We start from the raw sequence: 55,549 nt of genomic DNA, 5'->3' as shown, positions 1-55,549 counted from the left end.
CACCGAACTCCCCACGTTCTCCAGGAGCGGCAGTATGCACACCAGGACCAAGTTGTCCGCGGTCGTGCTGGGCGTGGTGACCGCCGGAGCGTTCGCGCTCTCCACCGGCGGCGCCAGCGGGCACGGCTACACCGACCTCCCCATCAGCAGGCAGAAGCTCTGCGCCAACGGCACGGTGACGGGCTGCGGCGACATCCAGTACGAGCCGCAGAGCGTCGAGGGCCCCAAGGGATTCCCGGCCGCGGGGCCCGCCGACGGCCAGCTCTGCAACGGCGGCCTGAGCCGGTTCGCCCAGCTCAGCTCGTCGACCGCACCGTCCGGCGCGGCCTGGCCCACGACCAGGGTGACGGGCGGGCAGACGTACACCTTCCGCTGGCAGTTCACCGCCCAGCACGCCACGACGGACTTCAAGTACTACGTCACCAGGCAGGGCTGGAACCAGAACCACGCCCTGTCCCGCTCGGACCTCAACCTCACCCCGTTCCTGACGGTCCCGTACAACGGCCAGCGCCCGCCGGCCACCCTCAGCCACAGCGGCACCCTGCCGACCGGGCTGAGCGGGCACCACGTCATCCTCGCGGTGTGGACGATCGCCGACACGGGCAACGCGTTCTACGCCTGCTCGGACGTCACGTTCTGAGGACCGGTCCGCCACAGCACGGAAACTGAGGTTCCCTTGAGGCCGGCCGCCCCTACCCGCGGGTACGTTCCTCGCACGCCGGCCAGGCGGGGCGGCGTACCGACCTCGGGGGGACCTCATGTTCGAGTCGCTTTTCTACGTCGTGCCCGCGCTCATGATCGCCCTGGCGGTCTTCGCCCTGGTCAGGCTCCTGCGCCGGTCGAGGGAGGTGCGCCGGGCCTGGAGCGGTGGGCTGACGGCGGAGGCGCGCTGCCTGCGGACGTACACCACGACCAGCGGCGGCGGTGAGACCTCCGTGAGCACGACGCTCCACCACGTGTACGAGTTCACCACCCGCGAGGGCCGTACCGTCCGCTTCGAGGAGAGCAACGGGCCGGGGACGAGGGTCGAGGGCGACATCGTCACCGTGCACTACACGGCCGAGCGTCCCGAGCGGGCGACGGCGCACGCCCCGGCGCGTGGGCGGCTCGCCGCCGAGTCCGGCTGCGCGGTGGCGTTCTTCAGCGTGTTCATCGCGGGCTGCGTCATCTTCATGGTGGTCGCCCACGCGGCCTTCTCGGCGGCGGACGGCTTCCTGCCCTAGTCTCGTCATCTGACGCTCTGTCAGTTACCGTGCGCATCCATGGAGTCCATGACGCGCACGGTCGCCGAGCTGGTCGCCGCGCGGTGGGACGACCACCGGCCGGGGCTCATGTGCGAGGAGCGCACGCTGACGCAGCACGAGGTCGCCGCCCGCGCCGCCGCCCGCGCGGCACTCCTGGCCGACCTGCTGCCACCCGGTGCCGTCCCGCATGTCGGCGTGCTCCTCGACAACACCGAGGAGTTCCCGCTGTGGCTCGGTGCCGCCGCCCTCGCCGGCGCGGCCGTCGCCGGGATCAACCCCACCCGCCGGGGTGCCGAACTGGCCCGGGACATCCTGCACACCGAGTGCCCGCTCCTGGTCACCGAGCGGGCCCACCTGCCCCTGCTGGCCGGACTGGACCTGCCGGGGGTGCGGATCCTCGTGACGGACGACGAGGAGTACGGCGCCCTCCTCGCCCCCTACGCCGACGCCGTGCCCGACCCGTCCCGCGCCGCACCCACCGACCGGCTGCTGCTGTACTTCACCTCCGGGTCGACCGGCGCCCCCAAGGCCGCGCTGTGCTCCCAGGGCCGGCTGGCGGCGGCCGGTCGGGCGCTGGTGAGACAGTTCGGGGTGCGCGCGGACGACGTGCACTACATCTGCATGCCGATGTTCCACGGCAACGCGGTGATCGCGGACTGGGCGCCCGCGCTGGCCGCCGGCGCGGGGGTCGCGCTGCGGCGGCGGTTCTCGGCGTCCGGGTTCCTGCCCGATGTGCGCCGCTACGGGGCGACGTACTTCACGTATGTCGGGCGGGCCGTCCAGTACGTCCTCGCCACCGAGGAGCGCGCGGACGACCGGGACAACCCCCTGCGGCTCGGTTTCGGCACGGAGGCCGGCGCGGTGGACGCGGCGGCCTTCGAGCGGCGGTTCGGGGTCCGGCTGGTGGAGGGCTACGGCTCCTCCGAGGGCGGCGCGGCGATCCAGTGGGCGCCGGGCACGCCGAAGGGGGCGGTGGGACCGGCAGGCCCGGGGCTGGTGGTGCTCGACCCCGCCACGGGACGCGAGTGCCCGCCCGCCGTGTTCGACTCCGCCGGGCGGCTGCTCAACGGGGAGGAGGCCATCGGTGAGCTGGTGAACCGGGGGCCGAACCCCTTCGAGGGGTACTGGAGGAACCCGGCCGCCGACGCCGAGCGGCGCAGGGGCGGGGCGTACTGGACCGGTGACCTGTTCTACCGGGACGCCGACGGCTATCTGTACTTCGCGGGCCGTACCGACGACCGGATCCGTGTCGACGGGGAGAACCTGGCCGCCGCGATGATCGAGAACATCGTCGCCCGCTACGAGGGCGCGGTGGCCGTCGCCGTCTACGCGGTGCCGGACCCGGTGACCGGGGACCAGGTGATGGCGACCATCGCCGGGTCCTTCGACCCGACGGGATTCGCCGAGTTCCTGGCGGCCCAGCCGGACCTGGGCACCAAGATGGCGCCCCGGTTCGTGCGGGTGGTGGAGCGGATGCCGGTGACGGCCACGAACAAGATCCACCGGGCGCGGCTGCGGCGGGAGGGGTACGTGTGCGCCGAACCGGTGTGGTGGCGGCCACAGGGGGAGGCGCAGTATCGGATTCTCGCCGCCGAGGACGCCCAAGGGGGTGTGGGTGGCGAAGGCCCCGCAACGCGCGGCGCAGCGGCGCAATAACAGAGATGGCGAGCCGGGCCCGCGCTTTCCGCGGACATGGCTCGCCATCGTCATCGTGCGCCGCCAGGGACTCGAACCCCGGACCCGCTGATTAAGAGTCAGCTGCTCTAACCAACTGAGCTAGCGGCGCATGACTCCCGCCCGCCGCGGTCTTTTCCTTCCGCGGCTGGCGACGAAGAAAATACTACCTGGTCCTGAGGGGTGCTCGTGACCAGCTACAGGGTCAGGGACAGCAGTACCGGTGCCGCATTGCGGTTCAGGGCCTCCGCGGCCTGCTTCAGCCGGTGCGCGTGCTCCACGGGAAGCGACAGCGCCAGGCAGCCCACCGAGGAGCCCGCGGTGATCGGGACCGCCGCGCAGACCGTGCCGATCGCGTACTCCTGGAGGTCCAGGACCGGCACCGTCGGCGGCTGGGACTCCAGGCGGGACAGCAGGAGCTTGTCGCTGGTGATGGTGCGCGAGGTGAGGCGGGCCATCTTGTGCCGGGAGAGGTGGTCGCGGCGGGCGTTGTGGTCCAGCTGGGTCAGCAGGCTCTTGCCGACCGCCGTGGCGTGGGCGGAGTAGCGGAAGTCGACCCACTCGTTGACCGCCGGGGTGGTGGGCCCGGCGGCGTACTGGGTGACCCTGACCTCGCCGTCGACGTACCGGCTCATGTAGACCGCCGCGCCGACCGAGTCGCGCAGCCGGTCCAGGGTGTGCTGGAGCTTCTCGCGCACCGCCCGCTCCCGGTCGTGCGCGGAGGTGAGCCGGCGCAGGGTGTCGCCGGTGACGTACGCCCCGTCGGTGATCTGCTCGACATAGCCCTCGCGGCGCAGCATGCGCAGCAGGGCGGTGAGCCGCTCGGAGCCGAGGCCGGTGCGGCGGGCCAGCTCGGTGTCGGTGACGCCTGCGGAATGGCGGGCGACGGTCTCCAGCACGCGCAGGGCGTCCTGGGCCGAGTGGTACGGGGCGGTCGGCTCGTTCATCAGCGCCACGGTGTCCCCCTGCGCTCGCCTGTGTGGGCCGCGAGATCCGGTCGGCGGATCGCTACCACGATAACGGGCAAACCCGGTACGGGGAGAGGGGGTTGGCGAGATTGTTCTGCCCGCCTTACCCCTCCCAACTGCGGCGTAGACCCTCTGGCATATGCCAAAGTCATGACCCAGTGGTCGGACCTCGGCATCTTCCGGATCCACGCGCCGTAGTCACAGGACCGCGCTGAGGAATTCCCGGGTGCGCTCCTGCTCCGGCTCGGTGAAGATCTTGTCCGGAGAGCCCGCTTCGATCACCCGGCCGCCGTCGAACATCAGCACCTGGTCGGAGATGTCACGGGCGAAACCCATCTCGTGGGTCACACAGAGCATGGTGATGTCGGTGCTGCGCGCGATGTCCCTGAGCACGTCGAGGACGCCCGCGACCAGCTCCGGGTCGAGCGCGGAGGTCACCTCGTCCAGCAGCAGCACCTGCGGCCGCATCGCCAGCGCCCGGGCGATCGCCACCCGCTGCTGCTGACCGCCGGAGAGCCGGGTCGGCTTCGCGTCGCGCTTGTCGGTCAGCCCCACCAGCTCCAGCAGCTCCCGGGCCCGCTCCTCGGCCTCGTCCTTGGACATGCCGAGGACCTGCACCGGAGCCTCGGTGATGTTCCGCAGCACGGTCATGTTCGGGAACAGGTTGAACTGCTGGAACACCATCCCGATCTTCTTGCGGACCTCCCGGACCTGCTTCTCCGGCGCCGGGAACAGCTGCTCCCCGTCGACGGTGATCGTGCCCTCGTCCGGTTTGGTGAGGGTCATCAGGAGTCTGAGGATCGTGGTCTTGCCGGATCCGGACGGGCCGATCAGGGTCACGTGCCGGCCGGCGTCGACGGAGAAGTCCAGCCGGTCGAGCACGGTGTTGGCGCCGAACCGCTTGGTGACGTTCTCCAGGCGGATCAGCTCGGTGGGCTGGGCGTCGGTGAGGGAGGGCTGCGGACGGGTCTCAACGGACAAGGCGTCGCTCCAGGGCTCGCAGGAGAAGGGAGGCCAGGTAGGAGATGAGGATGAAGGCCACACCGATCACGGTGACCGGCTCGGTGAACTGGAAGTGCTGCTGGGAGAAGAGCCGGGCCTGGCCGAGCATCTCCAGCACGGTGATCACCATCAGCATCGGCGTGTCCTTGAGCATGGAGATCACGTAGTTGCCGAGCGCGGGCACCACGCGGCGGACGGCCTGCGGCAGGATCACCGCGGTCCAGGTCCGCAGCCGCGGCAGGTTCAGCGCGGTCGCCGCCTCCCACTGGCCGACCGGGACGGCCTCGATGCCGGCCCGGTAGACCTGCATGGTGTACGTCGAGTAGTGCAGGCCGATCGCGAAGACACCGGTGGTCAGCGCGGAGAACGTCACGTTCCACTCGGGCAGCACGTAGAACAGGAAGAACAACTGCACCAGCAGCGGGGTGTTGCGCACGAACTCCGTGACCACCCCGACCGGCCAGCGCACCCACCGGCTCGGCGTCCGCATCAGCAGCGCCCACACCAGGCCCAGGCTGAACGACAGCAGCGAACCGAGAGCCAGGGCCTCCAGGGTGACCCGCAGGCCGTCCCAGAAGTGCGGCATGAACTCACTGACGGCGTTCCAGTCCCACTTCATGCGACGCGCCCCCCTACTCCGGTCGTCTGCGCGCGCTTGAGCTCACGCGCCGCCGAGAAAGTCCCGGCGTCCTTGCCGATCCGGGCCTTCAGCCGCTTCTCCAGCGAACGCATCAGCCGGGTGAGCACGAAGGCGATCGCGAAGTAGATCAGGAGCACGTACGTGTAGATCTCCGCGCTCTGCTGCAGCGCGAGGCGCACCAGGTTCGCGCTGAACGTCAGATCGCCCATGCCCATCACCGACACCAGCGCGGTGCCCTTGAGCAGCTCGACCAGCAGATTGCAGAAGGAGGGCATCATCTCCGGCACGGCCTGCGGCAGCAGGATCAGCCGCATCCGCTGGGCCGGGGTGAAGCTGAGTGCGATCCCGCCCTCCCGCTGCGCCGGATCGACCGACTGCAGCGCGCCGCGCACGATCTCCGAGCCGTACGCGCCGTACGTCAGCCCGAGCGCCAGCGTGCCCGCCCACATCGGCACCAGCTGCCAGCCGAAGGCGACCGGCAGCACGAAGAACACCCAGAAGATCATCACCAGCGCCGAGGTGCCGCGGAACACCTCGGTGTAGAAGCCGGCCACGAACCGCACGATCCACAGCCGGTGAGTGCGCGCGATGCCGACGACGAAGGACACGGCGGCGGCCAGCAAGGCGCTGAACACCAGCAGCTGGACGGTGGTCCAGACGCCCTTCAGTACGAGTTCCCACAGTCCCGGGGTCATCCGCCGCACAGCTCCTTCGCGGTGAGGTCGGTCATCTCGGCCCTGGTGAAGCCGAAGGGCCGGAGTATCCGGAACAACTCCCCGCTCGACTTCAGCTTGTGCAGCTCCACGTTGAAGGCGTCCCGCAGCCTCGTCTCGGTCGGCCGGAACGCGAACGCGCCGCCGTCGACGTGCGGTCTGCCCTTGACCAGCGGCGCGAAGGGCGCGGTGGCCTCCGCCTTGCTCGACTTCTTCACCACTTCCCGCGTGGTGAGCGCCGTACCGGCGAACACGTCGACCCGGCCCGCCTCCACGGCGTTCAGACCGGCTACCTGGTCCGGGACGATGAGGATGTCGCTCTGCTTGTACCCGGCCCCGACCGCGTACTCGATCTCCGCGTATCCGGTGCCGGTGGCGAACTTGGCCTTCTTCGCGACGACGTCCTTGTAGGAGTGCAAGCCCAGCGGGTTGCCCTTGCGCACGATGAACGAATCGAGCATCTGATAGTCCGGATCCGCGAAGATCACCTGCTGGCAGCGCTCGGGATTGACGTACATCCCGGCCGCGACGACATCGAACTGCTGGGAGTTGAGCCCGGGGATCAGCGAGCCGAACTCGGTGGGCACGGGCTGGACCCGGTCCACCCCCAGCCGCTTGAAGATCACCTTGGCCAGCTCGGGCGCCTCACCGGTGAGATGGCCGTCCTTGTCGATGTACCCGAAGGGGATCTCACCGGCGATCCCGAGGCGTACGACGCCCTGCGCGCGGAGGCGTTCGAGCAGGTCACCGCCCTCCTTGCCGGACGCCTCGGCCACCCGAGAGCAGCCCGCAGCGCCCAGCACACCGAGGGCGGCGAGGCCACCGAGCACCGAGCGCCGGGTGTGACGGCTGTGTCTGAGTTCCGGCCGGAATGTGTGTACGTCGTTCCCAAGTGGTGGAGCCATGGCGGCGCGGCTACCCAAGCGGATCCGGGCTATGCACCCTTGTTTTCATGGCCGACCGATTCGTCACCGTCTCGCTCGACAAGCGGGACGTGCACTGCACGGCACGACTGCTGGACGACCGCGCGCCCCTGACCTGCACGGCGGTATGGGAAGCCCTGCCACTCGCGGGCGACGTCTACCACGCCAAGTACGCGCGCAACGAGATCTACGCTCTCTTCCCTCCCTTCGCCTCCACGGAACCCCCACTGGAGAACCCGACGGTCACCCCGATTCCCGGCGACCTCTGTTACTTCTCCTTCGCCGGCACCGAGCTGGGCACCAAGGCCTACGGCTACGACCGCGCCGTCCGCCCCGGCACCACGGTGGTCGACCTGGCCCTGTTCTACGAACGCAACAACCTGCTCCTCAACGGTGACGTGGGCTGGGTGCCGGGAATCGTGTGGGGCCAGGTGGTGGAGGGCCTGGAAGCGATGGCCGAGGCCTGCAACGACCTGTGGCGCAGCGGGGCGGCGGGGGAGACGCTGGCGTTTCGGCGGGCGTGAGCGGCTTGGGCCTCACACACCAGGTGCCCGGGAGACGGTGACCGGTGCCGGCGAGGTCACCCCGGCCTCGTACAGCGCGTGCGCGGCGCGTAGTACCAGGTCGTCGCGGTGCCGGGCGGCGACGAGTTGGAGCCCCACCGGCAGCCCGTCCCCGTCCTTGCCCACCGGGACGGTCGCCGCGGGCTGCTGGGTGAGGTTGAACGGGTAGGTGAACGGGGTCCAGCCGGTCCAGCGCCGGTGGGCCGAGCCCCTCGGCGCCTCCACGCCCGCCTCGAACGCCGTCAGCGGCAGGGTCGGGGTGACCAGCAGGTCGTAGCGCTCGTGGAAGCGGCCCATACGGCGGCCGAGGTCCATGCGGACGTCGACCGCGGCGAGATAGTCCAGCGCGCTGTAGCGGGCGCCCTGCACGCAGATCTCCCGCAGGCCGGGGTCCAGCAGCTGCCGCTTGCGCGGGGAGAACCGCTCGGTGAGCCGGGCCGCGCCGCTGAACCACAGGGTGTGGAAGGCCTCCACCGGTTCGCTGAAGTCCGGGTCGGTCTCCTCGACGTACGCGCCGAGGTCGGCCAGCAAGGCCACCGTCCGCCGTACCGCCGCCGCGACCGCCGGCCGGACCGCGACCTGGCCGCCGAGGGACGGGGAGTACGCCACGCGCAGACCGTGCACGCCGCCGCTCAACGCGTCCTGGAAGGAGCCGGGCGCGGGCGGCAGGCCCGACCAGTCGCGCGGGTCAGGGGCGCCGATGACGTCCAGCAGCAGGGCCGCGTCGGCCGCGTCCCGGGTCATCGGGCCCGCGTGGGAGAGGGTGCCGAACGCGCTCGCCGGGTACAGCGGCACCCTGCCGTACGTCGGCTTCAGGCCGAAGACGCCGCAGAACGCGGCCGGGATACGGATGCTGCCCCCGCCGTCCGTGCCCAGCGACAGCGGGCCCGCGCCGAGCGCCACGGCCGCCGCGCTGCCCCCGCTGGACCCGCCGGCGGTGCGGGAGCGGTCGTGCGGGTTGCGGGTGATGCCGGACAGCGGGGAGTCCGTCACGCCCTTCCAGCCGAACTCGGGGGTCGTCGTCTTGCCCAGGAACACCGCGCCGTGCTCGCGGAGCCGGGCCACCGAGGGCGCGTCCTCGTCCCAACGACCCTGCTCGGAGATCGTCTTGGAGCCGCGCAGGGTCGGGTGGCCGCGCAGGAGGAGGATGTCCTTCACCGTCACCGGCACCCCGTCCAGCAGCCCGGCCGGCTCGCCGCGCCGCCAGCGCTCCTCCGACTCCCGTGCCCGGGTCAGCGCGTCCTCCTCGGTGAGCCGCACGAACGCGTTCACCTCCGGCTGGATGCTGCGGGCCCGCTCCAGGGCCTGCGCGGTCGCCTCCACGGGGCTGAACTCGCCCTTGCGGTAACCGTCGAGGAGCTGGACGGCGGTCAGGTCGGTGAGCTGCATGCACCCTCCAAGAGGCCAAGAGGTCCGAGAGATCAGTGACCGGGGACGTAACCGCGTTTCTTGTCGACCACGTTCACCAGTGATCTGCCCGCCGCCCACCGCTCGTACAACTCCACGAACTGCGCGCCCAGTTCGTCCCGCCAGCCGACCGTGTCCCCGCTCATGTGCGGGGAGACGATCAGCCCCGGCAGTTCCCACAACGGGCTGTCCGGGGGGAGGGGCTCGGCGGTGAAGACGTCCAGTGCGGCGCCCGCGATCCAGCGCCGGGTCAGGGCATGGGCGAGGGCGTCCTCGTCGACGAGCGCGCCCCGGCCGACGTTCACGAAGAACGCCGACGGCTGCATCACGCCGAACCGGTGGCCGTCGAACATGCGGTACGTCTCCTCGGTGAGCGGCGCCGCCGCGATCACCCAGTCCGCGCGGGAGATCAGCCGGTCCAGGTCGGCCGGCCCGTGGATGCCGGTCCGCGGCACCCGCCCGACCAGCGCCGTCGTCACACCGAGGGCCTTCAGGGTGCGTACGATCGCCCGGCCGATCGGGCCCGAGCCGACCACGCACGCGCGCGTGCCCGCCACCCGCCGGCCCTCCCGGTGCCGCCAGGTCCGCTCCCGCTGGTACTCCAGCGTGCGCGGCAGGTCCTTGGCGGCCGCCAGCACCAGGGCCGCCACGTACTCGGCGATCGGCTGGTCGAAGATCCCGCGCGCGTTCGTGACCACCGTGTCGGACGCGGCCAGCTCCGGGCCCAGCAGATGGTCCACGCCCGCGCTCGCCGTGTGCACCCAGCGCGGGCGGGGCCCCGCGCCGGGCCAGGCCTCGCGCACCGCGTGCGAGGTGAAGTCCCAGACCAGCAGGACGTCCGCCTGCGGCAGCCGCTCGGCCAGGTGGGCGGCGTCCGTGTGCACGATCCGGGCGCGGCCGGTCAGCCGGCCGAGGCGCGGCGGCGGGTCGGCGTCCAGCACGAGGAGCGTCGGGAGGGTCGTCATACGGGGCGGCTCCGAGCGTCTGACGTGCGCGGACCATGCGCGGATTGACCACGCTCGCACCCGAATCTACCTTCGTCAACACGGGCGTACTCGCGATCCGTTGCCCACTCGTCTCCCAGCGTGAGGCCGGTGCCAGCCATGGACGTCTCCTTTCTCGGCGGCCCCCGCCCCCAGCGCGGTGTGGGAGTGGTGGCCCCCTTCGACTTCGCCCTGGACCGGGAGCTGTGGCGCTGGGTGCCCGACGAGGTGTCGCTGCATCTGACCCGGACCCCGTTCGTGCCGGTCGAGGTGAGTCTGGACCTGGCCCGGCTGGTGAGCGAGCACGAGACCCTCGGCGACGCCGTGCGCGCGCTGACCGCCGTCGCGCCCGAGGCCGTCGCCTACGCCTGCACCTCCGGCAGCTTCGTCGGCGGGATCGCCGGGGAGCGGGCGATGTGCGCGGCGATGAGCCTCGCGGGCGCGCCGCCCTCGGTGACCACCTCCGGCGCGCTGCTGGAGGCGCTGGCCGAGCTGCGGATCCGGCGCGTCGCGCTGGTCACGCCGTACACCGTGTCCGTGACCCGGGCGCTGGAGGACTTCGTCGCCGAGGCCGGCGTCGAGGTCACCGGGTGCGCCTTCATGGGCCTGACCCGGCGCATCTGGCAGGTGCCGTACCGGGACGTCGTCGCCATGGCCCGGCAGGCGGTGAGCCCCGGCACCGCCGACGCGCTCTTCATCTCCTGCACCAACCTGCCGACGTACGACGTGATCCCGCAACTGGAGGCCGAGCTGCGCATTCCCGTGCTGTCTGCCAACCAGGTCACGATGTGGGCCGCGCTGCGCCGACTGGGTACCCGAGCCGTGGGGCCCTATCAGGCGTTGCTGGACGAGTCGGCGCGCGCCTGGCCCTCCGCACTGCCCGAAGAGACGCCGGAAGAGACGCAGGAAGGCTGGACATGACCGCACTCGGATTCCTTTACCCGGGCCACTCCGCCGAGGACGACTATCCGCGCATCGAGCAGCTCCTGGGCAGCGACATCCGGGTGGACCTGGTGCACACCGACATCGGCGAGGACGCGCACCGGGTGACGGCGCTGCGCGAGATGGGCTCCGCGGAGCGGCTCGCGGCGGGCATGGAGCGCCTGCGGCTGACCGGGGCCGAGACGGTGGTGTGGGCGTGCACCAGCGGCGGTTTCGTGCACGGCTGGGAGGGCGCCCAGGAGCAGGTGCGCACGCTCGCCCGGCTGGCCGGGATGCCCGCCTCCTCGACGTCGTTCGCCTTCGTGCACGCGGCCCGGGAGATCGGGGTGCGCCGGGTCGCGGTCGGCGCGACCTACCCGGAGGACATCGCCGCGCTGTTCGCGGACTTCCTGGGGGCCGCGGGGCTCGAGGTGACCGGGATGCGGTCCTCGGGGATCGTCACGGCGGCGGAGGTCGGCACCTGGGGCGAGGAGGACGTGCTGACGCTGGCCCGGGCGGCCGACGTCCCGGACGCGGAGGCGGTACTGCTCCCGGACACGGCCCTGCACACGGCCGCGCATCTGTCGGTGCTGGAGAAGGCGCTGTCCAAGCCGGTGCTCACGGCGAACCAGGTGACCGTGTGGGAGGGGCTGAGGCTGGCCGACCGGCGGGTCAACGCGCCGACGCTGGGGACGCTCTTCACCCGCGAGCCCCTGGTGCAGGTACGGGAATAACCGGGGACTGCCTCCTGTTAGTGGGCGCAGGACAGCTCACGCGCGAAACAGGAGGCCCGCACCGTGTCGGCAGACGAGGCAGACGAGATCCGGGGCACAGCAGACGAGGTCCGGGGCGCGGACGAGATCCGGGGCACGGACGAGATCCGGGGCACCACGCACGGGACCGCCCCCGCCCCCCTCTCCGTACTGGACCTGGTGACCGTCGGCGCGGGCAGTACCGCCTCCGACGCCCTGCGCACCAGCGTGGCGCTGTCCCGGTTCGCCGAGGCCCGCGGCTTCCACCGGTACTGGGTCGCCGAGCACCACTCCATGCCCGGCGTCGCCTCCTCCTCGCCCGCCGTGATCCTCGCCCACCTCGCCGCCCACACCGAGCGCATCCGGCTCGGCTCGGGCGGTGTCATGCTGCCCAACCACGCGCCCCTCGTCATAGCCGAGCAGTTCGGCACGCTGGAGGCGCTGGCGCCGGGCCGCGTCGACCTCGGCCTGGGCCGCGCCCCCGGCACGGACGGCGCCACGGCCGCGGCCCTGCGCCGCACCGACACCCTGAACGAGGGCGCCGACGACTTCCCGGAGCAGCTCGCCGAGCTCATCCGCTTCCTGGACGACGACTTCCCCGACGGGCACCCCTACCGCCGGATCCACGCGATCCCCGGCCCCGTCCAGGCCACCGCCCCCGGCGGCGTCCAGTCCCCGCACCGCCCGCCGGTCTGGCTGCTCGGCTCCTCCGGCTTCAGCGCCCGCCTCGCCGGTCTGCTGGGGCTGCCGTTCGCCTTCGCGCACCACTTCTCCGCGCAGAACACCATCCCGGCCCTGGACCTGTACCGGCAGACCTTCCGCCCCTCCGAGGTCCTCGACGAGCCCTACGCCCTGATCGGCGTCTCCACCCTCGCCACCGACGACGCGCGCGAGGCCCGCCGCCAGACCCGGGCGATGGCGCTCAACATGCTCCGGCTGCGCACCGGCCGGCCCGGCCTCTTCCCCGACCCGGACGAGGCCGAGAAGCACGAGTTCAGCCCCATGGAGGAGGAGTTCATCGCCTCCTGGACGTCCAACATCGTGCACGGCACCGCAGACGAGGTCCGCTCCGGCCTGGACGACCTGCACAAGCGCACGGGCGCCGACGAGCTGATGCTCGTCTCCCACGCCCACCGCGGCGAACTCCGCCTGCGCTCCTACGAGTTGATCGCGGACGCCTACGGCTTGCCGACCGCGTAGGTCTGTGTGTCGAGCAGTTCGGAGATACGATCCGGCGGCACCGGGCGGGAGTACAGCCACCCCTGACCGGTGTCGCAGCCGATGCGGCGCAGCCGGGTGGCCTGGGCGGAGGTCTCCACGCACTCGGCGGTGACGGTCAGGCCGAGCCGGTGGGCCAGCTGGATCATCGCCTCGACGATGACCTCGTCGGCGGGGTTGGGCGGAACGCCCTTGGGCGCCTCCTCGTACTGGAATCCGCGCACGAAGGAGCCGTCCAGCTTCAGGACCTTCACCGGCAGCCTGCTCAAGTACGCCAGGTTCGAGTAGCCGGTGCCGAAGTCGTCGATGGCGATGCGCACACCCATGTCGCTGAGCGCCTGCAGGGCCTGGAGCGGGCGGCCGGCCGAGCCCATCACCGCCGACTCGGTCAGCTCCAGCTGGAGGAGGTGCGGGGCGAGGCCCGTCTCGGCCAGGATTCCGGCCACGTCGGCCACCAGGTCGGAGTCCCACACCTGCCGTACGGCCACGTTGACGCTGACGAAGATGGGCGGCTCCTCGGGGTGGTCCAGCTCCCAGCGGCGGGCCTGGCGGCAGGCGGTGGCGAGCGCCCAGCGGCCGAGCTGGACGATCGAGCCGTCCTCCTCGGCCAGTCCGATGAACCGATTCGGCGTCAGTGTGCCGAACTGAGGATGATTCCAGCGGATCAACGCCTCGACCCCGGACAGGCGTCCGTCCTCCATGCCGACCAACGGCTGGTATTCGAGCGCGAATTCGCCGCGGTCGATGGCGGGGCGCAGAGTGGACGACAGCGCCTGACGGGTCATCCGGTGCGCGTTGCGCTCGGGGTCGAACAGGGTCCAGCGGCCCTTGCCGTCGGCCTTCGCCCAGTACAGGGTCGTGTCCGCGGCCTGCATCAGGCCGGTGGCCGTCGTACCGGCCGCGTGCCGCTCGACGACCCCGATGGACGCCGTCAGCGACAGCCGCTGGCCCGCCAGGTCGAAGGGCTCCTCCAGGGCCGTCAGCGCCGACTCGGCGAGCTCGGCGAGCTGTTCGGTGCCGGTGGAGTCCTCCACGAGCAGCGCGAACTCGTCGCCGCCGAGCCGGGCCACCAGCGGGATCGCCGCGCGGCCGCAGCCGGCCTCGTCGGCGACCCGGGTCAGACGCTCGGCGACGGCCGCGAGCAGCCGGTCGCCGACGCGGTGGCCGAGGGTGTCGTTGACCGCCTTGAAGCCGTCGAGGTCCAGGTAGCACAGTCCGATCCGGCCGGTGCCGCTCTGCTCGTACGACTCCGCCTCCAGCGCGGCCGACAGCCGCTCGAAGAACAGCGTGCGGTTGGGCAGCCGGGTCACCGGGTCGTGCATCTGCAAGTGCCGCAGCCGCGCCTGGAGTTCACGGCGGGCGCTGATGTCGGCGACGGACAGCAGCACTCCCGGCCGGCCGTCGCCGAGCGGGGAGACCGTGACCTGCACCCAGACCGAGTGTCCCTCGGGGTGCTTCAGCCGGCGGGTGCAGCGCAGCTTCGCCTGCCGGCCGCGCAGGACCTCGCGGTAGGCGTGCCAGCTGCGGGCGTCGGAGGCGAGGTCGACCAGGTCGGCGGCGACCCGCCCGGTGAGCGCGTCCGGATCGGTGCCGAGCAGCTCGCCGAAGGCCGCGTTGGCGCCGGCGACGAGTCCGGCGTGGTCCACGACGGCCATGGCGAGCGGGGCGGCCGTGAAGACACGGTGGTAGGTGGTGTAGTCACTGTCTGTGACGGCTGACCGGTCGAGGTCTGCCGCGGGCGTCGGCCCTTCGGACGTTCCGCTCACCGCTCGCTCCCGCAGTGCACTCGATCTGTGTCCGTGCCTGTCCGTGCCGGAAAGTGTGCCGATCATAGAGGCTGGCCCCGAGCCCTTCCAGCCACTGTCCAGTGTCCCGGACGGAGCACAGTTTCTGACAGATCGTTTCTGCCCGCACGTGGACGGGTTCTTCAGGCCCCCGACCAGTTGTGACGTTCCGTGAGTGTTGCGGGGTGTCGGGCGCCGGAGCGCGCCGGCGCTTTCGGGGGCGCACTCACCCTTGTGGTGCAGGCGAACAGGGCACAGCGCAATAAATACCAGCAATCTGGATGCGGTCCCGTGAACCGCGTCCGGAGGTCATGTCCGTGCCCAAGCTGCGCAGCACCGCCGCCGTGTGCACCACGCTGTCGGCGCTCGCCGCGACCTCGATCCTCGGCGGTCCGGCGGCCGCCGAGCCCTTCTCCACGACCCCCTGCGCCCTGCACCGGACCGACGCCCACCACTCCGAGGGCGCGGACACCTGGAACGCCGACTACACCCGCCCGACCGGCGTGCTCGACGCCGTGATGGTCTTCCTGTCCTTCCCGGACGCCGCCCCGCGCACCACACCCGCCGAGCTCGCCGCCGACCACTTCCCCGCCACCAGCCGCTACTACGAGCAGGCCTCCTACGGGAGGTTCACCCTCCGCCCGCACCCGTTGCGGCACTGGCTGCGCATGCCGCACCCGTCCACGGCGTACGCGATAAAGCGGGACTGGGACGTGGACGACCGGGCCGCGTACCTGCGGGACGCGTTCGCCGTGGCCGACAAGGAGGTCGACTTCTCCCGCTACCGGGTCGTGTACTTCGTCGCCGACCCCGACGCGCCCGGCGTCGACTCGGACGCCACGAAGGTCGTGAACCTCGACACGCCCGTCCACGTGGACGGCGTCGACATCCGCCGGGTCGTCACGGTCTTCGAGAAGCACCCGCCGGACCGCCTCGTCCTCGCCCACGAGACCGGCCACGTGTTCGACCTGCCCGACCTCTACCACCGCCCGGTCGACGGCAAGGGCGACTGGGACACCTACGTCGGCGACTGGGACCTGATGGGCAGCCAGTTCGGACTGTCGCCGGACGTGTTCGCCTGGCACAAGTGGAAGCTGGGCTGGCTGGATCCGCGCCAGGTGGTGTGCGTGCACGGCGCACGGCCGACCCGGCTGACCCTGGAGCCGCTGGAGGCCGGCCCGGGTGTCCCGGTGCAGGGCACGGCGGGCGCCCCGGCCTTCGGCCTGGGGCACGGGGTGAAGCTGGCGATCGTGCGCACCGGGCCCGACAGCGCCCTGGCCTTCGAGGCGCGCGGGGCGGCCGGCAACGACCGGGCCACCTGCCGGCAGGGCGTCCTGGTGTACCGGGTCAGCAGCGGGGCGGAGTCCGGCGGCGGCCCGGTGGAGGTCGTGGACGCCCACCCGCACACCGAGGCCTGCTGGGAGAACTCGGTCTATCCACCCCTTGCCGACGCCCCGGTCGCCCTCGGCGAGAGCTTCACCGTGCCCGGGGAGGGCGTACACGTGGAGGTGGAGGGGAGGACGGCTTCGGGGGCGTGGACGGTGAGGATCACGCCGGGGGGCAGAGGCTAGGGGGCATGCGTACACACGAAAACGGCGGGGCCGGATTCTTTCGAACCGGACCCGCCGTTTCCTTCGCGTGCGCCGCCAGGGACTCGAACCCCGGACCCGCTGATTAAGAGTCAGCTGCTCTAACCAACTGAGCTAGCGGCGCCTGCTGACGTCGTAGACCTTAGCATCCTGGTCGGCGGGAGGAAAAATCGAAATCCGCACGGCCGCGCGGGCCGCCCGCACGGCCGCCCAGAGCACGACCTCCGGCCCCGGCAGCCAGGGGTGGCGGTTGTCCGGGGCGACCAGCCAGCGGGAGTCGCCGGGGGTGTCGCAGCCGGCCGGCGCCGGGACGGTCACCGCGTCGCCCGTGCCGTGACAGAGCAGCGGCGGCACCGCCTGCGTACGGTTCGAGCCCCACTCCTCCCAAGCCAGCAGCGAGGGCAGCCGCTGGGCCGTGCCCGGTGCGGCGAACAGCAGCACGCGGCCCCGGAACACCGCGACCGGGCCCGAGCCCGGGCCGTCGTCCCACAGCCGGTCCAGCATCCGGCGGCCGAAGATCGCCGGGGCGCTCACCACGTCGAAGACGGTGCCGCAGGGCAGGACGACCGGGGCGTGCGGGCGCTCCTCCCAGAGGGCGAGGGTGCTCCGCGGATACGTGCCCGCCGAGGCGAGCCAGTCGACGCCGTCGGAGGTGACTCGGGTGACGTTCGGTGCGCTGCTCATGCCACCTACATGTACCGGCCGTGAGCGCGCGATTCTCCTGAGTTGCGGAAAACCGGGACACGAGGGTGAGGGCAGGAGTATCTTGCCCGCCTGGCATATGCCAGGCGCGGATCACACCGGATCGGGGTACGCCCGCCCCTCGGTGTTCCCCCGCATCAGGTCCCGGCCGAACTCGACCATCTTCTTCGCGTAGTCCTCGGTCCACTCCGCCCGCTCGGCGATGTCCGCCGGGGTCAGCCGGTCGAACCGGCGCGGGTCGGCGAGCTGGGCCGCCGCGATGGCCTGGAACTCCACGGCCCGGTCGGCGGCCGCACGGAACGCCTGGGTCAGCTCCGTGGCCCTGGCCAGCAGCGCCCGCGGATCCTCGATCGACTCCAGGTCGAAGAAGTGCTCGGGATCGCCTGCGGCCTCCGCGGGCTCGAAGATCAGAGGCGCGGGGCGTAGCCGCGGTTCGTTCCGACGCGGCGTGGGCTCCGCCATGTCCTGTCTCCTCCTCGTACGGTTCGCTCGGCACCGCCTTCAGGTGGGCCACCGTCCATTGTCCCGCGCCCCCGCAAGAGGCCCTCATGGCCGAAGGCCCACCTGCGTTCCGCCAGTGCCCGGAGACACGGGCGCCGGGCGGACCGCCTCGCGGCGATCAGGGGCACCAGCTCACCTTGTGTTCCGTCAGATGGGCCGGCATCGCGTGGTTCGCCTCCCAGCCGTCCGGGGCTGTGTCCATCGGCCGCCTCCGGCGGCGTGCCGGAGTGCGTCCGGCGGGTGGGTGGTGTGCGGTGCTGATCGCGCGGCGGGCGGGTGGGGGAGGGGTGGTCAGGGTCGCCAGGTCACCTTGTGTTCCGTCAGATGGGCCAGCACCGCGTGGTTCGCCTCCCAGCCGTCCGGGAACTTCACCAGCGTGCCCAGCTGGACCGGTTCCGTGGACGGGTAGGCGTCCAGGAGGTCGCCGACGCCCGCTCGGCAGACCACGATGCAGGCGTGGCGGTGCCGGGAGGCCAGGACGCACAGGCGGCCGGTCTCCAGGTGGAAGGCGGTGGCGTCGGGGCGGCCGGAGAGCGGGTGCAGGACGACCGTGACGTCGTACTCCCGGCCCTGGAGACGGTTCGCGGTGTCCACCGTGACGTCCGCCACGCCCAGCTCGGCGAGCGCCGTGCGCACCGCCGCCGCCTGGTCGCGGTGGGCCGTGCCGACGGCGATGCGGTCGGCGGTGAGGGGAGCGGGGCCGTCCGAGCGCTCGGAGAGCGCCGCGCCGCCTCTGTCCAGCAGACGGCGCACGACCGCCGCCACCGCCCGCACGGCCTCCGGGTCCGTGCGCGGGGTGTGCCGGGCGGGCAGTTCCAGCAGGCCCCAGCCGGACTCCGCCGCCTCGTCGATCACCCGGTCCGGGCCGGAGCCGTCCGAGGGGACCGCGAAGGACAGCCGGCGGTCGCCGTGGCCGGTGCCGCTGCGGAAGGGGGTGTACGGGTAGAACGCGTCGGAGACCAGGGGCGCCGCTGACGCGGGCAGGCGCCAGGAGACCGGGAGGCGGTGCTGGGGGAGGCCGGGGTTGTGAGCCAGCAGGGTGGTCACGGCGGAGGCCGAGGGGTCGTACGACAGGCCCGCCCACTGCTCGCTGCCGACGATCGCGAACGGGTCCAGCTGCCCGGGGTCGCCGACGAACAGCGCCCGCTCGAACAGGCCCGCCACGGCCAGCAGGGAGTCCGAGCGCATCTGGTACGCCTCGTCCACGATCGCGTGCCGCCAGGGCTCGTCGGCCTTCACATGCGCCCACTTCGCCGCCGTGGACAGCACGACCGGCAGGCCGTTCAGCTCGGCCGCCTTCGCGGAGGTGCGGACCTGCGGAAGGTCGTCCAGCGCCTTGTCGTAGGGGTCGCTGTCGCTGCTGTGCAGGCGGCCGACCGGCAGGTCGGGGTTCTTCTCGGCGAGCCGGAGGACGAGGTCGTCCACCTGGGCGTTCGTCTGGGCCACGACCATCAACGGGCGCCCGGCGTCGGCCAGTTCGAGGGCGGCGCGGACCACGAGCGTCGACTTGCCGGCGCCCGGCGGGGAGTCCACGACCACGCCGCGCTCGGTGCCGTGCAGGGTGTCGTGGAGGATCGCGTCCGTGGCGCGGGCGGCAGCGGCTCCGGGGTCGAAGTCGACCGTCGTCACAGGACGTCCTCCTCGGTGATGGGGTCGGCCGCCTCCTGAACGACCTCACCCGGCGGGCCGCCGTGCGTCCACGGGGTCTCCTCCGGGTCGGGCAGCTTCGCCCCGCCGCGCTGCTCGTGCTCGAACAGGGTGAAGCAGATCCGGTCGCCCTTCTCCGGCACCGAACCGGGCTCCGGCTCCTTGCCGCGGCCCATCTTGTCCAGGACGCGGAGCACCAGGACGCCCTCGGCTTCATGGCCGACGAACTCCGCCGACTGCGGCTTGCCGCCCAGCGAGCGGTAGACCTTCGCCCGCTCGGCGAGATGCGGCCGGTCGTCCGTGCGGACCGTCACCAGCGGGCGCGGGCTCGGCCGCCTGCCCTCGCTGTACGCCATGACGACATCGGTCACCTCGCCCGCGAACGCCTCCCCGGCCAGCCGCCGCCCCGCCATCACCAGCGGGTCGTCCAGCGCCTCCTGCGCCTCGAGACGCGCCTGCTCGCGCTCGCGCGTGGCCAGCTTGTTCGCCGCCGTCACCGCGTCGTCCCGGCGCGGCTGCGGGGGCTCGCCCGCCAGCACCCGGTCGCGGTGCCCGGTGAAGGACCAGCGGTCGCGGGTCCAGCGCTCCTCCACGTGCGCGCCCTCCGGCAGCGCCCGCAGCAGGTCCAGGCCCCGCCACACCGCGTCCCAGGTCGGCCGGGTGCGGCTTTCCACCAGGTCGCGGATCTCCCGTTCGGCCGCCGTGAGCGCGGCCAGCCGGTCGTCGGCGGTCAGGGCGTCCTCGGCGGCGGCGAGCGCGGTGCGCGCGCGGTCGTAGCGCTCGATCGCGGGTGCCAGCAGCTTGTTGTCGAAGGCCGGGTCGGTGGCGGGACCGGCCGGAGGGCACAGCAGCTGGCCGGCGGCGTCCCGGGCGAGCTCGGCCCGGCGGGCGGCCTCGGCGCCGGACTCGCCCTGCGGAGGGTCGATCCAGGCGAGCAGCGCGCCCAGATGCTGGTCCTCCAGGCTGGACTGGCCGGTCGCCCAGTGCCGGGAGAGCACATCGGTCAGGGCGAGCAGGAGGGAGGAGCCGGGGACGCGGGAGCGCTCGCCGTAGTGGGTGAGCCAGCGGCCGAGCAGCGGCACCCGGGGCGGCGCCGGATACGGGGCCTCCGGGTCCTGCTCGGCGGTCCGGCGAAAGCGCATCGAGCGGCCCAGCAGCCGTACGAGGTCCAGGCCGGCCCGGCTGGGCACGATCAGCTGGGGGGCGTCCGCGCACAGCTCGACCTCGACCTTGACCCGTTTGCCGGTCTCCGGGTCGGTCTCGGTGCGCTCGGCCGCCTCCACCGCCCCGGCACAGGAGTCGATGTACGGCAGGACGACGTCGGCCAGGTCGGCGAGGAAGGAGAAGCGCAGGTCGCGGTCGCGGGGCTGCGGTACGACCAGCAGGCGGGGCGCGTCCCGGTCGGTGCCGACCAGCGCGCCGAGCGGGGCGCCCGCCTCACCGGCGGTGGTGAGCGGCACGAACACCAGCGGGCGCGTCGACAGATGGCGGTGCCGGACGGTCGCGGCGGGCCGGGCCCGGCCGCTGCTGACGGCCTCGAGCCGGGCGAGGGTGGCGATCAGGGACACGGGGCGACCTCCGGGTGGGCCGCGTCCGCCAGCGCCTCCGCGCGCAGGGCGGCCGCCCGGCGCAGGGCCGCGACCGCCGGGTCCTCCGGGTCGCCGCGTTCGCCTCGGGCCGCCGCGAGGACGTCCTCGACCGTGGTCAGACCGCCCAGTTCCGCGCGCAGCGGGCGGCCCAGGCGGGTGACGGCGCCCTCCTCACGGGAGCGTTCCCGGCAGTGGAAGGCCAGTTCGCACGCGGACAGGCACTCGGGCGCGTATGTCGCCGGGACGGCCTCGACGGCCGCCGTCAGCTCCTCGGCACTCCGGTCGGGTGCGAAGCACGTGCCCTCGGGCAGGGTCCCGGCGATCTCTTCGATCCGGGTGAGCCGGGCCAGCTGGCGGGCGGTGACCGCGCGCTGCTTGCGGATGTCGACGGCGGATGCCGCGGGCAGGTTGGAGAAGTCCTTCGGGCACACGAGCAGGATCCGGTGATGCACGCGCGGCGCGGGAGCGCCGTCATGGGCACTCGCTGCCTCGGCACCGGCGCGCCCCCGCGGCTCCGCGCCGAGCCGTCCCGCCACCTCCTCCAGGGCCAGCACGTACACCGCCGCCTGCCGGGCCGCCGCGCCGACCTTCGCCGGGTCCGCCGAACCGTCCAGCAACGGGAAGGACTTGATCTCCACCACCGACCAGCTGCCGTCCGGGTGCACCACCACCGCGTCCGGTTCCAGGAAGGCGAGTGAGCCGGCCACGTCCAGCGCGAGCATCGGATGGTCCAGCAGGGTCCAGCCGCCCGCCCGCGTGGCCTCGCGCAGCGCCAGCGCCGTACGGGCCGTACGCCCCTCGGGGCCGTGCGCGGTCAGATCCGGTACGGCGGCCCCCTCGGGCGGTTCGGCGCCCGGATCCAGGCGGGCGTGCGCCAGCCGCAGCAGCTCCGCGCCGCCGTCGGCCTTCACTTTCGCCTCGAACGCGTTGCCCCGGGTCAGCGCGAACTGCGACTGCCCGAACCCGGACGGCGCGCCCAGCGCGCCCGCCAGCCGAGCCTTGTCCACCCCGGCGCCGTCCAGGATCGCCCGCCGCGCGCACCCCGGGTTCGCGGCGAGCGCCGCGAGGGCGCGCGCGTCCAGGGCCTTGGCCGGTACGTCGGGACCGCGCAGCTCAGCGAGCCGGTGCCGCAGCCCCTTCTCCCGCGTCGCTGGGGGAGGCGTCCGGTTCGGCCCCGGCGTCGACCTGCGACTCGCGCTGCCGTGGAATTCGCTCACCCGCGGAAGTCTGGCATCCGGCACTGACAATCGGGGAACCCATGCCCTCCGTGACCGGTGTGCGGCGCGGGAACAGGCGGCCCCGGACCAGGTCCATGACCCGCATGACGCGCGGCGCGAGCAGCAGACCGACGCCCATCACGGCGACACCGGCGACCGCGTCGAGGAAGTAGTGGTTGGCGGTGCCCATGACCACGAGCGCGGTGCCCAGCGGATAGAGGACACCGAGGATCTTCGCCACGCGCGTGCCGCCGTGCCGCCACAGCATCACCCCGCACCACAGCGCCCAGCCGACGTGCAGGCTCGGCATGGCCGCGTACTGGTTGGTCATCCCGCCCATGCCGCGCGGCGCACTCGCCTCGCCGCCCCACCAGCCGTACGAGCTGTAGTGCGCCATGGTGTCCACGAAACCGTGGCCGGCGGACAGCAGCCGGGGCGGGCAGGTCGGCAGCAGCGTGAAGCCGATCAGGCCGATGAACGTGGACGTCATCAGCCAGGTCCGGGCCCGCCGGTAGTACTCGGCGCGCCTGCGGAACAGCCAGACGAGGACGGCGGGCGTGACCAGGTAGTGCAGCGAGGCGTACCAGAAGTCGGCCGGCACCCCGAGCCAGGGCTCGCGCGTGAAGAGCCGGTTGAGCGGGTGCTCGGCGTTGAGGTGCACGGCCTTCTCGAGGCGCAGGATCGCCAGGCCGTGGTCGACGGCGGAGGAGACGTCACCGCGGGCGAGGAGGCGGCCGGCCGAGTAGCAGCCGTAGATGAGGAGGATCAGGGGCAGCTCGGTCCACCAGCGCAACCGGGTGCGCGGAAGCACCTCGGTGCCCGGTGTCTCGGTCTGCGGCATCCGATCGCCCTCCCCCTCGTCGCTGTACGGCGTGCCCCGGAGGGCGACCGTGTCACTTTACGGTGTCCGTATCCCGCCCATGAGGGCGCTCCGGCCCACAAAGACGCCGAGATCGCCCGCCGGGTTGCCCCGGAACCGGTTGAGCGATGATGGAAGGGTCCCCTTCGCTCCCGGAAAGGTCTCCCATGGCACCGCGCATCCTGCTGGCCCGGCACGGACAGACGGATTGGTCACTGTCCGGCAAGCACACCGGCAGGACCGACGTACCGCTGCTGGAGGAAGGCAGGCGGGGAGCCAAACTGCTCGGCGAGCGACTGCACCGGCCGCCGCTGAACGGGCTGCCGGGCGTGGAGGTGCGCACCAGCCCGCTGGCACGCGCGCGTGAGACGTGCGAACTGGCCGGCTTCGGCGACCGGGCCACCACCTGGGACACGCTCATGGAGTGGGACTACGGCGCGTACGAGGGCATGACGCCGGCCGAGATCCAGGCCGTGCGGCCGGGCTGGCTGATCTGGCGGGACGGGGTGCCGGAGGGGGAGAGCATCGCCGACGTGACCGCGCGCGCGGACGAGGTGGTGGCGTGGGCCCGGTCGGCCGACCACGACGTCCTGGTCTTCGCCCACGGCCACATCCTCCGCTCCATAGGCGCGCGGTGGCTGGGCCTGCCACTGGAGTTCGCCGCCCGGATCCGCCTCAACCCGACGTCGTTGTCCGTACTGGGCTGGGCTTACGGGGAGCCGGCGATCGAGAGCTGGAACGACCTGGGGCACTTGGCGGGATAGCCACACCCTCCCGCGCCGCCTGCGCCGTTCCCGTGCCGCCTACGCCCTCCCCGTCCTCGGCACGGAAGCATGCCGATCGAGGAACTCGGAGACCCCCGACGCCCGCCGGTGAGGCAACAGCACCCGAGCCGTTCCCGCCAGCATGCTCTGGATCCGCGAGGACTGGACCTGGTCCAGCAACGACAGCACCTGCAAACCGGCGGCGGCCGCCTCGTCCGGACGGCCCTCACGCGCGAGGTCGTCGGCCAGTTCCGCGGTGTAGAGCGCGATGTTGCGCGTGAAGTGCGGATCCTGCAGATGCGCCGCCCGGCGCGCGTGCCGGGCCGCACGCCGCCAGTCGCCCAGCATGGACCAGCACTGCGCCTCCAGACCCTCCAGCTCGGCCTCGCCGTAGAAGCTCATCCACTCCGGGTCGTCGTCCGAGCGGCCCCGCGCGAAGAGGGCCTGCGCCCGGACGAGCGCCTGCTCGCAGCCGGTGCGGTCGGCGAGCCCCGCCCAGCCGCCGGCTTCCCGCAGCGCGAGCAGGGACATCAGGCGCGCCGAGCCCAGCGGAGCGGCCGCGCGCTGTGCGGCCTGCGCGGCGCGGACCGCCTCGCGGGGGCGGCCGGCGTCCCGTGCCAGGAACGCGGTGTTGCAGAAGGCGTGCGCCTCCAGCGCCGGGTCCCCGGTCATGCGGGCCGTGGCCAGCGCCTCCGCGTAGTGCGAGCGGGCGTCGTCGAAGCGACCGGAGTCGTGCGCCAGCCAGCCCACGGAGATGGCGAGTTCACCGGCGCCCGAGTGCAGTCGTTCGGCGGTGGTCTGCCGGGTCGCGCCGGCGTCCAGAAGCGCGTAGGCCGCGCGCAACGGGGCCGCCGCGCGCCGGTAGAGGCCGTCCGCGCCGTGCCGGTCGTCGAGCAGCCGGATCCGGCGGACGGCCTCCTCCAGGGCGAGCGCCTCCGGGGTTCCGGGCCGGCGGGCGGTCCGTACCGCAGCCGCGGCGTCCGTGGTGAGCCCCAGCGGGCCCAGCGTGGCGGCGGCCACCGTGGCGCCTCCGCCGGTCATGAATGCGCGACGCAGCACGTCGCTCTCCTCGTGGTTCAGATGGTCTTTCGCGTACGGTTCTGGCGCGCCGCACGGGTCCTGCCTGTCATACGGTTCGACAGTCCCCGGCGACTCACCGAGCGCCTCCGCGGCGACGGGTTCCCCGGGTTCCGCGGCCGTACGCGCCGCGCGGCCGCGGACGGCCGAGCGGGGCACGAAGCCGAGGTCGGTGAGCGTGCGACCAGGGAACATGTGCAGGAACACCCGTTCGTACGCGTAGTTCGGGCAGCGGATCTCGCCCGCCTCGACCCTGCCGATGTAACGCGCGTCACAACTCACCCGCTCACCGATCTCGCGCGCGGCGCGCCGTACGAGCGCCGCGAACTCGGCCGGTGAACGCCTGCCGCGCAGGTGCCGGAAGGCGAGGTTCGGCCGTGGTGGCCGGTCGGGCTGTGACGAGGTCTCGGTTGACGACGCCATGGCCGGGTCCTCTCGTGCGAACCGTCGAACCATGCCGGCGCCGGGGCGATACGCGACGAGTTGTCCGAGTGGCGCCCTGGTTCCGGCGGGCATGAACGTACCTGCTGTGAAGGGCCCGCCACGCTGTGTTTGGCTACAAACCGGATATCTCATCCACGATCTGCCATGAAGTGCCATCCTTTGCGGCGCACTTGTGCCGTAGCCGTTGACGGGCTCGCGCGTTGGGCTCCGTGGACCGCAACAGGGCTGTGTGGTGGAGGCCGGCAATGGAGACCAGGGAGTCCAGCCAGAGCAACGAACCTTGTACGTCGCCGTCGTCGGCCGGGGGCGACGACGCGGACGCGGCGGCCTGCGACCTTGTGACGGTACCGGCACGGCAGGGCCTCGAGGCGGTCGACATCCTGCGGCGCGGTGCCGGTGAGGCGATGGGGCCCGTGCTGCACGACGGCGGCTGCGCCACCCTCGGCTTCCTGGTTCCGGCGGGCACGGCGGCCGGCTGGGACATGCCGGGCAGCACCTGTACGGAGACCGACGGACGCGGACTCAGACTGAACCCCGAACCCCCGGTGGAGGGCTCCGACTGGCTGCTGCCGCCCAGCGAGGCCGACCTCGCCACCGACCCGATGGTGCTGCGCCGGGCCCTCGGCGAGGCAGCCCGACTGATCGAGGCGGCGGACGGCTGCCAGTGAGGCCACCCGGCCGGCCGGGTCGCGGACAACTGCCGACGAAACGATCCGCCACTCCAGGGACCACCGGCTGCCGGTGAAGCGGCTCGGCTGGTCGGGGGTTGGTGGCTGCCGGTGAGCCGGTCCGGCTCGGTCGGGGGGTCGGTGGCAGCGGTTCGGCTGGTTGAGGGGTGGGCGGTTGCCGGTGGAGCGGCCCGGCTTGTTGAGGGGCGGTGGCTGTCGGTGGTGCGGCCCGGATCGGTCGGAGGATCGGCGGTTGCTGGTGTGGTGGTTCGGTTGGTCGGGGGTTGGTGGCTGCCGGTGAGCCGGTCCGGCTCGGTCGGAGGGTCGGTGGCAGCGGTTCGGCTGGTTGAGGGGTGGGCTGTTGCCGGTGGAGCGGCTCGGCTGGTCGGGGGTGGTGGCTGTCGGTGAGCCGATCCGGCTCGGTCGGGGCGCGGACGGCTGCCGAAGAAACGATCCGCCGGTCCAGGGACCGTCGGCTGTCGGTGTGGCGGTTCGGCCGGTCGGCGGATCGACAGCTCGCAGTGAAGCGGCCCGGCCCGTCGCTGCGGTGGAGCGGACCGGCCGGTCGGGAGGGCGGTGGTCGGCCGTGCGGCGGGGGTGCGGGCGGGCTGCGACAATGGTCCGGTGGGCGGGTCCAGGAGCACGCGGAAGGCACAGCACGCGCGGCGCAGGTCGGCGGCCGTCGAAGCCGTCGTGGAGGCGGTCGACGGCGGGCTCGCACAGCTCGTACCCGACCCCGACCGGGGCCGTGCCTGGACGCTGCTGATCGACGGCGCGCCCCAGTCGCACGTCGACCTGGACGACCCCGCCCATCTCTCCTTCGAGTACCAGCGCCGTCTCGGCCATGTCATCGACCTCGTCGCCCCGCCCGGCAAGCCCGTGCACGTCGTGCACCTCGGCGGCGGCGCGTTCACCCTCGCCCGGTACACCGCCGCCACCCGGCCCCGCTCCACCCAGCAGGTCGTCGAGCGGGACGCGTCCCTGGTCCAACTGGTCCGCCGAGAGCTGCCGTTGGACCCGAACGCCCGGATCCGGGTCAGATCGGCGGACGCCCGCGAGGGCCTCGCCAAGGTGCCCGACGGCTGGGCCGACCTGGTCATCGCCGACGTCTTCAGCGGCGCCCGCACCCCGGCGCATCTCACCTCCACCGAGTTCCTGGACGAGGTCCGCCGGGCCCTGAAGCCGAACGGGGTCTACGCCGCCAACCTCGCCGACGGCCCGCCGCTCGCCCATCTGCGCGGCCAGATCGCCACCGCCGCCGCCCGGTTCGCCGCGCTCGCGCTGATCGCCGACCCGGCCGTCCTGCGCGGCAAGCGCTTCGGCAACGCCGTTCTGGTCGCCTCCGACGCCCCGCTCCCGGTCGCCGAACTCACCCGCCGCGCCGCCTCCGACCCACACCCGGCTCGGGTCGAACACGGCAAGCCGCTGACCGACTTCACGGGCGGCGCGGCCCCCGTGACGGACGCGGCGGCCGTGGCCTCCCCGGCCCCGCCGCCGTCGGTGTTCCGGTGACCCGGTTCTTCTCGGGCGCGCGGCTCAGTAGTTCCCGATATCCACGTGCGGCGGCCCGTCGTGCCAGGTGCACATCACCGACACCCGGTCCGTGCCGCTGCTGAACTCCACCCGGATCCACGTCTCCGTCTTCCACACCTGCATCGACCAGCCGGTCCCCGGCGTCGCCGAGACGAGCGTGGCACTGGACGGGCCCAGGTCGAACACGGCCCGGCCGCCGTCGGTGTCGTACGACTTGACCCGGCCGGAGGCGGTGGAGGAGAGGGCGTGGCCCGGGGACCGCGTGGGTGTCGGGCTCGGTGCCGTCGGGCTGGCCGACGGCAGCCTCGACGGGGAGGGGCGACGCGTCGGCGAGTTCACGGACTTCGAGCCCTGGGCCGTCGCGTCGGCGGCCGTGACCGGCAGGGCGCGCGGCGGGTCGTACGCCGTCCCGGCCATCACCGTGTGCACACCCCACCACGACAGCGTGACCGCCGCTCCCGTCGCGAGCAGCCACGCCAGTACGTGTACGAGTCCTCTGCGCATCGCGGGCCATCCTGCCCCAGGGGGACGGCCGTGCGCACATCATCCGAGTTATCCACAGGCGTCCGCCCGGCGTGGGCCGCATGGCGTACGGTGCGGCGCATGGCAAGTGTGCTCGTGGTCGAGGACGACCAGTTCGTACGCTCGGCGCTCATCCGGCATCTGACCGACGCCGCACACACCGTGCGCAGCGTCGGTACGGCACTGGAGGCGCTGCGCGAGGTCGCCCATTTCCGTTTCGACGTGGTGATCCTGGACCTCGGACTGCCGGACCTGGACGGCTCCGAGGCGCTGAAGATGCTGCGCGGCATCACCGACGTCCCCGTCATCATCGCCACCGCCAGGGACGACGAGACGGAGATCGTCCGGCTGCTCAACGCCGGCGCGGACGACTACCTGACCAAGCCGTTCTCCGTCGAACACCTCTCCGCGCGGATGGCGGCCGTGCTGCGCCGGGCCCGGTCGGGAGGCGGCGAGGCCCCGCCGTCCAGCGTCCTGCGGGTCGGCGGCCTGACCGTCGACCCGCTGCGCCGCCAAGCCGAGTTGGACGGGATCCGCCTGGACCTCACCCGCCGCGAGTTCGACCTGCTCGCCTTCCTCGCCGGCCGCCCCGGGGTGGTCGTCCCGCGCAGGGAACTGCTCGCCGAGGTCTGGCAGCAGTCCTACGGCGACGACCAGACCATCGACGTCCATCTGTCCTGGTTGCGCCGTAAATTGGGGGAGACGGCGGCCCGGCCCCGTTATCTGCACACGCTCCGGGGTGTCGGCGTGAAGCTCGAACCGCCCACGGAACCATCGGCGGACGGGGAGCCGGTGCGATGAGATGGGCCCTGGTCAAGGTGTGCCTGGCGGTCACCACGATGGTCGTGGTCGCCTTCGCGGTCCCGCTCGGCCTGGTCGTCAAGGAGATGGCCCGCGACCGGGCGTTCTCGAACGCCGAGCGGGAGGCCGCGGCCGTCGCGCCGGCGCTGTCCATCACCACCGACCGGGACAAACTGGAGCGGGTCGTGGCCTCGGCCGGCGCCGACTCCGGGATGGCCGTGCATCTGCCCGCCGCCGGAGCCCGGCCCGCGCTGGACATCGGCCGCCGACGCGCCGCCGACCGCGACATCCAGGCGGTACGGAGACTGGGCCGCGCCTCCACGACCTCGGTGGCCGGCGGTTCCACACTGCTCCAGCCGGTCGCGCTCGGCTCCGGTGACATCGCGGTCGTCGAGGTGTACGTCCCCGAGTCCGAGGTGACCAACGGCGTCGGCACGGCCTGGGCGGTGCTCGCGGCCGTCGGCCTCGCGCTGATCGTCGGCTCGGTCGCGGTCGCCGACCGGCTCGGGGTGCGCATGGTGCTGCCCGCCCAGCGACTGGTCGAGGGGGCGCACGACCTGGGCGAGGGCAGGCTGGGCGCCCGGGTGCCGGAGGACGGCCCGACCGAACTGCGTCTCGCGGCCGTGGCGTTCAACTCCATGGCCGACCAGGTCGTCCAACTCCTCGCCAACGAGAGGGAGCTGGCCGCGGACCTCTCGCATCGCCTGCGTACGCCGCTGACCGTGCTGCGGCTCAACGCGGCCTCCCTGGGCGGCGGACCGGCCGCCGAGCAGACCCGGGCCGCGGTCGCCCAGCTGGAGCGCGAGGTCGACACCATCATCCGTACGGCCAGAGAGGCCAAGCCGCAGACGGCCGCCCTCGGTCCCGGCGCCGGGTGCGACGCGGCGGAAGTGGTGCGCGAGCGCATGGAGTTCTGGTCCGCGCTCGCCGAGGACGAGGGCCGCAAGTGGCGGGTGGCCGGCGTCGAGCGGCCGGTGCGCCTGCCCGTGGCCCGCGCCGATCTGGCCGCCGCGCTCGACGCCCTGCTCGGCAATGTGTTCCGGCACACCGCCGAGGGCACCGCCTTCGCGGTCGACCTGCACAACGGCGAGGACGCGGTGATCGTGCTGGTCTCCGACGCGGGCCCCGGCATATCCGACCCGGAGGCGGCGATGGCCCGCGGCCGCGGCTCCGGAAGCGCCGGTTCGACCGGCCTCGGGCTCGACATCGTGCGCCGGCTCGCCGAGTCCACCGGCGGGGACGTCCGGGTCGGCACCTCGGTGCTGGGCGGCACCGAGGTGCGGATCTGGTTCCAGCTGGACGGGCGGCGGCCGGTGGCGCGCGGCCGTGTCCGAAGACGCCGATCGGGCAAACCGGTCCCCACTGGTCTCGACCATTAATCGTCCCCGATCCCTTCCTTAAGCGAACCCTAAGGTCTGCAACGGCCGTCCGGATCAGGCCGTTTGTCCGATTCCGGATCGCTAGCGTGCTGCCGCACCTCACCCCCGTGAACAGCGAAGGCAGGCACGCGCATGACCACGCACCGGCGCAGGATCAGTGGCAGGAACAAGGCGATAGGCGGTCTCGTGGCCACGGCCGTGGTCGGCGGTGGCGCGCTCCTGCTCACCGGCACCGCCAACGCGGCCGGCGTGAACGCCGCGTACACCAAGACCAGCGACTGGTCGACCGGCTACACCGCGCAGTACGTCGTCACCAACAACAGCGGCCAGACCGAGAAGACCTGGACCCTGGAGTTCGACCTCCCGGCGGGCGCCAGGCTCGGCTCGCTGTGGAACGGCGAGTCGAGCGTCAGCGGTTCGCACGTCACCGTGAAGCCCGCGAAGTGGGACACCGAGGGCCTCGCCGCCGGCAAGTCGGTGACCGTCGGTTTCGTGGTCGACGGCAAGGGCGACCCGACCGGCTGTCGTATCGACGACTCCCAGTGCTCCGCGGACGGCGGCGCCACCCCGGAGCCCAGCGGCCGCCCCACCGCGACCCAGTCGCCGACCCCGACCGCCACCCCGACCAAGAGCCCCACTCCCACCCCGACCAGGACGGCCACCCCGACCCCGACCGCCTCCCGGACCACCGGCAGCGGCACCACGGCCTCCGCCGGCTTCGCGCCGTACGTCGACACCTCCCTCTACCCGGCCTTCGACCTGGTCGGCGCGGCCGACGCGACCGGTGTGAAGACCTACAACCTCGCGTTCGTCACCGACGGCGGCAGCTGCACCCCCAAGTGGGGCGGTGTCACCGACCTGACCAGCGACGCCGTCGCCGCGCAGATCGGCTCCCTGCGCGCCAAGGGCGGTGACGTCCGGGTCTCCTTCGGCGGCGCGTCCGGCTCCGAACTGGCCACCACCTGCTCCTCCGCGGACGCGCTGGCGGCGGCGTACGGCAAGGCGGTCGACGCGTTCAAGCTGACCAAGGTCGACTTCGACGTCGAGGGCGGCGCGCTGCCGAACACGGCGGCGAACACCCTCCGGGCGAAGGCGATAGCGAAGCTCCAGGCGCAGCACCCTAACCTGGACGTCTCCTTCACCCTCCCGGTGATGCCCGAGGGCCTCACCCAGGACGGCGTGAACCTGCTGTCCAACGCCAAGTCCAACGGCGCGAAGATCTCGACCGTCAACATCATGGCGATGGACTACGGCGCCTCGTACAACGGCGACATGGGTGACTACGCCCAGCAGGCCGCGACCGCCACCCAGGCCCAGGTCAAGAGCGTCCTCGGGCTCTCCGACGCCGCCGCCTGGAAGACGGTCGCCGTCACCCCGATGATCGGCGTCAACGACGTCTCCACGGAGGTCTTCAAGGTGGACGACGCCACCCAGCTGGTGAACTTCGCCAAGTCCAAGGGCCTCGGCGGCCTGTCGATGTGGTCCGCGGCCCGCGACAAGCAGTGCGCGGGCGGCGCGAAGAACTCCGCCGACCCCACCTGCAGCTCGATCGTCCAGGACAAGTTCGCCTTCTCGAAGGCGTTCGGCGCCTTCAACTGACCCGCGCCTTCAACTGACCCGCGACAACGGGCGTCATGACAAGGGGCGCGGCAATCCGGGGGGATTGCCGCGCCCCTTCGCGTGGGTCAGGCCGCCGACTCCGCCCCCGGCAGCGCCCCCGTCCGCGCGACCTCCCCGTACCACCGCGCGCTCGACTTCGGCGTCCGCTCCAGCGTTGCGTAGTCCACGTACACCGCGCCGAACCGCTTGCCGTAGCCGTAAGCCCACTCGAAGTTGTCCATCAGGGACCACAGGTAGTAGCCGCGGACGTCGGCCCCGTCGGTGATCGCGCGGCGGACCTCGGACAGGTGGCCGTGCAGGTAGGCGATGCGCTCGGGGTCGTGGACGCGGCCGTCGGGGTCGGGCTTGTCGTCGTAGGCGGCGCCGTTCTCCGTCACGTACAGCGGCAGGCCCGGCGCCTCGCGCGCGTAGCGCATGAGCAGGTCGTACAGGCCGGTCGGATCGATCGTCCAGCCCATCTCCGTGCGCTCGCCCGGGGTCTGGTGGAAGAGCACGTCGCCGGCGCCCGGCCAGGGGGAGTGCACGCTGGCGCCGTGGCCGTCCGCCCGGGGGCCCTTGACCTCCCCTGACGCGGCCGAGACCAGGGCCGGGGTGTAGTAGTTCAGGCCCAGCGCGTCCAGTGGGACGTTGATCGTGCGGGTGTCGCCGTCCAGGACGTACGACCAGTCGGTGATCGAGGCCGTCGCCTCCAGCAGCGACTCCGGGTACGTCCCGTGCAGCATCGGGCCGTGGAAGATCCCGTTGGCCAGGTCGTCGATCCGGCGGGCCGCCGCGAGGTCGGCCGGGTCCTGCGAAAGGGGCCGTACGACGGAGGAGTTGAGGCTGATCGCCACCTCGTTGCGAGCCGGCATGACCGAGCGCAGGGCGGAAGCCGCGAGACCGTGCGCGAGGTTGAGGTGGTGGGCGGCGCGCAGCGAGGCCGCCGGGTCGGTACGGCCGGGGGCGTGGACGCCGGAGCCGTAGCCCAGGAACGCGCTGCACCAGGGCTCGTTGAGGGTGATCCACTGCTCCACCCGGTCGCCCAGCGCCTGGCCGACCAGCCCCGCGTACTCGGCGAACCGGAGCGCGGTGTCCCGCTGCGGCCAGCCGCCCGCGTCCTCCAGCTCCTGCGGCAGGTCCCAGTGGTAGAGGGTGAGCGCCGGTTTGATGCCGTGGGCGAGGAGTTCGTCCACCAGCCGGCGGTAGAAGTCCAGGCCGCGCTGGACCGCCGGGCCCCGGCCCGTGGGCTGTACCCGGGACCAGGAGACCGAGAAGCGGTACGCGGTCAGGCCCAGCTCCGCCATCAGCGCCACGTCCTCGCGGAAGCGGTGGTAGTGGTCGACGGCGGTGTCACCGGTCTCACCGCCGGCCGTCCTGCCCGGCGTATGGCTGAAGGTGTCCCAGATCGAGGGGGTGCGGCCGTCCTCCCGCACCGCCCCCTCGATCTGGTAGGCCGAGGTCGCGGCGCCCCAGAGGAAGGCGGGAGGAAAGGTCACGGAGGTAACGGGTTCAGGCATGGAAGCGCTCCCATTGGGGGTCGTAGGAGACCAGGGGTCGATGGAGGGGGAGGGGAGGGGAGGGGAGGGGGAGGCGGAGAGGGGGGAGGAAGGGGCCGGGGCGGCGGTGGCCCGGCCCCTGTGCAGGGGGTGTCAGCCCTTGATCGCGCCCTGCATGATCCCGCCCACGATCTGCTTGCCGAACAGGACGAACGCGACCAGCAGTGGCAGCGTGCCGAGCAGCGCGCCCGCCATGATCACCGCCTGGTCCGGGACATACCCGGTGCCGAGCGAGTTCAGGGCCACCTGCACGGTCGGGTTCTGCTGGTTCAGGGCGATGATCGGCCACAGGAAGTCGTTCCAGGCGAACACGAACGTCAGCAGGCCGAGCACGGCCATCGCCGGACGCGCCGCCGGGAAGACCACGTGCCAGACGATCCGCAGGCTGCTCGCCCCGTCCACCCGGGCCGCCTCGATCAGCTCCGTCGGCAGCGCCTGCACCAGGTACTGCCGCATGAAGAACGTGCCGAAGGCGGTGACGAGACTGGGCAGGATCACCGTCTGCAGCTGGTTCGACCAGCCGAGGTCCGACATCCACAGGTACAGCGGTACGACGGCCAGCTGCGGCGGGATCATCATCGTGCCGATGGTCAGCAGCAACAGCAGGCTGGAGAAGCGGAACCGCAGCTTGGCGAAGGCGAAGCCGGCCAGGGTCGAGAACAGCACCGTGCTCACCGTGATCGTGCCCGCCACGATCACCGAGTTGAACATCGCGGTGCCCAGCCCGGCCTGGTCCCAGGCCGTCTGCAGGTTCCTGAACAGGTTGCCGCCGAACCACAGCGGCGGCGGGGTCTGTGCCAGCCGCCGGTCGGTGCGGGACGCGGCGATCGCCGTCCACACCAGCGGGGCGAGGGAGACCAGCGCGAAGACGGTGAGCACGACGTACGTCACCGGGCCCGCGTGCAGCTGCTTGCCCGCGCCCATCACCCGGCGACGCCCGGCCTTCGGAGCCTTCGTCACGGGCAGTGTCAGTTCACCGGTCGTCATTGGGACTTCCTCAGCCGTCGGGTGAGCAGCAGATTGACCGCGGCGACGACCAGCAGGACCAGGAACATCGACCAGGCGATCGCGGACGCCTTGCCGAGGTTGCCGATGATCCAGCCCTGGTCGTACATGTACAGACCGAGCGTCTGGTACTGGTGCTCCGAGCCGCCCTTGGACCCGCTGACCCCGCCGAACAGCAACGGCTCGCCGAAGAGCTGGGTCGCACCGATCGTCGAGACCACGACCGTGAACAGGATCGTCGGGCGCAGCTGCGGGATCGTCACATGCCGGAACTGCTGCCAGCGACTGGCGCCGTCGATCGCCGCCGACTCGTACAGATCGGTCGGGATCGCCTGCATGGCCGCCAGGTAGATCAGCGCGTTGTAGCCGGTCCAGCGCCAGATCACGATCGACGACACCGCGAACTGCGAACCCCAGTCGGACTCACGCCAGTTGACGGGGTTCACCCCGAAGAAGTGCAGGATCCAGTTGACCATGCCGCCGTCCCACGAGTACAGCAGCGTGAACACCAGGGTCGCCGCGGCCACCGAGGTGGCGTACGGGGTCAGCATCACCACACGCCAGACGGTGGAGCCCCGCAGCCGGTAGTTCAGCAGATGCGCGAGCCCGATCGCGGCCAGCAGCTGCGGCACGGTCGAGATGACACCGATGGTCAGGGTGTTCTTCAGGGCGTTCCAGAAGAAATCCGAGGACCAGAGGTTCTTGTAGTTGTCCAGGCCCGCCCAGGTCTGGTGGTCGAGGGACGACAGCTGCACGTCGTGCAGCGAGTACCAGGCCGTGTAGAGCAGCGGGACCAGCGTGAACGCCCCGAACAGGACGAAGAACGGGGACACGAACGCGTACGGCGACGCCTTCATGTCCCAGCGGTACAGCCGGCTGCGCCAGGAGTCGGCGCCCGCCGGCGTACCGCGACCGTGAGCGCCCCGTGCCGCGCCCGGCGGGGTGCCGGGCGCGGCGTCGGCGCTCGACGCGGGGTGCGCGAGAGCCTGCTTGGGGCTGGTCACTGGCCGAGCACGTCCTTGATCTCCTTGGACGCCGCGTCCCAGCCCTGGGACGGCGACTTGCCCTTCTGCTCGACCTGGAGGATGCCGACGTCGGTGATCGCGGAGTTCATCGGCTGGTCCTTGATGCCGAAGTACTGCGTCGGGATCGTCTTCGCCGAGTCGGAGAAGATCTGGGTGAGCGGCGCGTTCGAGAAGTACGCCGTGGTGTCCGCGGCCGGCTTCAGGTTCGCGTACGCCGACGGGGTCGACGGGAAGCTCGCCTGCTTGGCGAAGACCTTGGCCTGCTGCTCGGGCGCGGTCAGCCACTTGGCCAGCGCGACGGCCTCCTTCTGGTGCTTGCCCGCGAGCGGCACGCCGAGCCAGGAGCCGCCCCAGTTGGCCGCGGTGGGCGCCGCCGCCACGTCCCACTTGCCCTTGCCGGAGTCGCCGGACTTCTGCTCGATGTAGCCGACCATCCAGGCCGGGCAGGCGACGGTGGCGAAGGCGGCGTTGGCGTAGCCCTGGTCCCAGGTGGGGTCGAACTGCTTCAGCTTCGCCGACATGTTGCTGGTGGCGACGTCCATGGCGACGTTCCAGGCCTTCTTCACGCCGTCGGACTTGTCCCAGGCGACGTTGCCGTCGTTGTCGTAGTACCGCTCGTCGGCGCCGCCGAGGGCCGCGTTGTAGACGGAGGACGCGGAGTCCACGAACTTGGTGCCCTTGGGCGCCTTCTTCATGTACTGCTTGCCGACGTCGACGTACTTGCTCCAGTCGCCCTTCCACATCTCGGCGAGCTTGGTCCGGTCGGTCGGCAGCCCGGCCTTCTGGAACAGGTCCTTCCGGTAGCAGATGGCCATCGGACCGATGTCCGTCCCGAGCCCGATGAGCTTGCCGTCCTTGGTGGTGGCCTGGGCGTTCTTCCAGTCCAGCCACTGGGACTTGTCGACCTCCTTGCCCAGGTCGACGAACTTGTTCGCCTGGGTCTGCACGGCCTCGGTGATGTTGCCGATCTCGATGGCCTGGATGTCGTCGGTGCCGGAGCCGGCCTGGAGGCGGGTGAGCACCTTCGGCCAGTACACGTCGGTGCGGGTGGTGACGTTCTCCTTGATGTTGATGTCCGGGTGCAGCTTCATGTACTCGTCATAGAGGCCGGACTGCTTGTAGCCGAAGACGCCGAAGGTACCGATGGTCAGCGTGATCTTGCCTTTGCCACTGCCGTTTCCGCCGCCGGAGCCGTCCGACGAGCCGTCGTCCGAGTCCTTGGCGCAGCCTGCCAGCAGCCCCGTGGCCAACGCGGCAACGGCCGTGAGGGCCATCAGCCGCTGGGACCGGCGGATGCTCGTGCGCATTGCGTCCTCCTGTTGCCTGACGTGCCGACCCCCCGGCCAACTGCATGGAATTGGGCCCGTTCGTACTCGCTGCGGCTCGGGCGGGGAACGTGCGGGATGTGTAGGTGCCAGGTACTGTGGGAGCGCTCCCATGAGTGATGTGTTGAAGAGTCGTCGGTCCGGAGCGGGGTGTCAAGGGAGCGGACAGCGGCAACTGCGTTCAGTTATCTGAGCGTTAACTGCGGGTCCCGGGGCGCAGCCCGGGGACGGTCACCGCGGCGAACGGTGCTGTTACATTCCAGGCCAGCACCACGAGTCGGTCGAGAAAGGCGGAGCCCATGGCAAGCCACGGAGCGCGAGGCCGGAGCGGGGGGCGGCCCACGCTCGAGGAGGTCGCCGCCCGTGCCGGGGTCGGCCGGGGCACGGTCTCGCGGGTGATCAACGGCTCGCCCCGGGTCAGCGACGCCACCCGCGCAGCGGTCGAGGCGGCGGTCGCCGAGCTCGGCTACGTCCCCAACACCGCCGCCCGCGCCCTCGCCGCCAACCGCACCGACGCCATCGCGCTCGTCGTCCCCGAGCCGGAGACCCGCTTCTTCGCGGAACCGTACTTCTCCGACATGCTGCGCGGAGTCGGCTCCGAACTCTCCGAAACCGAGATGCAGTTGCTGCTGATCTTCGCCGGCAGCGACCGCGAGCGCCGACGCCTCGCGCAGTACCTGGCGGCCCACCGGGTGGACGGCGTCCTGCTGGTCTCGGTCCACGCCGACGACCCCCTGCCCGACCTGCTGGCCCAGCTGGAGATCCCGGCCGTGATCAGCGGCCCCCGCTCGGCCGGCGAGACGCTCACCTCGGTGGACTCCGACAACTACGGCGGCGCCCGCTCGGCTGTGGAGCACCTGCTCTCCCGCGGCCGCACCCGCATCGCCCACATCACCGGCCGCCTCGACGTCTACGGCGCCAAGCGCCGCGTCGACGGCTACCGCGACGCCCTGCGCGACGCGGGCCGGGAGGTGGACGAACTCCTCGTCGAACCGGGGGACTTCACGGAGGAGGGCGGCCGCCGGGCCATGTCCGTGCTCCTGGACCGACGCCCCGACCTGGACGCGGTCTTCGCCGGTTCGGACGTGATGGCGGCCGGTGCCCGGCAGGTGCTGCGCGAGGCGGGCCGCCGTATCCCGGACGACGTGGCCCTCGTCGGCTACGACGACTCCGCCATCGCCCGCCACATGGACCCGCCGCTGACCAGCGTCCGCCAGCCCATCGAGGAGATGGGCCGCGCGATGATCGACCTCCTCCTCACGGAGATCGCCGACCGCCGCCCGCCCACGTCCCGGGGGCTGGAGCGGCAGCACGCGGTGCTGCCGACGCAACTGGTGGCGCGGGCGTCGTCGTAGTGCTCGTACGAGCCAGCCCCCATAGTTCTCGTACGACCCAGTCCCCGTAGTACTCGTACGAGTCAGTTCCCGCCGGCCCGTTTCAACGCGTCCTCGGCCTGTGCCGCCAGCATGGTGACCAGGTCGGCTGCCGAGGGCAGGTCGGTGATGAGGTCCGCGCCCTCGCCCGCCCACTGCGGAAGTGCGGGGATGTCACCGCGTACGACGGCCTCCCGGTACGACCGCCCGGCCTCGGGGTCGGCGGCGAGTTCCGTCTCCTTGCCGCGCCAGCGGTCGAGGAAGGGGTGCGGGAGAGTGCGGGCGGTGTACTTCGCCGGCCAGCGCGAGCCGCGGGCGATGTCCAGCACCCGGTTGCGCTCGGTGTCCTCGCTGCGCCCCGCGACGATGGCCCGGGCGGTCGCGGGGTCGACCAGGGCCTCCGCCGTGGCCTGGAAGCGGGTGCCGAGCAGCGCGCCCGCGGCGCCCAGGGCCAGGGCGGCCGCCACACCCCGGCCGTCGGCGATCCCGCCGGCCGCGAGCACCGGCACGGGCGCCGCCAGGTCCGCCACGACGGGCACGAACGGCAGTGTGGACCGCCCCTGCCGGGCCCCGTGCCCGCCGGCCTCGGTGCCCTGCGCCACGATCACGTCGGCGCCCAGATCCACCGCCCTGCGGGCCTCCTCCAGGTCGGTCACCTGGAGGATCAGCGCCGCACCGGAAGTGCGGACGCGCTCGGCGAACGGGCCCGGGTCACCGAAGGACAGCATCACCGCCGCCGGGCCCTGCTCCAGCGCCCACTCCACCGCACCCACATCGACGGCCCACGCCTGGAAGCCGACGCCCCAGGGCCTTCCGGCGCGCTCGGCGGCCAGGACGGGCAGTTCGCGGGACAGCCAGTCCCGGTCGCCGTTGCCGCTGCCCAGCAGTCCGAGCCCGCCGCCGCGCGAGACCGCCGCGGTCAGTGCCCCGCCGGCCGAACCGCCCATCGGTGCCAGGGCGATCGGATGCTCGACACCGAACAGCCGCGTGAACGCCGTGGACAACGCCATGACAGCCGTCTCCCCTTGTCAGCGGATGAAGGACTCGGGGCCGAAGCGGCCCCACGCCACGAACGCTGCCAGGACGATGTAGACCACGTCCACCATCATGAGTCCGACCTCGTGGCGCCGGAGTCGGGTGATCGCCGCACCGATCATGAGCAGCACCAGGCCGAGGGCGGCCAGCGGCACCAGAACCGGCGCGATGCCGAGCGCGGCGGGCAGGACCAGTCCCGCCGCGGCCAGCACCTCGAGGGCGCCGATGGCCTTCACGCCGCCGCCGCTGAAGTCGTTCACCCAATGCGCACTGGGTCCGAAGGCGGCGATCTTCGCCTTGGGTATGACCACCTTGCCGCCGCCGCTGAGCAGATAGGCGACGGCGAGCAGTCCGGTGACGATCCACAGCGCGAGGTTCATGTGCGGTCTCCTTGTTCCCGTCCCTCGATGTCGCCCCTCTGAGACAGGGCACCGCGCCGATCTGTGACAGGAGCGGATACGCTGCTGGCCGTCTTGCGGATGTTCGGAGGGGGGAATCCGTGCCGGCAACAGTGGTTGGGACGGACGCGGACGGATACCGGTCGCTGCTGTTCTCCATCGCCTACGGGATGACCGGTTCCGTGGGCGACGCCGAGGACATCGTGCAGGACGCCTTCCTCGGCCTGACCCGGGCGCGCCGGACCGGGACCCCGGTCGCGAACCTGAAGGCGTACCTGACCACCTCCGTCACGCGGCTGGGCATCAACTACCTGAGCTCGGCCCGGGTTCGGCGGGAGACCTATGTGGGCGACTGGCTGCCCGAGCCGGTGGTCGTGTCCGCCGACCGGCCCGGACCGGCCGAGCACGCCGAACTGTACGACTCGCTGTCGATGGCGTTCCTCGTGCTGCTGGAGGCCCTCTCCCCGGTGGAGCGGGCGGTGTTCGTGCTGCGCGAGGTCTTCGGGTACGGCTATCCGGAGGTGGCGGGCCTCACCGGCAAGTCCGAGGCGAACTGCCGGCAGATCTTCGCCCGCGCCAGAAAGCGCATCGGCCCCGGCGGACAGCTCGTCGACAGCCCGGCCCCCGCGCGGCGGGCGGAGAGCGAGGAGCTCGCCCGCAAGTTCTTCGCGGCCGCAGAGGGCGGCGACATGGACGCGCTGCTCGACATGCTCGCCCCGGACGTGGTGTTCCACGGGGACGGCGGTGGCAAGGCGCGGGCGCTCGCCAGGTCGGTGACCGACGCGCGGCGCGTCGCCCGGTTGCTGGTCGGCGGCCTGCGCCGGGTCGGGAAGCTCGGCGCCTTCCTGGAGGCGGCCCGGATCAACGGCCGCCCGGGCGGCGTGGTCTACGACGCGGAAGGGCGCGTGGCCAGTGTGATCGAGGTCGACGTCGCCGAGGGGCGGATCCGGGCGATCCGTTCCGTGTCCAACCCCGACAAGCTCGACCACCTCGGCCCGGTGTCGGACATCGGGCGACTGCCGCAGCGGGGGGCCGTCGATCACTGAGGCCCTTGCCCACCGGTGTGGCCACCGAGGCAACTTTGGTGGTTCGGTGAGGGGCGGACGGGCCCGTGGTCAGTTACGGATCACACGGCCGCGGTGGAAGAAACCGCCTACGTCGGTGAACGCCAGGTCCAGCCCGACGCCGTCGCGTTCGGCGTGCAGGTGCAGGTGGGGCTCGGTGGTGTTGCCCGAGTTGCCGACCTCGCCGACGAGTTGTCCCGCACGTACCTTCTGTCCGGTGGTGACCGCCACGCTACCGGGTCGCAGGTGGGCCATCTTGACCACTTCGTGGCCGGTGTCGATGAACACGTGGTTGCCGTAGAGGGGGCCGAAGCGGATGAGGCCGGGTTCCTGGTCGGGCAGTCCGTCGGCGGCGGAGATCACGACGCCGTCGCACGGCGCGTACAGCTTCGCCCCGTAGACGAGGTACGACTCCAGGCCGGTGCCGGGGCGCTTGCGGCCGTGCGCCCGGTCGACGGCGACGATGTCAAGCGCGCCGCGCTGCTCGGAGATGGAGAAGTGGTGGTTGAGGCCCTTGCCGCCGCCCTGCCCCACGTACCAGGTGCCGCCCCTGAGCGGGAAGCGCAGCGGCGCGGACAGCGGCGTGCCCCAGCGGTGCCTGCGCCGCCTGAAGAGGGTCCAGACGACGCCGGCGCACACGGCGGCCGCGACGGCCGCGCTCGGCAGCGAGTGGCCGAACGGCAGCCGCGTCGCGTGGTACCCCGCAGCCAGCATCGGCAGGGCCCCGGCTTCCAGCGAGTGCCGGACCCAGCGGCCCATCGAGGCGGGCTCGCCGTACCCCTCGAAGACGGCATAACCGGTGCCGGCGCCGAAGAGGTCGGTGAGCCAGGACGAGCCCGTGCCCGCCGTCCAGCACTCCGCGACGCCCCAGGCGATCAACGCGGTCCAGATCACCGTGCTCAGCACCGGCTGCACACGGGGCGGGACGCGGAAGGCGGGCGTCTTGTACGGGTCGCCGTCGATGAGCAGCCCGATCAGCACGCCGTCGTCGTCGGTCTTCGCCCACGCCAGCACCTGGCCGGTCGTGCCGCGGACCACCAGGCCGTCCGGCCCGTCGTCGACGCCCGCGATGTCACCGGTCAGCTCGCGGGTGGCGGCGACGATCCCCTCCAGCCGCTGCTGGCCGACCCTCCGCACGACGCGCGGGGCGAGGCGGTCCCACTCACCGGGGTCCGAGGTCAAGAAGCGGTGGAGCGCGTCGGCCGGAGACGCGTCGGCGGCGCCGTGCCGGTTCAGATCCTGCATGTGTGCTCCCAAGGCCCGGGTATGCGGTGCCGGTTGCGGGCCACCAGTCCGTAGACGGCCTGCGCCAGATGCCGTACGCCGGGCAGGGCGCCGACCATCAGCTGAGCCAGTGCGATGACTATCAGCGCTTTCCAGCGCCGGGAGTCTGCCCGCCGGGCGTCCGGATGGGGAGGCGTGCCTTGCATGATGTGATCCCTCGCGGAAGTTGGGGGAGCCGGGGGTCGGCCCGCGACCGGGGCCCCTGAGGCAAATCCGTGTGCAGGACGATGCCCGCCTGTGGCTATGCCTCCGGCTCCGGGGCTGCGGGGGTCGGCACGATGCCGAGTGCGGGCAGGATCGCCGAGAGCGTCGCGACAGCGGCATCCAGCGCTACCGGCGCCCCCGGTCCCTCACCCGCCGTCCGCGCGAGGATGCCCTCACGGACGGCCAGCAGGGTGGCCGCTACACCGCCGACGGGCGCGACCCCCCGGGCCACCGCGGGACAGCACCGCTGCAGCAGCTCCGCCAGGGCGTCCCGGACGGCTCGGTCGTGTTGATCCAGCTCGGCGGCGAGCCGCGGATCCCGGGCGGCGTGGATACGGAACTCCAGGAACAGCAGGATCCAGTCCCGCTCCAGCGGGTTGACCTCCAGCAACGCCCGGGCCAGCCCTTCGGCCGAGGCGGCCCCGGGCCCGTCGAGCAGCCGCTCCAACTGGTCGAGACGGTCCGCCGAGTGGCGATCGAAGAGCGCGAGGACCAGGTCGTCCTTGCTGCGGAAGTTGGAGTAGAACGCGCCTCGTGTGTACCCCGCGGCGGCACAGAGGTCCTCGATCGTCGTCTGGGCGTAGCCGCGCTCCACGATGACGCGCTCAGCCGACTCCAGCAGTCGCTCACGGGTGTGTATCCGGCGGCGGGGCGGGCGTGTCTCTCGCCCGGGCACGGCGTCTGATGTGCTCACGAGCCCACGATACACAGTGTATTGAAGACACCTTGCATTGAATACATCACGTACTGAACCGCTTGCTGGTCTCGGCTCGTTGGGGTGATCCTTGCTGAACTCTCCGATGTGGGTGTCGTGTTGTCGGTAGCCCTGGAGCGTGGGACATGCGGATGGGGGCGGGCTGACGCCGGCAGCACGGCGCCGGGGCGGGCCTGGATCGCGGGCAGGGGGACGTTCGCGGCCGCCGGCCAGGCCGCGTGCCTGTGGCGGAGGTCGTGGATGCGCGGTCGGCGCGGTGGGCCCGCATCGACCGCAGCGGCAACTTCAGGTCTTCCACGTGCTGTTGGAGAAGTCCTGGTCTTCGGCGGCCCGAGGAAGAAGGAGCGCTCGGAGCCCCTTGGCGCCCTCTTCCACGCCCGTGGACGCTTGCGGTGGGTACGGTGCCGCCGAGGACGAGCCGGTCGGCAAGGTCCCGAGCATTCTCATCAGCCCGAGGCAGCCGGGTGCCGGCGCAGCGGTTCTTGGTCGTCAGCGGGGGGTCGGCCTCGATCGCGGCCTGGACGATGCGCCACGGGAGACCGTGCCGGTCGGCCATGGACTTGGGAGCGGCGGGCCGCCGGATCCAGTCCTGCACGTCGTCCGCCGTGATGTTGCCGACGGTGGCAGACGTGACCTGTCCCGCCCGCGTCGTGTGCACGAAGACCACTCGGCGAGCGGTGCGCCCTGGATGGCAGATCGAAGATCCGGCCGCGTCTGGCCGCTGTTTGGCCAAGCTGGAAGACCGAAAGGCCCCTGACCCGCGTTTCCGCAGGTCAGGGGCCTTTCAATCAAGGGTGAGTGACGGGACTCGAACCCGCGACATCCTGGACCACAACCAGGTGCTCTACCAGCTGAGCTACACCCACCACGACCGGCGGTTGAACTCGTCGTTTCCCCGACCGGCCGAGAAGAAGTCTACAGGGTCCGAAGGGGTGCTCGCGCACAGGTTTTCGCGCGGGCCGCCGAGCGGACCCCGAAAGGCCGCAGGTGTGTCGTCACTGCGCGGGCAGCACGTGCTTGGCGGCGATCGTCTTCGCGGTGTCGGAGTCCGGGCCGGGCTGCGGGACGAAGATGGCCTCGCGGTAGTAGCGCAGCTCGGCGATCGACTCGCGGATGTCGGCGAGGGCCCGGTGGTTGCCGTTCTTCTCCGGGCTGTTGAAGTACGCCCTGGGGTACCAGCGGCGGGCCAGCTCCTTGATGGAGGACACGTCGACGATCCGGTAGTGCAGGTAGTCCTCCACGGTCGGCATGTCCCGCAGCAGGAAGCCGCGGTCGGTGCCGACGGAGTTGCCGCACAGCGGGGCCTTGCCGGGCTCCTTCACGTACTCCTTCACATACGCCAGCACCTGCTCCTCGGCGTCCTTCAGGGTCGTGCCGTTCGGGAGCTCGGCGAGGAGCCCGGAAGCGGTGTGCATCTGACGCACCACCTCCGGCATCGTCTCCAGCGCCTGGTCCGGCGGGCGGATGACGATGTCCACCCCCTCGCCGAGTACGTTCAGCTCGGAGTCGGTGACGAGGGCGGCCACCTCGATGAGCGCGTCGTCGGACAGCGAGAGGCCGGTCATCTCGCAGTCGATCCACACCATGCGATCGTTCATGCGACCACCCTAAAGCTGACGTCGGCTTTTGGGGTCACCCGTGTTCGGCGGGGAAGCACCGGGGAGGGTCGTCGGGGTGGCGAAAAGGGGGCGAGCCGTGCTCGCCCCCTCTCTCTCAGCCACCGCTCCCTCTCTCAGCTACCGCTCCGCGGCCCCGGCAGCAGTCCCACCGCGCCCGCCGCCGTACGGCGGCTCTGCATGGGGACCCCGCTGTCGCGGTCCGGGTGCAGCATGGGTGCATGACCCACCGGTCCGGGGCCCGCGAGGCCCGTGGGCGGGCCCGGCTGGCCGGCGGGTGGCAGGGGCTCCGCGTCGGCCGGCCTCTCGCCCTGCGGCCTGCGGGCCCGGTAGGCGGCCCGGTAGGCGGCGGGGGAGGAGCCGAGCTGGCGGCGGAAGTGCCCGCGCAGCGCGACGGGGGAGCGGAAGCCGCAGCGGCCCGCCACCTCGTCCACGGAGTAGTCCGACGTCTCCAGGAGGCGCTGTGCCTGCAGCACCCGCTGGGTGATCAGCCACTGCAGCGGAGCGCTGCCGGTCAGCGAGCGGAACCGGCGGTCGAACGTGCGGCGGCTCATATAGGCGCGTGCCGCCAGGGTCTCCACGTCGAACTGCTCGTGGAGGTGTTCCAGCGCCCAGGCGACGACCTCGGCGAGCGGGTCGGCGCCGATCTCCTCGGGTAAAGACCGATCGAGATAGCGCTCCTGACCGCCGCTGCGGCGCGGTGGGACCACCAGGCGGCGGGCCAGCGCGCCGGCCGCCTCGTTGCCGTGGTCCGTCCGCACGATATGGAGACAGAGATCGATTCCGGCCGCCGTACCCGCCGACGTCAGGACGTCGCCGTCGTCCACGAAGAGCTCCCGTGGATCGACGTGCACCGACGGATAGCGCTTGGCCAGCGTCGGCGCGTACATCCAGTGGGTCGTCGCCGGGCGGCCGTCCAGCAGGCCCGCCGCCGCGAGGACGAAGGCGCCGGTGCACAGCCCGACGATGCGGGCACCCTCCTCGTGCGCCCGGCGCAGCGCGTCGAGCGCATCCTCCGGTGGCGGCGCGGTGATCGACCGCCAGGCCGGTACGACGACCGTCCCGGCGCGGGATATCGCCTCCAGTCCATGCGGTGCGCTGAGTTCCAGGCCCCCTGTGGTCCGCAGCGGGCCCTCCTCGCCGGCGCACACCAGCAGTCGGTAGCGCGGCACGCCGGCGTCCTGGCGGTCTATCCCGAACACCGACAGCGGAATGGAACTCTCGAAGATGGGGCCGCCGCTGAACAGCAGCACCGCGACGATCTCCTTGCGGCGTCGCCCGGAGAGTTTCCGGGCTGCGGCTTCCGGCGCGGCAGTGGAGTCGTGGCTCATACTGCTAAGCCCCCCTCGGTGGTCGCGGCTCCTCGGTTGTGTCGCTCCTGCACGTTTCCCCTCGGTCCTGCACGAGTCCCCCGCCGTAAGACAGTCAAGATCGAATCTACTGGCTCCCGCGGTCTGACGGTGACCAGTTCCACACGCCCGAGATTGTCGACATGACAACTTGGCGTGAAGCATTCGATCACGAAGCGTTGCACTCGCGGAGCGTGCAGGGAAGTGCGCCTTGTCGCAGTGGCCAAACCGCGTAGGGTGCGCAGCCGCCCGTGGACCCTTTCCGTGCAGGTCGAACGGGGGTTGGAGGGTGGTTGGGGGCCCTTTTCGGCAACATTCAGAAGTTGGCTGAAAAGAAGCGTTCGGGGGTGCGAAAACAGGTCAGTCGACCGGTGTCCGTCGGCGGGTGTGACGTCCGCCTCTTTGCTCGGCGCAACCCGCCGCACACCGCTCCGACCGGCGCAGCAGGAAGCGGCACACGGCCGTGACGGCGGCCAGGCCCAGGGCGGCGCCCGTCGCGCCGGCCAGCGAGGTGCCGTACCAGACCAGGACGACGGGGACGAGGACGCAGCTGAAGACGGCCCAGCGGATCACATCGCTCACGGTGTCCGGCGCGGGCGGCGGCTCGGAGGTGGATCGGTGACCGGGCATGACTCGTATCTCCCTGTGGCGGTGGCTCGCACGGTTCAACGTCTGTTCGACCGGTCGGTCACCGGCCGTACATCTGTTGATCCTGTGCAAACCGCCTGTACGGGGCAGCAACCATTGCGTTACGGGCGCCGCTCGTGCATGCTCCGGTGAACCCCTACGGACGTCGGGGGACCGCTTACGGAGCGTGCGCGGGGTCTGGGCTCGGGAGGCGTGCCGCCGTACCCTTGGGGGTATGGGGTTGGGAAGATGTTTCCCGGACACAGCTCCGCTGCACACTGTCGTCCCACCCATAAAAGGATCACAACGCCGAGACAGCCATGGCCGGTCACGAATTCTTCGAACCCGCGGACCGCAAGCGACCGGTCGCCGACCCCACGGCGGCCGATCCCCAGGCGGCGGAAGAGCCACGCCCCATCTGCGACCCAGCCTTCCGGCACGGAGTCGTCGTGGGCTTCGACGGCTCCACGTCCAGTGAGCGCGCCCTCGCCTACGCCATCGGCATGGCCCACCGCTCCCACTCGGGTCTGATCATCGTCCATGTCGCCAACCGGCTGCCCACCACCGTGTGGGCCGGCTGCGAGCCGCCCGTCTTCGTGGACGTGCCCGACCATCGCACCGAGGTCCTCGGCCTGGAGCTGGCGTGCGCGGACTATCTGGCCGAGGTGCCGTGGATCCTGGTCGAGCGGGGCGGGGACATCTGCCACGAACTCGAAGAGGTGGGGCGGGAGTACGAGGCGGACGCGATCGTCGTCGGCTCCACGCACGGCATCGTCGGGCGCATCTTCGGCTCCGTCGCGGGGCGGCTCGCCAAGCGGGCGCAGCGACCGGTGATCGTCATCCCGTGACCCGCGTCCTCTGAGCCCCCCGACTCCCTCCCTGCCTGCCTGTCAACTCCCTTGGTGCAGCGCGAAACTACTCGCGCGTAGAGGTGGTTTGTGCCCTTGTGAAGGGCATATACCGGTCACCGCGCAACAGCACAGCATGAAGGGAGCCCGCCGTGGACAACGAAGTCTCTGCGGGAAGCGGAAACACCACCGTGGTCGGCCGACTCGCCCTGGGAATCACCCTGTTGGCGTTCGGGCTCGGTACGACCGGTGTCATTCACGGCGTAGCCGCATCCGACGCCGTCTCACTCGCCCACTACGTGGGCGGAGTTGCCCTGTTCCTCGTCGGTCTGCTGGCCTTCCGGGGCGGCGACAGCGCCTCCGGTACGGGCTTCGTGGCCCTCGGTGCACTGTGGTTCACCTGGGCCGTCGCAGGTCAGTCCTCCGCCAACGGAGCCGGGCTCTTCCTGCTCCTCTTCGCCCTGGTGGCGCTCACCCTGACCCTCGCGGGCGGGGACAGCCTCGGTCAGGTCATGCACGGGCTGCTGTTCCTGGCCATGCTGGTGCTGGCCGTCGCGGCCTTCGCCGACAGCTCTTCTCTGGCCAAGGTGGGCGGCTGGGTCGCCGCGGTGTCCGGTGCGGTGGCCTGGTACGCCGCCACGGCCGCGCTGGCGCACTGGCCGACGGCGCTTCCTGGTCGTGCTGCGGGCCGGGGGGTGACGGCCGCCGGCTGATCCGAGCAGCACTGAAGGGACCCCCACGTGAAGGTGGCACACGTGGGGGTCCGTTCTGCTGTGGTGGAACTACTCCACCGTCACCGACTTGGCGAGGTTCCGCGGCTTGTCGATGTCCCGGCCCAGGGCCTTCGCCGTGTGGTAGGCCAGCAGCTGGAGCGGGATGCCCATCAGGATGGGGTCGAGTTCGTCCTCGTTCTTCGGGACGACGATCGTCTGGTCGGCCTTCTCCTGGTGCTGGTGGGCCACCGCGAGGATCTTGCCGCTGCGGGCCTTGATCTCCTCCAGGGCCGCGCGGTTCTTCTCCAGCAGGTCGTCGTCGGGCACGATCGCGACCGTGGGCAGGGCCGGCTCGATCAGGGCGAGCGGGCCGTGCTTCAGCTCGGAGGCCGGGTAGGCCTCGGCGTGGATGTAGGAGACCTCCTTGAGCTTCAGGGAGGCCTCGCGGGCCACCGGGTAGCCCCGGACGCGGCCGATGAAGAGCATCGAGCGGGCGTCGGCGTACAGCTCGGCCAGCTCCTTGACCTTCTCCTCCTGCTTGAGGATCTCGGTGATCTGCTCCGGCAGCTTCCTGAGGCCCTCGATGATCCGCTTGCCGTCGCGGACCGAGAGGTCACGGGTGCGGCCCAGGTGCAGGGCGAGCAGCGCGAAGGCGACGGTCATGTTGGTGAAGCACTTGGTCGACACCACGCAGACCTCGGGGCCGGCGTGCACGTAGATGCCGGCGTCGGCCTCGCGGGCGATCGCCGAGCCGACGACGTTGACGACGCCGAAGACCCGGGCGCCCTTGCGCTTGAGCTCCTGCACGGCGGCGAGGACGTCGTACGTCTCACCGGACTGGGAGACGGCCACGTACAGGGTGTCGGGGTCCACGACCGCGTTGCGGTAGCGGAACTCGGAGGCCGGCTCGGCGTCGGCGGGGATGCGGGCCAACTCCTCGATCATCTGGGCGCCGATCATGCCCGCGTGGTACGAGGTGCCGCAGCCGAGGATCTTCACGCGGCGGATCTGCCGGGCCTCGCGGGCGTCCAGGTTGAGGCCGCCCAGGTGCACGGTGGAGAAGCGGTCGTCGATGCGGCCGCGCAGCACGCGGTCCACGGCGTCGGCCTGCTCGAAGATCTCCTTGTGCATGTAGGTGTCGTGGCCGCCCATGTCGTACGACTCGGCCTCCCACTCCACCGTGGTGGGCTCGGCGGTGGTGCGCGTGCCCTCGGTGGTGTAGGTGCGGAAGTCGTCGGCCTTGAGGGTGGCCATCTCGCCGTCGTCCAGCGTCACTATCTGGCGGGTGTGGGTGACCAGGGCGGCGATGTCGGACGCGACGAACATCTCCTTCTCGCCGATGCCGAGGACGACCGGGGAGCCGTTGCGGGCCACCACGATCCGGTCGGGGAAGTCGGCGTGCAGGACCGCGATGCCGTAGGTGCCCTCGATCACGCGGACCGCCTGGCGGACCTTGTCCTCCAGCTTCTCGGCGGTGGAGCGGGCGATGAGGTGGGTGAGGACCTCGGTGTCGGTCTCGGAGAGGAACTCGACACCGTCCGCCTCCAGCTTGCGGCGCAGGTCGGCGGCGTTGTCGATGATGCCGTTGTGCACGACGGCGACCTTGTTGTCGGCCGACATGTGCGGGTGGGCGTTGACGTCGGAGGGGGCGCCGTGGGTGGCCCAGCGGGTGTGGGCTATGCCGGTGGTGCCCTTGAAGCGCGCCGGGACCTTGGCCTCCAGGTCGCGCACCCGGCCCTTGGCCTTGACCATCTTCAGGCCGGGCGCCTTCGGGGAGGTGACGACGATGCCCGCGGAGTCGTAGCCGCGGTACTCCAGCCGCTGCAGACCCTCCAGGAGGAGAGGTGCGACGTCACGCTTCCCGATGTATCCGACAATTCCGCACATGTACAGGTATTCCTAGCCGTAGACGATGCGTCGCAGCTGCCTGAGCGTCAGCTCGGGCGGTGCCACCGCTCGATATTTGAGGTCCGCCCCGATCCTTTCGAAGATCTCCGCGTTCACCAGGCCCTGGGCCTGGAGTTCGCGGTGGCGGCGCCGGACGAAGTCCTCCGTCGACTCGTCGAAGTACGCGAGCACCTCCTGGACCACCCGCAGCGCCTCGCCCCGGCTCAGGGGCGTGGACCGCGTCAGGTGATCAAGAAGTTCGTCGTGCACCCGGTAGATCCTGGGCCACCGGCGCCGGTTTCGCAAGAATCCTGCCCGATATCGGGCAGCTGCCTGTTGTCGGGCTGGTGGATCTCTGTTCGTCGGCTGTCCATCCTGTGTCTTGCGTCTCGTTGGAGATGTGCACCATTTTCAGACTCCATGGACATTCCTCGTATGGGAGTACCGGAGAAGCTGGCCGCGCGCATGAGCATGGCGGAGCAGCACGAGTACCTGCGCGCCAGATTCTCCCGGCGCACCATGATCAGAGGCGGCGCCGTCACGCTCGGCGCCGTCGCGGGTGGCGCGTTCGTGCCGGGCGCCACCGCCCAGGCGGCGGTGCCGACGCAGCGAACCGCCTCCGCCACCGAGACGGTCGACGGTGCCCTGGTGGCCCCCTTCGGCCGCCACCTCGCCTACGGCAACGACCCGCGCACCGAGATGACGGTCTCCTGGCAGGTCCCGGTCGCCGTGAAGAACCCGTTCATCCGCATCGGCGCCCACCCCTGGGACCTCTCCCGCAAGATCGACGCCGAGGTCCGCACCCTCTACACCCCGGCCGGCGTCGGCGCGAGCGGCGACCACACGCAGTACTACCTGCACGCCCAGCTCAGCCACCTGCGCCCGGGCAGGACCTACTACTACGGCGTCGGCCACGAGGGCTTCGACCCGGCCGAGCGGCACCTGCTGGGCACCCTCGGCACCTTCACCACCGCCCCCGCCCACAAGGCGCCGTTCACCTTCACCGCCTTCGGCGACCAGGGCGTCAGCTACCACGCCCTCGCCAACGACAGCCTGATCCTCGGCCAGAACCCGGCCTTCCACCTGCACGCCGGCGACATCGCCTACGGCGACCCGGCCGGCCAGGGCAAGACCACCGACACGGGCTTCGACTCGCGCACCTGGGACCAGTTCCTGTACCAGACCGAGTCGGTCGCCAAGCAGATCCCGTGGATGGTCAGTTACGGCAACCACGACATGGAGGCCTGGTACTCGCCCAACGGCTACGGCGGCGAGGAGGCCCGCTGGACCCTCCCGGACAACGGCCCGGACGCGAAGAACCTGCCCGGCGTCTACTCCTTCGTCCACGGCAACACGGCGGTCGTCTCGCTGGACCCCAACGACGTCTCCTTCGAGATCCCGGCGAACCTGGGCATCTCGGGCGGAACCCAGACGACGTGGTTCGAGGCCCAGCTGAAGAAGTACCGGGCGTGCGACGACGTCGACTTCATCGTCGTCTTCTTCCACCACTGCGCGTACTGCACCTCCACGGCGCACGCCTCGGAGGGGGGCGTGCGCCAGGAGTGGGTGCCGCTGTTCGAGAAGTACCAGGTGGACCTGGTCATCAACGGCCACAACCACCAGTACGAGCGCACCGACGTGATCAAGGACAACAAGGTCACCAAGAAGCTCCCGATCGGCGGCACCGCCTACCCCGAGACCGAGGGCGTGGTCTACGTCACCGCCGGCGCGGCGGGCCGCAGCCTGTACGCGTTCAGCGCCCCGGACTCCTACGAGGGCCACGAGAACGAGGTCGACTCCGTCGCCTCCTTCATCAACACCAAGGACGGCAAGGTCAACGAGACCGTCGCCTGGTCCCGGGTCCGCTACCTGAACTACTCCTTCCTGCGCGTGGACGTCACCCCCGCGCCGAAGGGCCGCCAGACCACGCTGAAGGTGTCGGGCATCGCCGAGACCGGCGACCGTATCGACCACTTCACGGTGTCCCGCACCGCGAAGTAGGGATTCGTCGGCGTCTTCGGGCCCCGGGCGGTCCTCACCCGCGTACTACATGCGCTTGAGGACCGCCTGCTTGGCCAGGGCGAACTCCTCGTCGGTCAGCACCCCGTCCCGGCGCAGTTCGCCCAGCTCGCGCAGGCGCCGCAGCAGGGCGTCGTGCTCGTTCTCGGCGGCCGGCTCCTTGGCGAGCACCACGGGCTGCGGGCGTACGCCGTCCTCCTCGGCGGGGGCCGCGGGATGCGGCAGCCGGGCCTGCACGGCGGCGGCCACCAGCGCCATCAGCGGATCCTTCTTGAACCCCCACAGCTCGACCGCGTTCGGGTCGTACTTCGGCGGTGCCGTCACCGGGGCGCCGCGCACCAGGAACCGCAGATGGCCGTTCTCCAGCCCGGCCGCCGGCTGCCACTCCACGCCGATGACGTCCGCGAGGGGGATCGCACGGGGGCCGCCGGAGGACTTGGCGTCCTCCGTCTTCCAGTTCCACTCAAGCCGCACCCGCTCCCCGTCGAAGGTCGCCGTACCGTCCCCCGCGGAGGCCGACACCGGCAGCGGCGGCCCCGGCAGCAGGTACCCGTCGACCGGCTCCGGTGAAACCCCGTCCAGCAGCAGGGCGTTGCGCACCTCGTCCGCGAAGTACTCGGCGACGCCGTACCGGTCGGACTCCACCGTCAGCTGGTACGGGTCGTTCGGCTCGGCGAGCCGGCCGCCGGTGGCCTGCGTCAGCGGATCGGCGCCGTCGCGCAGCCGCAGCCGCAGCCGCCCCGACCGCCGGCCCTGCTCGAAGGAGACACCGGCCAACGCCCCCAGCGGTACGACGAGTTCCCCCAGCTCACGGCGGAGCAGGCTCACGTTCTTGTCCCGCCCCGGGGTGAGCCGCAGGGCATCGCCGTCGAAGGCCCAGGTGCCGTCCTTCTGGATGATTTCCGCCATGGAGGGATTGTTTCATCGGATCTGCGGGAGAGTGGTCTCGACCACATCTGAAGGGAGCGCATGTGAGACGGAACCACAGCACGACTCCCCGAACACCTCGCATCCTCGGATCCCTGCTGCTTCTGGCGGCGGCCGGGGTCTTCACCCTCGGCGCCGCCCCCGCGGCGCGCGCGGCCGCCCCGACACCGCTGGACCAGGTGGTGCCGGCCCCCGCCTCGGCCAAGCCCGCCGGGGCCCCGTACCGCATCACCCGGGCGACCGGCGTCCACGTCGACGACTCCGCCGAGGTCCGTCGCATCGGCACCTACCTCACCGGCATCCTCCGCCCCTCCACCGGCTATCCACTGCCGCTCACCGACCACGGCACCGGCGGCATCCGGCTCCACCTCGCCCAGGGCGACTTCGGTGCCGAGGGCTACCGGGTGCACAGCGACCCGGCCGGCGTCACCATCACCGCGAGCGCGCCCGCCGGCCTCTTCCACGGCGTCCAGACACTCCGTCAGCTGCTGCCGGCGGCCGTGGAGCGAAAGACGGTCCAGCCGGGCCCCTGGCAGATCGCGGGCGGCACCGTGGAGGACCACCCCCGCTACTCCTACCGGGGCGCCATGCTGGACGTCTCCCGGCACTTCTTCACGGTCGGCCAGGTCAAGCGCTACATCGACCAACTGGCCCTCTACAAGATCAACGAGCTGCATCTGCACCTCAGCGACGACCAGGGCTGGCGCATCGCCGTCGACTCCTGGCCGCGCCTTGCCGCCTACGGCGGCTCCACCGAGGTCGGCGGCGGCAGGGGCGGCTACTACACCAAGGACCAGTACCGGGAGATCGTGGCCTACGCCGCCTCCCGCTACCTGGAGGTGGTCCCCGAGATCGACATGCCCGGCCACACCAACGCGGCCCTCGCCTCCTACGCCGACCTCAACTGCAACGGCGTGGCACCCCCGCTGTACACCGGCACCGAGGTCGGCTTCAGCTCACTGTGCGTGCCGAAGCAGGTCACCTACGACTTCGCAGACGACGTGATCAGGGAGCTGGCCGCCCTCACCCCGGGCCGCTACCTGCACATCGGAGGCGACGAGGCGCACTCCACCAGCCACGACGACTACGTGACGTTCATGGACCGCGTACAGCCGATCGTCGCCAGGTACGGCAAGACCGTCATCGGCTGGCACCAGCTCACCGGCGCCCACCCCGCCGAGGGCGCCCTCGCCCAGTACTGGGGCCTGGACGGCACCAGCGCGACCGAGAAGGCCCAGGTCGCCCAGGCCGCCCGGAACGGCACCGGGCTGATCCTGTCCCCGGCGGACCGGCTCTACCTCGACATGAAGTACACCAGCAGCACCAGGCTGGGCACGAAGTGGGCCGGTTACGTCGAGGTGCAGCGGTCGTACGACTGGGACCCCGGCGACTACCTGCCGGGCGCCCCGAGTTCCTCCATCAGGGGCGTGGAGGCCCCCCTGTGGTCGGAGACCCTGGCGACGTCCGCCGACATCGAGTACATGGCGTTCCCGCGCCTTCCGGGCGCGGCCGAACTGGGCTGGTCGCCGTCGGCCACCCACGACTGGACCACCTACAAGCACCGCCTGGCCGCCCAGGCCCCCCGCTGGGACGCCCTGGGCATCACCTACTACCGCTCGCCGCAGGTCCCCTGGCCAACGAACTGACCACCCACTGACGGGCACCCCGGAGGACCGTACTCCGGGGTGCCCGTCCGTCCGTGGGCCGTCAGAGGCCGGCTATGGGGTTCTTCAGGGTGCCCACCAGTTGCAGGGCGCCGGAGGGGTCGGCGAGGTCCACCATCTGGCGGTTGTCGCGCAGTTGGAGTCGGTTCAGGCAGGACAGGGCGAACTCCGGGGCGAACATGTCGTACTGGCGGAACCTGCCGGCCAGTTGGGGGTTCGCGGCCTGGTACTCGCGGGTGACCTCCGCGACCGTGCGCCAGAAGGCGTCCTCCTCCAGGATCCCCTCGGCGGCGAGATGGGCGGCGAGGAAGCGGAAGAAGCAGTCGAAGACGTCCGTGAAGAGGGAGAGGAGCTTCTTCTCCTCCGGGACCTCGACGCGGATCCGGCGCACCTCCGGCGGCAGGACCGCGTCCGGGTCCATCACCGCTATCTCCTCGGCGATGTCCTTGTAGACCGCCCGCTGCACCACCCCGTCCTTCAGCACCAGGATCACGTTCTCGCCGTGCGGCATGAACACCAGGTCGTAGGCGTAGAAGCTGTGCAGGAGCGGGGTGTAGTAGGCACGGAGGTAGCGTCGTAGCCACTCCGTCGGCGTGAGGCCCGAGCGGTCGATCAGTGCGCCCGCGAAGGAGGCGCCGGTGTGGTCCACGTGCAGCAGGCAGGCCATGGTCGCGAGCGACTCGCCCTCCTGGAGGGAGGGCACCGGGCTCTCCCGCCACAGCGCGGCCAGCATCTTGCGGTACGGCGAGTAGCGGTCGGTGGCCTGCTCGTACTCCAGATGGCGGTAGCCGACCGCCGCCCGCTCCCGGACGATCGACAGGCCCGTCGACTTCAGCACGGGGTCGTTCTCGATCAGCCGGTCCAGCCAGTCGTTGATCGCCGGCGTCGCCTCCATGTAGGCGGCCGACAGCCCGCGCATGAAGCCCATGTTGAGGACCGAGAGGGCTGTTTTCACATAGTGCTTGTGCGGGTCGCTGGTGTTGAAGAAGGTACGTATCGACTGCTGGGCCAGGTACTCGTCGTCGCCCTCGCCGAGGCAGACCAGGTGCCGACGGGCCACCTCGGCGGCGAAGGTGACGGAGAGCTTGTTCCACCACTGCCAGGGGTGGACGGGGATGAGGAGGTAGTCGGAGGGGGCCAGGCCCTGGTCGGTGAGTACCGTGCGGAAACGGGTCAGTGTGGCCTCGCCCAGCTCCTCCCGCAGGAAGGACTCGTACTCGATCCCGGCACCC

52 protein-coding genes and 3 tRNA genes (1 of these 55 running past the window's edge) are annotated in these 55,549 nt (G+C 71.6%); 20 read left to right on the top strand and 35 right to left on the bottom strand.

Annotated features, from left to right (window positions below; all coding sequences use genetic code 11):
- The first annotated feature begins 34 nt into the window (after positions 1-34).
- The 3 genes from LMU33_RS19980 to LMU33_RS19970 all read left to right on the top strand — a co-directional run bounded on the left by LMU33_RS19980 (position 35) and on the right by LMU33_RS19970 (position 2,900).
- The gene (locus LMU33_RS19980; protein WP_228621852.1) at positions 35-640 is read left to right on the top strand and encodes a lytic polysaccharide monooxygenase auxiliary activity family 9 protein; all 606 of its coding nucleotides are present in this window, start codon (positions 35-37) and stop codon (positions 638-640) included.
- Between the two features lie 118 nt (positions 641-758).
- The gene (locus LMU33_RS19975; RefSeq protein ID WP_228621851.1) at positions 759-1,223 is read left to right on the top strand and encodes a DUF3592 domain-containing protein; all 465 of its coding nucleotides are present in this window, start codon (positions 759-761) and stop codon (positions 1,221-1,223) included.
- A 39-nt stretch (positions 1,224-1,262) separates the two neighbouring features.
- Positions 1,263-2,900, top strand: a complete 1,638-nt coding sequence (locus LMU33_RS19970; protein ID WP_228621850.1) for an AMP-binding protein — start codon at positions 1,263-1,265, stop codon at positions 2,898-2,900.
- 56 nt (positions 2,901-2,956) lie between these two features.
- On the opposite strand, the gene LMU33_RS19965 is transcribed toward LMU33_RS19970, so the two are convergent.
- The 6 genes from LMU33_RS19965 to ehuB form a co-directional block, all read right to left on the bottom strand.
- Positions 2,957-3,030: transfer RNA gene (locus LMU33_RS19965), tRNA-Lys, on the bottom strand.
- Between the two features lie 85 nt (positions 3,031-3,115).
- Positions 3,116-3,874, bottom strand: coding sequence for an IclR family transcriptional regulator (locus tag LMU33_RS19960; RefSeq protein WP_228621849.1), 759 nt, complete (start codon positions 3,872-3,874; stop codon positions 3,116-3,118).
- Positions 3,875-4,084: 210 nt separating this feature from the next.
- Positions 4,085-4,867: an ectoine/hydroxyectoine ABC transporter ATP-binding protein EhuA gene (gene ehuA / locus LMU33_RS19955; protein WP_228621848.1), complete on the bottom strand. Its 783-nt coding sequence runs from the start codon at positions 4,865-4,867 to the stop codon at positions 4,085-4,087.
- Complete coding sequence (ehuD, locus tag LMU33_RS19950) at positions 4,857-5,507, bottom strand: ectoine/hydroxyectoine ABC transporter permease subunit EhuD (RefSeq protein WP_228621847.1); 651 nt, start codon at positions 5,505-5,507, stop codon at positions 4,857-4,859. The genes ehuA and ehuD overlap by 11 nt, the downstream gene beginning before the upstream one ends.
- Positions 5,504-6,223 (bottom strand): ectoine/hydroxyectoine ABC transporter permease subunit EhuC, encoded by a 720-nt coding sequence (ehuC, locus tag LMU33_RS19945; protein ID WP_228621846.1) that lies wholly within the window; start codon positions 6,221-6,223, stop codon positions 5,504-5,506. Before ehuC ends, ehuD begins: the two co-directional genes overlap by 4 nt.
- Positions 6,220-7,146, bottom strand: coding sequence for an ectoine/hydroxyectoine ABC transporter substrate-binding protein EhuB (ehuB, locus tag LMU33_RS19940; RefSeq protein ID WP_228621845.1), 927 nt, complete (start codon positions 7,144-7,146; stop codon positions 6,220-6,222). Before ehuB ends, ehuC begins: the two co-directional genes overlap by 4 nt.
- A 47-nt stretch (positions 7,147-7,193) precedes the next feature.
- Here ehuB and LMU33_RS19935 point away from each other — a divergent pair, with 47 nt between their 5' ends.
- Positions 7,194-7,688 carry a DUF3830 family protein gene (locus LMU33_RS19935; protein ID WP_228621844.1) on the top strand — a complete coding sequence of 165 codons (495 nt, stop codon included), beginning with the start codon at positions 7,194-7,196 and terminating at the stop codon, positions 7,686-7,688.
- 12 nt (positions 7,689-7,700) lie between these two features.
- On the opposite strand, the gene LMU33_RS19930 is transcribed toward LMU33_RS19935, so the two are convergent.
- Positions 7,701-9,116, bottom strand: a complete 1,416-nt coding sequence (locus LMU33_RS19930; RefSeq protein WP_228621843.1) for an amidase — start codon at positions 9,114-9,116, stop codon at positions 7,701-7,703.
- A 32-nt stretch (positions 9,117-9,148) separates the two neighbouring features.
- Positions 9,149-10,099 carry a D-2-hydroxyacid dehydrogenase gene (locus LMU33_RS19925; RefSeq protein WP_228621842.1) on the bottom strand — a complete coding sequence of 317 codons (951 nt, stop codon included), beginning with the start codon at positions 10,097-10,099 and terminating at the stop codon, positions 9,149-9,151.
- Positions 10,100-10,237: 138 nt separating this feature from the next.
- On the opposite strand from LMU33_RS19925, the gene LMU33_RS19920 reads away from it, so the two are divergent.
- The 3 genes from LMU33_RS19920 to LMU33_RS19910 all read left to right on the top strand — a co-directional run bounded on the left by LMU33_RS19920 (position 10,238) and on the right by LMU33_RS19910 (position 12,990).
- Entirely contained in the window at positions 10,238-11,038 is an 801-nt protein-coding gene (locus tag LMU33_RS19920) for a maleate cis-trans isomerase family protein (RefSeq protein ID WP_228622005.1), read from the top strand.
- On the top strand, positions 11,035-11,772 hold the full coding sequence (locus LMU33_RS19915; protein WP_228621841.1) for a maleate cis-trans isomerase family protein: 738 nt from the start codon (positions 11,035-11,037) through the stop codon (positions 11,770-11,772). The genes LMU33_RS19920 and LMU33_RS19915 overlap by 4 nt, the downstream gene beginning before the upstream one ends.
- A gap of 126 nt (positions 11,773-11,898) precedes the next feature.
- Positions 11,899-12,990 (top strand): LLM class flavin-dependent oxidoreductase, encoded by a 1,092-nt coding sequence (locus LMU33_RS19910; protein WP_228622004.1) that lies wholly within the window; start codon positions 11,899-11,901, stop codon positions 12,988-12,990.
- Here LMU33_RS19910 and LMU33_RS19905 read toward each other — a convergent pair.
- Entirely contained in the window at positions 12,969-14,774 is a 1,806-nt protein-coding gene (locus LMU33_RS19905) for a putative bifunctional diguanylate cyclase/phosphodiesterase (RefSeq protein WP_228621840.1), read from the bottom strand. The two genes, LMU33_RS19910 and LMU33_RS19905, sit on opposite strands and share 22 nt — an antisense overlap.
- Before the next feature lie 329 nt (positions 14,775-15,103).
- Here LMU33_RS19905 and LMU33_RS19900 point away from each other — a divergent pair, with 329 nt between their 5' ends.
- Positions 15,104-16,363, top strand: coding sequence for a M6 family metalloprotease domain-containing protein (locus LMU33_RS19900; RefSeq protein WP_228621839.1), 1,260 nt, complete (start codon positions 15,104-15,106; stop codon positions 16,361-16,363).
- A gap of 68 nt (positions 16,364-16,431) precedes the next feature.
- Here LMU33_RS19900 and LMU33_RS19895 read toward each other — a convergent pair.
- From LMU33_RS19895 to LMU33_RS19865, 7 genes are all read right to left on the bottom strand, one after another.
- Positions 16,432-16,505 (bottom strand) — tRNA-Lys (locus tag LMU33_RS19895).
- Entirely contained in the window at positions 16,496-17,065 is a 570-nt protein-coding gene (locus LMU33_RS19890; protein WP_228621838.1) for a bifunctional DNA primase/polymerase, read from the bottom strand. The genes LMU33_RS19895 and LMU33_RS19890 overlap by 10 nt, the downstream gene beginning before the upstream one ends.
- 111 nt (positions 17,066-17,176) lie before the next feature.
- A complete protein-coding gene (locus tag LMU33_RS19885) occupies positions 17,177-17,545 on the bottom strand; it encodes a DUF8844 domain-containing protein (protein ID WP_228621837.1) in 369 nt (122 codons plus the stop codon).
- Between the two features lie 330 nt (positions 17,546-17,875).
- Positions 17,876-19,213, bottom strand: a complete 1,338-nt coding sequence (locus LMU33_RS19880) for an AAA domain-containing protein (RefSeq protein WP_228621836.1) — start codon at positions 19,211-19,213, stop codon at positions 17,876-17,878.
- Positions 19,210-20,799: an amino acid adenylation domain-containing protein gene (locus LMU33_RS19875; RefSeq protein ID WP_228621835.1), complete on the bottom strand. Its 1,590-nt coding sequence runs from the start codon at positions 20,797-20,799 to the stop codon at positions 19,210-19,212. Before LMU33_RS19875 ends, LMU33_RS19880 begins: the two co-directional genes overlap by 4 nt.
- Complete coding sequence (locus LMU33_RS19870; RefSeq protein ID WP_372478016.1) at positions 20,790-22,037, bottom strand: hypothetical protein; 1,248 nt, start codon at positions 22,035-22,037, stop codon at positions 20,790-20,792. The genes LMU33_RS19875 and LMU33_RS19870 overlap by 10 nt, the downstream gene beginning before the upstream one ends.
- Positions 21,934-22,878: a phosphatase PAP2 family protein gene (locus LMU33_RS19865; protein ID WP_228621834.1), complete on the bottom strand. Its 945-nt coding sequence runs from the start codon at positions 22,876-22,878 to the stop codon at positions 21,934-21,936. The genes LMU33_RS19870 and LMU33_RS19865 overlap by 104 nt, the downstream gene beginning before the upstream one ends.
- 185 nt (positions 22,879-23,063) lie before the next feature.
- Between LMU33_RS19865 and LMU33_RS19860 the strand changes: the two genes are divergently transcribed.
- Entirely contained in the window at positions 23,064-23,660 is a 597-nt protein-coding gene (locus LMU33_RS19860) for a histidine phosphatase family protein (protein WP_228621833.1), read from the top strand.
- 39 nt (positions 23,661-23,699) lie between these two features.
- Here the strand turns inward: LMU33_RS19860 and LMU33_RS19855 are convergent, their stop codons facing one another.
- Positions 23,700-25,160, bottom strand: coding sequence for an NsdA family TPR-like regulatory protein (locus tag LMU33_RS19855; protein ID WP_228621832.1), 1,461 nt, complete (start codon positions 25,158-25,160; stop codon positions 23,700-23,702).
- A gap of 266 nt (positions 25,161-25,426) precedes the next feature.
- On the opposite strand from LMU33_RS19855, the gene LMU33_RS19850 reads away from it, so the two are divergent.
- Both LMU33_RS19850 and LMU33_RS19845 read left to right on the top strand, forming a co-directional pair.
- The gene (locus tag LMU33_RS19850) at positions 25,427-25,849 is read left to right on the top strand and encodes a hypothetical protein (protein ID WP_228621831.1); all 423 of its coding nucleotides are present in this window, start codon (positions 25,427-25,429) and stop codon (positions 25,847-25,849) included.
- Between the two features lie 624 nt (positions 25,850-26,473).
- Positions 26,474-27,361 carry a spermidine synthase gene (locus LMU33_RS19845; protein ID WP_228621830.1) on the top strand — a complete coding sequence of 296 codons (888 nt, stop codon included), beginning with the start codon at positions 26,474-26,476 and terminating at the stop codon, positions 27,359-27,361.
- A gap of 24 nt (positions 27,362-27,385) precedes the next feature.
- On the opposite strand, the gene LMU33_RS19840 is transcribed toward LMU33_RS19845, so the two are convergent.
- A complete protein-coding gene (locus LMU33_RS19840) occupies positions 27,386-27,886 on the bottom strand; it encodes a hypothetical protein (RefSeq protein WP_228621829.1) in 501 nt (166 codons plus the stop codon).
- Between the two features lie 99 nt (positions 27,887-27,985).
- On the opposite strand from LMU33_RS19840, the gene LMU33_RS19835 reads away from it, so the two are divergent.
- The 3 genes from LMU33_RS19835 to LMU33_RS19825 all read left to right on the top strand — a co-directional run bounded on the left by LMU33_RS19835 (position 27,986) and on the right by LMU33_RS19825 (position 31,683).
- The gene (locus LMU33_RS19835) at positions 27,986-28,705 is read left to right on the top strand and encodes a response regulator transcription factor (RefSeq protein ID WP_228621828.1); all 720 of its coding nucleotides are present in this window, start codon (positions 27,986-27,988) and stop codon (positions 28,703-28,705) included.
- Positions 28,702-30,084, top strand: a complete 1,383-nt coding sequence (locus LMU33_RS19830) for a sensor histidine kinase (RefSeq protein WP_228621827.1) — start codon at positions 28,702-28,704, stop codon at positions 30,082-30,084. Before LMU33_RS19835 ends, LMU33_RS19830 begins: the two co-directional genes overlap by 4 nt.
- 132 nt (positions 30,085-30,216) lie before the next feature.
- Positions 30,217-31,683, top strand: a complete 1,467-nt coding sequence (locus LMU33_RS19825; RefSeq protein ID WP_228621826.1) for a glycoside hydrolase family 18 protein — start codon at positions 30,217-30,219, stop codon at positions 31,681-31,683.
- 86 nt (positions 31,684-31,769) lie between these two features.
- On the opposite strand, the gene LMU33_RS19820 is transcribed toward LMU33_RS19825, so the two are convergent.
- The 4 genes from LMU33_RS19820 to LMU33_RS19805 all read right to left on the bottom strand — a co-directional run bounded on the left by LMU33_RS19820 (position 31,770) and on the right by LMU33_RS19805 (position 36,576).
- Positions 31,770-33,200 (bottom strand): GH1 family beta-glucosidase, encoded by a 1,431-nt coding sequence (locus LMU33_RS19820; RefSeq protein WP_228621825.1) that lies wholly within the window; start codon positions 33,198-33,200, stop codon positions 31,770-31,772.
- 132 nt (positions 33,201-33,332) lie between these two features.
- On the bottom strand, positions 33,333-34,226 hold the full coding sequence (locus LMU33_RS19815; RefSeq protein WP_228621824.1) for a carbohydrate ABC transporter permease: 894 nt from the start codon (positions 34,224-34,226) through the stop codon (positions 33,333-33,335).
- Positions 34,223-35,248 (bottom strand): carbohydrate ABC transporter permease, encoded by a 1,026-nt coding sequence (locus LMU33_RS19810; RefSeq protein WP_228621823.1) that lies wholly within the window; start codon positions 35,246-35,248, stop codon positions 34,223-34,225. The genes LMU33_RS19815 and LMU33_RS19810 overlap by 4 nt, the downstream gene beginning before the upstream one ends.
- Positions 35,245-36,576 (bottom strand): ABC transporter substrate-binding protein, encoded by a 1,332-nt coding sequence (locus LMU33_RS19805; RefSeq protein ID WP_228621822.1) that lies wholly within the window; start codon positions 36,574-36,576, stop codon positions 35,245-35,247. Before LMU33_RS19805 ends, LMU33_RS19810 begins: the two co-directional genes overlap by 4 nt.
- Positions 36,577-36,893: 317 nt before the next feature.
- On the opposite strand from LMU33_RS19805, the gene LMU33_RS19800 reads away from it, so the two are divergent.
- Entirely contained in the window at positions 36,894-37,949 is a 1,056-nt protein-coding gene (locus LMU33_RS19800) for a LacI family DNA-binding transcriptional regulator (protein WP_228621821.1), read from the top strand.
- Positions 37,950-38,011: 62 nt separating this feature from the next.
- Here LMU33_RS19800 and LMU33_RS19795 read toward each other — a convergent pair whose 3' ends face one another.
- Together LMU33_RS19795 and LMU33_RS19790 are read right to left on the bottom strand one after the other, a co-directional pair.
- On the bottom strand, positions 38,012-38,977 hold the full coding sequence (locus LMU33_RS19795; protein WP_228621820.1) for an NAD(P)H-dependent flavin oxidoreductase: 966 nt from the start codon (positions 38,975-38,977) through the stop codon (positions 38,012-38,014).
- An 18-nt stretch (positions 38,978-38,995) separates the two neighbouring features.
- Complete coding sequence (locus LMU33_RS19790) at positions 38,996-39,382, bottom strand: DoxX family protein (RefSeq protein ID WP_228621819.1); 387 nt, start codon at positions 39,380-39,382, stop codon at positions 38,996-38,998.
- Between the two features lie 119 nt (positions 39,383-39,501).
- On the opposite strand from LMU33_RS19790, the gene sigJ reads away from it, so the two are divergent.
- Positions 39,502-40,446: an RNA polymerase sigma factor SigJ gene (gene sigJ, locus LMU33_RS19785; protein WP_228621818.1), complete on the top strand. Its 945-nt coding sequence runs from the start codon at positions 39,502-39,504 to the stop codon at positions 40,444-40,446.
- 69 nt (positions 40,447-40,515) lie between these two features.
- Here the strand turns inward: sigJ and LMU33_RS19780 are convergent, their stop codons facing one another.
- From LMU33_RS19780 to LMU33_RS19750, 7 genes are all read right to left on the bottom strand, one after another.
- Positions 40,516-41,709, bottom strand: coding sequence for a M23 family metallopeptidase (locus tag LMU33_RS19780; RefSeq protein WP_228621817.1), 1,194 nt, complete (start codon positions 41,707-41,709; stop codon positions 40,516-40,518).
- Positions 41,697-41,894, bottom strand: a complete 198-nt coding sequence (locus LMU33_RS19775; RefSeq protein WP_228621816.1) for a thiol-disulfide oxidoreductase DCC family protein — start codon at positions 41,892-41,894, stop codon at positions 41,697-41,699. Before LMU33_RS19775 ends, LMU33_RS19780 begins: the two co-directional genes overlap by 13 nt.
- Positions 41,895-41,989: 95 nt before the next feature.
- On the bottom strand, positions 41,990-42,646 hold the full coding sequence (locus LMU33_RS19770) for a TetR/AcrR family transcriptional regulator (protein ID WP_228621815.1): 657 nt from the start codon (positions 42,644-42,646) through the stop codon (positions 41,990-41,992).
- 814 nt (positions 42,647-43,460) lie between these two features.
- A tRNA-His gene (locus tag LMU33_RS19765) sits at positions 43,461-43,533 on the bottom strand.
- 129 nt (positions 43,534-43,662) lie between these two features.
- Positions 43,663-44,265, bottom strand: coding sequence for an oligoribonuclease (orn, locus tag LMU33_RS19760; RefSeq protein ID WP_228621814.1), 603 nt, complete (start codon positions 44,263-44,265; stop codon positions 43,663-43,665).
- A 134-nt stretch (positions 44,266-44,399) separates the two neighbouring features.
- Positions 44,400-45,614, bottom strand: coding sequence for a helix-turn-helix domain-containing protein (locus LMU33_RS19755; protein ID WP_228621813.1), 1,215 nt, complete (start codon positions 45,612-45,614; stop codon positions 44,400-44,402).
- A 378-nt stretch (positions 45,615-45,992) separates the two neighbouring features.
- Entirely contained in the window at positions 45,993-46,262 is a 270-nt protein-coding gene (locus tag LMU33_RS19750; protein WP_228621812.1) for a hypothetical protein, read from the bottom strand.
- A gap of 317 nt (positions 46,263-46,579) precedes the next feature.
- Here LMU33_RS19750 and LMU33_RS19745 point away from each other — a divergent pair, with 317 nt between their 5' ends.
- A complete protein-coding gene (locus tag LMU33_RS19745; RefSeq protein WP_228621811.1) occupies positions 46,580-47,107 on the top strand; it encodes a universal stress protein in 528 nt (175 codons plus the stop codon).
- A 152-nt stretch (positions 47,108-47,259) separates the two neighbouring features.
- On the top strand, positions 47,260-47,820 hold the full coding sequence (locus LMU33_RS19740; RefSeq protein WP_228621810.1) for a GPR1/FUN34/YaaH family transporter: 561 nt from the start codon (positions 47,260-47,262) through the stop codon (positions 47,818-47,820).
- Positions 47,821-47,889: 69 nt separating this feature from the next.
- Here LMU33_RS19740 and glmS read toward each other — a convergent pair whose 3' ends face one another.
- Positions 47,890-49,707: a glutamine--fructose-6-phosphate transaminase (isomerizing) gene (gene glmS, locus LMU33_RS19735; protein WP_228621809.1), complete on the bottom strand. Its 1,818-nt coding sequence runs from the start codon at positions 49,705-49,707 to the stop codon at positions 47,890-47,892.
- A gap of 12 nt (positions 49,708-49,719) precedes the next feature.
- A complete protein-coding gene (locus tag LMU33_RS19730) occupies positions 49,720-49,977 on the bottom strand; it encodes a hypothetical protein (protein WP_228621808.1) in 258 nt (85 codons plus the stop codon).
- Positions 49,978-50,142: 165 nt separating this feature from the next.
- Here LMU33_RS19730 and LMU33_RS19725 point away from each other — a divergent pair, with 165 nt between their 5' ends.
- Positions 50,143-51,708: a purple acid phosphatase family protein gene (locus LMU33_RS19725; RefSeq protein ID WP_228621807.1), complete on the top strand. Its 1,566-nt coding sequence runs from the start codon at positions 50,143-50,145 to the stop codon at positions 51,706-51,708.
- A 45-nt stretch (positions 51,709-51,753) separates the two neighbouring features.
- On the opposite strand, the gene LMU33_RS19720 is transcribed toward LMU33_RS19725, so the two are convergent.
- The gene (locus LMU33_RS19720) at positions 51,754-52,635 is read right to left on the bottom strand and encodes a DUF4429 domain-containing protein (RefSeq protein WP_228621806.1); all 882 of its coding nucleotides are present in this window, start codon (positions 52,633-52,635) and stop codon (positions 51,754-51,756) included.
- Positions 52,636-52,697: 62 nt separating this feature from the next.
- Between LMU33_RS19720 and LMU33_RS19715 the strand changes: the two genes are divergently transcribed.
- On the top strand, positions 52,698-54,299 hold the full coding sequence (locus LMU33_RS19715; RefSeq protein WP_228621805.1) for a beta-N-acetylhexosaminidase: 1,602 nt from the start codon (positions 52,698-52,700) through the stop codon (positions 54,297-54,299).
- 61 nt (positions 54,300-54,360) lie between these two features.
- Here the strand turns inward: LMU33_RS19715 and LMU33_RS19710 are convergent, their stop codons facing one another.
- Positions 54,361-55,549, bottom strand: partial view of an IucA/IucC family protein gene (locus LMU33_RS19710; protein WP_228621804.1) — the 3' portion only. Its footprint extends 584 nt past the window's final position; 1,189 of the gene's 1,773 nt are visible here — the last part of the coding sequence; its start codon lies off the right edge, out of view; the stop codon is at positions 54,361-54,363.

The organism is Streptomyces barringtoniae (assembly GCF_020819595.1).
GTDB lineage: Bacteria > Actinomycetota > Actinomycetes > Streptomycetales > Streptomycetaceae > Streptomyces > Streptomyces barringtoniae.
This window is presented reverse-complemented; position numbering and strand designations above follow the sequence as displayed.

Excerpts from the sequence above, each read along its gene's own strand:
- glmS (WP_228621809.1), bottom strand. The coding sequence starts at position 49,707 with ATGTGCGGAATTGTCGGATACATCGGGAAGCGTGACGTCGCACCTCTC.
- LMU33_RS19865 (WP_228621834.1), bottom strand. The coding sequence starts at position 22,878 with ATGCCGCAGACCGAGACACCGGGCACCGAGGTGCTTCCGCGCACCCGG.
- LMU33_RS19970 (WP_228621850.1), top strand. The coding sequence starts at position 1,263 with ATGGAGTCCATGACGCGCACGGTCGCCGAGCTGGTCGCCGCGCGGTGG.
- LMU33_RS19935 (WP_228621844.1), top strand. The coding sequence starts at position 7,194 with ATGGCCGACCGATTCGTCACCGTCTCGCTCGACAAGCGGGACGTGCAC.
- LMU33_RS19930 (WP_228621843.1), bottom strand. The coding sequence starts at position 9,116 with ATGCAGCTCACCGACCTGACCGCCGTCCAGCTCCTCGACGGTTACCGC.
- LMU33_RS19850 (WP_228621831.1), top strand. The coding sequence starts at position 25,427 with ATGGAGACCAGGGAGTCCAGCCAGAGCAACGAACCTTGTACGTCGCCG.
- LMU33_RS19745 (WP_228621811.1), top strand. The coding sequence starts at position 46,580 with ATGGCCGGTCACGAATTCTTCGAACCCGCGGACCGCAAGCGACCGGTC.
- LMU33_RS19820 (WP_228621825.1), bottom strand. The coding sequence starts at position 33,200 with ATGCCTGAACCCGTTACCTCCGTGACCTTTCCTCCCGCCTTCCTCTGG.
- LMU33_RS19885 (WP_228621837.1), bottom strand. The coding sequence starts at position 17,545 with ATGGCGGAGCCCACGCCGCGTCGGAACGAACCGCGGCTACGCCCCGCG.
- LMU33_RS19900 (WP_228621839.1), top strand. The coding sequence starts at position 15,104 with ATGTCCGTGCCCAAGCTGCGCAGCACCGCCGCCGTGTGCACCACGCTG.
- LMU33_RS19855 (WP_228621832.1), bottom strand. The coding sequence starts at position 25,160 with ATGGCGTCGTCAACCGAGACCTCGTCACAGCCCGACCGGCCACCACGG.
- LMU33_RS19915 (WP_228621841.1), top strand. The coding sequence starts at position 11,035 with ATGACCGCACTCGGATTCCTTTACCCGGGCCACTCCGCCGAGGACGAC.
- ehuC (WP_228621846.1), bottom strand. The coding sequence starts at position 6,223 with ATGACCCCGGGACTGTGGGAACTCGTACTGAAGGGCGTCTGGACCACC.
- LMU33_RS19720 (WP_228621806.1), bottom strand. The coding sequence starts at position 52,635 with ATGGCGGAAATCATCCAGAAGGACGGCACCTGGGCCTTCGACGGCGAT.
- LMU33_RS19975 (WP_228621851.1), top strand. The coding sequence starts at position 759 with ATGTTCGAGTCGCTTTTCTACGTCGTGCCCGCGCTCATGATCGCCCTG.
- LMU33_RS19780 (WP_228621817.1), bottom strand. The coding sequence starts at position 41,709 with ATGCAGGATCTGAACCGGCACGGCGCCGCCGACGCGTCTCCGGCCGAC.
- LMU33_RS19925 (WP_228621842.1), bottom strand. The coding sequence starts at position 10,099 with ATGACGACCCTCCCGACGCTCCTCGTGCTGGACGCCGACCCGCCGCCG.
- LMU33_RS19825 (WP_228621826.1), top strand. The coding sequence starts at position 30,217 with ATGACCACGCACCGGCGCAGGATCAGTGGCAGGAACAAGGCGATAGGC.
- LMU33_RS19840 (WP_228621829.1), bottom strand. The coding sequence starts at position 27,886 with ATGCGCAGAGGACTCGTACACGTACTGGCGTGGCTGCTCGCGACGGGA.
- LMU33_RS19860 (WP_228621833.1), top strand. The coding sequence starts at position 23,064 with ATGGCACCGCGCATCCTGCTGGCCCGGCACGGACAGACGGATTGGTCA.
- LMU33_RS19750 (WP_228621812.1), bottom strand. The coding sequence starts at position 46,262 with ATGCCCGGTCACCGATCCACCTCCGAGCCGCCGCCCGCGCCGGACACC.
- LMU33_RS19755 (WP_228621813.1), bottom strand. The coding sequence starts at position 45,614 with ATGAGCCACGACTCCACTGCCGCGCCGGAAGCCGCAGCCCGGAAACTC.
- orn (WP_228621814.1), bottom strand. The coding sequence starts at position 44,265 with ATGAACGATCGCATGGTGTGGATCGACTGCGAGATGACCGGCCTCTCG.
- LMU33_RS19980 (WP_228621852.1), top strand. The coding sequence starts at position 35 with ATGCACACCAGGACCAAGTTGTCCGCGGTCGTGCTGGGCGTGGTGACC.
- LMU33_RS19800 (WP_228621821.1), top strand. The coding sequence starts at position 36,894 with ATGGCAAGCCACGGAGCGCGAGGCCGGAGCGGGGGGCGGCCCACGCTC.
- LMU33_RS19920 (WP_228622005.1), top strand. The coding sequence starts at position 10,238 with ATGGACGTCTCCTTTCTCGGCGGCCCCCGCCCCCAGCGCGGTGTGGGA.
- LMU33_RS19815 (WP_228621824.1), bottom strand. The coding sequence starts at position 34,226 with ATGACGACCGGTGAACTGACACTGCCCGTGACGAAGGCTCCGAAGGCC.
- LMU33_RS19805 (WP_228621822.1), bottom strand. The coding sequence starts at position 36,576 with ATGCGCACGAGCATCCGCCGGTCCCAGCGGCTGATGGCCCTCACGGCC.
- LMU33_RS19830 (WP_228621827.1), top strand. The coding sequence starts at position 28,702 with ATGAGATGGGCCCTGGTCAAGGTGTGCCTGGCGGTCACCACGATGGTC.
- ehuB (WP_228621845.1), bottom strand. The coding sequence starts at position 7,146 with ATGGCTCCACCACTTGGGAACGACGTACACACATTCCGGCCGGAACTC.
- LMU33_RS19835 (WP_228621828.1), top strand. The coding sequence starts at position 27,986 with ATGGCAAGTGTGCTCGTGGTCGAGGACGACCAGTTCGTACGCTCGGCG.
- LMU33_RS19775 (WP_228621816.1), bottom strand. The coding sequence starts at position 41,894 with ATGCAAGGCACGCCTCCCCATCCGGACGCCCGGCGGGCAGACTCCCGG.
- LMU33_RS19890 (WP_228621838.1), bottom strand. The coding sequence starts at position 17,065 with ATGAGCAGCGCACCGAACGTCACCCGAGTCACCTCCGACGGCGTCGAC.
- ehuD (WP_228621847.1), bottom strand. The coding sequence starts at position 5,507 with ATGAAGTGGGACTGGAACGCCGTCAGTGAGTTCATGCCGCACTTCTGG.
- LMU33_RS19795 (WP_228621820.1), bottom strand. The coding sequence starts at position 38,977 with ATGGCGTTGTCCACGGCGTTCACGCGGCTGTTCGGTGTCGAGCATCCG.
- LMU33_RS19790 (WP_228621819.1), bottom strand. The coding sequence starts at position 39,382 with ATGAACCTCGCGCTGTGGATCGTCACCGGACTGCTCGCCGTCGCCTAT.
- LMU33_RS19725 (WP_228621807.1), top strand. The coding sequence starts at position 50,143 with ATGGGAGTACCGGAGAAGCTGGCCGCGCGCATGAGCATGGCGGAGCAG.